This window comes from Intestinimonas sp. (genome assembly GCF_026169115.1).
Taxonomy (GTDB): domain Bacteria; phylum Bacillota; class Clostridia; order Oscillospirales; family Oscillospiraceae; genus Intestinimonas.
The window spans coordinates 1-53,124 of the sequence record NZ_JAPFEA010000089.1; the positions used below are offsets into that span (position 1 = coordinate 1).

The 53,124-nt window shown below is 61.9% G+C and carries 56 protein-coding genes, 4 tRNA genes and 1 riboswitch; of the genes, 41 read left to right on the plus strand and 19 right to left on the minus strand.

Annotation, left to right across the window (positions count from 1 at the left end):
- Nucleotides 1–6: 6 nt before the first annotated feature.
- The 17 genes from Q0Y09_RS07875 (at nucleotide 7) to Q0Y09_RS07955 (ending at nucleotide 14,444) form a co-directional block, all read left to right on the plus strand.
- Nucleotides 7–82, plus strand: a tRNA-Phe gene (locus Q0Y09_RS07875).
- 94 nt (nucleotides 83–176) lie between these two features.
- Nucleotides 177–252: transfer RNA gene (locus Q0Y09_RS07880), tRNA-Gly, on the plus strand.
- Between the two features lie 43 nt (nucleotides 253–295).
- Nucleotides 296–369 (plus strand) — tRNA-Cys (locus Q0Y09_RS07885).
- A 367-nt stretch (nucleotides 370–736) separates the two neighbouring features.
- Nucleotides 737–1,156 (plus strand): PaaI family thioesterase, encoded by a 420-nt coding sequence (locus Q0Y09_RS07890; protein ID WP_297720078.1) that lies wholly within the window; start codon nucleotides 737–739, stop codon nucleotides 1,154–1,156.
- 230 nt (nucleotides 1,157–1,386) lie between these two features.
- Complete coding sequence (locus tag Q0Y09_RS07895) at nucleotides 1,387–2,175, plus strand: ABC transporter permease (protein WP_297720080.1); 789 nt, start codon at nucleotides 1,387–1,389, stop codon at nucleotides 2,173–2,175.
- Entirely contained in the window at nucleotides 2,151–2,942 is a 792-nt protein-coding gene (locus Q0Y09_RS07900; RefSeq protein WP_297720082.1) for an ABC transporter ATP-binding protein, read from the plus strand. Before Q0Y09_RS07895 ends, Q0Y09_RS07900 begins: the two co-directional genes overlap by 25 nt.
- A 75-nt stretch (nucleotides 2,943–3,017) precedes the next feature.
- Nucleotides 3,018–4,076: an ABC transporter substrate-binding protein gene (locus tag Q0Y09_RS07905; RefSeq protein ID WP_297720084.1), complete on the plus strand. Its 1,059-nt coding sequence runs from the start codon at nucleotides 3,018–3,020 to the stop codon at nucleotides 4,074–4,076.
- A 140-nt stretch (nucleotides 4,077–4,216) separates the two neighbouring features.
- The gene (locus Q0Y09_RS07910; protein WP_297720086.1) at nucleotides 4,217–5,737 is read left to right on the plus strand and encodes a HAMP domain-containing sensor histidine kinase; all 1,521 of its coding nucleotides are present in this window, start codon (nucleotides 4,217–4,219) and stop codon (nucleotides 5,735–5,737) included.
- Nucleotides 5,734–6,399, plus strand: coding sequence for a response regulator transcription factor (locus Q0Y09_RS07915; protein WP_297720088.1), 666 nt, complete (start codon nucleotides 5,734–5,736; stop codon nucleotides 6,397–6,399). The genes Q0Y09_RS07910 and Q0Y09_RS07915 overlap by 4 nt, the downstream gene beginning before the upstream one ends.
- A 30-nt stretch (nucleotides 6,400–6,429) precedes the next feature.
- Nucleotides 6,430–7,245: a glucosamine-6-phosphate isomerase gene (locus Q0Y09_RS07920; protein WP_297720090.1), complete on the plus strand. Its 816-nt coding sequence runs from the start codon at nucleotides 6,430–6,432 to the stop codon at nucleotides 7,243–7,245.
- 8 nt (nucleotides 7,246–7,253) lie between these two features.
- The gene (gene nagA, locus Q0Y09_RS07925) at nucleotides 7,254–8,396 is read left to right on the plus strand and encodes an N-acetylglucosamine-6-phosphate deacetylase (protein WP_297720092.1); all 1,143 of its coding nucleotides are present in this window, start codon (nucleotides 7,254–7,256) and stop codon (nucleotides 8,394–8,396) included.
- A 13-nt stretch (nucleotides 8,397–8,409) separates the two neighbouring features.
- Complete coding sequence (locus Q0Y09_RS07930) at nucleotides 8,410–9,558, plus strand: class II fructose-bisphosphate aldolase (RefSeq protein ID WP_297720094.1); 1,149 nt, start codon at nucleotides 8,410–8,412, stop codon at nucleotides 9,556–9,558.
- 12 nt (nucleotides 9,559–9,570) lie between these two features.
- Nucleotides 9,571–10,407 (plus strand): triose-phosphate isomerase family protein, encoded by an 837-nt coding sequence (locus tag Q0Y09_RS07935; protein WP_297720096.1) that lies wholly within the window; start codon nucleotides 9,571–9,573, stop codon nucleotides 10,405–10,407.
- 11 nt (nucleotides 10,408–10,418) lie between these two features.
- Nucleotides 10,419–11,879 (plus strand): lactate racemase domain-containing protein, encoded by a 1,461-nt coding sequence (locus tag Q0Y09_RS07940; protein ID WP_297720098.1) that lies wholly within the window; start codon nucleotides 10,419–10,421, stop codon nucleotides 11,877–11,879.
- 12 nt (nucleotides 11,880–11,891) lie between these two features.
- Nucleotides 11,892–13,055 carry a 6-phosphofructokinase gene (locus Q0Y09_RS07945; protein WP_297720100.1) on the plus strand — a complete coding sequence of 388 codons (1,164 nt, stop codon included), beginning with the start codon at nucleotides 11,892–11,894 and terminating at the stop codon, nucleotides 13,053–13,055.
- Between the two features lie 67 nt (nucleotides 13,056–13,122).
- Complete coding sequence (locus tag Q0Y09_RS07950) at nucleotides 13,123–13,920, plus strand: hypothetical protein (RefSeq protein ID WP_297720102.1); 798 nt, start codon at nucleotides 13,123–13,125, stop codon at nucleotides 13,918–13,920.
- A 450-nt stretch (nucleotides 13,921–14,370) separates the two neighbouring features.
- A tRNA-Gly gene (locus tag Q0Y09_RS07955) sits at nucleotides 14,371–14,444 on the plus strand.
- Between the two features lie 81 nt (nucleotides 14,445–14,525).
- On the opposite strand, the gene Q0Y09_RS07960 is transcribed toward Q0Y09_RS07955, so the two are convergent.
- Nucleotides 14,526–15,038 (minus strand): hypothetical protein, encoded by a 513-nt coding sequence (locus Q0Y09_RS07960; RefSeq protein ID WP_297720104.1) that lies wholly within the window; start codon nucleotides 15,036–15,038, stop codon nucleotides 14,526–14,528.
- A 369-nt stretch (nucleotides 15,039–15,407) separates the two neighbouring features.
- On the minus strand, nucleotides 15,408–16,331 hold the full coding sequence (locus Q0Y09_RS07965; RefSeq protein WP_297720107.1) for a LysR family transcriptional regulator: 924 nt from the start codon (nucleotides 16,329–16,331) through the stop codon (nucleotides 15,408–15,410).
- Between the two features lie 190 nt (nucleotides 16,332–16,521).
- Here Q0Y09_RS07965 and Q0Y09_RS07970 point away from each other — a divergent pair, with 190 nt between their 5' ends.
- From Q0Y09_RS07970 to Q0Y09_RS08040, 15 genes are all read left to right on the plus strand, one after another.
- Complete coding sequence (locus Q0Y09_RS07970) at nucleotides 16,522–17,259, plus strand: MFS transporter (protein WP_297720109.1); 738 nt, start codon at nucleotides 16,522–16,524, stop codon at nucleotides 17,257–17,259.
- Nucleotides 17,178–17,792, plus strand: a complete 615-nt coding sequence (locus tag Q0Y09_RS07975) for a hypothetical protein (RefSeq protein WP_297720111.1) — start codon at nucleotides 17,178–17,180, stop codon at nucleotides 17,790–17,792. The genes Q0Y09_RS07970 and Q0Y09_RS07975 overlap by 82 nt, the downstream gene beginning before the upstream one ends.
- A gap of 31 nt (nucleotides 17,793–17,823) precedes the next feature.
- Nucleotides 17,824–19,104 (plus strand): DUF362 domain-containing protein, encoded by a 1,281-nt coding sequence (locus Q0Y09_RS07980; protein ID WP_297720113.1) that lies wholly within the window; start codon nucleotides 17,824–17,826, stop codon nucleotides 19,102–19,104.
- Complete coding sequence (locus Q0Y09_RS07985; RefSeq protein WP_297720115.1) at nucleotides 19,085–19,369, plus strand: hypothetical protein; 285 nt, start codon at nucleotides 19,085–19,087, stop codon at nucleotides 19,367–19,369. The genes Q0Y09_RS07980 and Q0Y09_RS07985 overlap by 20 nt, the downstream gene beginning before the upstream one ends.
- 130 nt (nucleotides 19,370–19,499) lie before the next feature.
- Nucleotides 19,500–20,462: a 3-hydroxyacyl-CoA dehydrogenase family protein gene (locus Q0Y09_RS07990; RefSeq protein ID WP_297720118.1), complete on the plus strand. Its 963-nt coding sequence runs from the start codon at nucleotides 19,500–19,502 to the stop codon at nucleotides 20,460–20,462.
- A gap of 12 nt (nucleotides 20,463–20,474) precedes the next feature.
- Nucleotides 20,475–21,704, plus strand: a complete 1,230-nt coding sequence (locus Q0Y09_RS07995) for an OFA family MFS transporter (RefSeq protein ID WP_297720121.1) — start codon at nucleotides 20,475–20,477, stop codon at nucleotides 21,702–21,704.
- A 1-nt stretch (nucleotide 21,705) separates the two neighbouring features.
- Nucleotides 21,706–22,359 carry a CoA transferase subunit A gene (locus Q0Y09_RS08000; RefSeq protein WP_297720123.1) on the plus strand — a complete coding sequence of 218 codons (654 nt, stop codon included), beginning with the start codon at nucleotides 21,706–21,708 and terminating at the stop codon, nucleotides 22,357–22,359.
- A gap of 12 nt (nucleotides 22,360–22,371) precedes the next feature.
- Nucleotides 22,372–23,022: a CoA-transferase gene (locus Q0Y09_RS08005; protein WP_297720125.1), complete on the plus strand. Its 651-nt coding sequence runs from the start codon at nucleotides 22,372–22,374 to the stop codon at nucleotides 23,020–23,022.
- Nucleotide 23,023: 1 nt separating this feature from the next.
- Nucleotides 23,024–24,196 (plus strand): thiolase family protein, encoded by a 1,173-nt coding sequence (locus tag Q0Y09_RS08010; protein ID WP_297720127.1) that lies wholly within the window; start codon nucleotides 23,024–23,026, stop codon nucleotides 24,194–24,196.
- 53 nt (nucleotides 24,197–24,249) lie between these two features.
- On the plus strand, nucleotides 24,250–24,951 hold the full coding sequence (locus Q0Y09_RS08015; protein WP_297720129.1) for a hypothetical protein: 702 nt from the start codon (nucleotides 24,250–24,252) through the stop codon (nucleotides 24,949–24,951).
- A gap of 15 nt (nucleotides 24,952–24,966) precedes the next feature.
- On the plus strand, nucleotides 24,967–25,563 hold the full coding sequence (locus Q0Y09_RS08020; RefSeq protein WP_297720132.1) for a hypothetical protein: 597 nt from the start codon (nucleotides 24,967–24,969) through the stop codon (nucleotides 25,561–25,563).
- An 81-nt stretch (nucleotides 25,564–25,644) separates the two neighbouring features.
- Nucleotides 25,645–26,661: an enoyl-CoA hydratase/isomerase family protein gene (locus Q0Y09_RS08025; RefSeq protein WP_297720134.1), complete on the plus strand. Its 1,017-nt coding sequence runs from the start codon at nucleotides 25,645–25,647 to the stop codon at nucleotides 26,659–26,661.
- Between the two features lie 39 nt (nucleotides 26,662–26,700).
- Nucleotides 26,701–27,714 carry an enoyl-CoA hydratase/isomerase family protein gene (locus Q0Y09_RS08030; protein ID WP_297720137.1) on the plus strand — a complete coding sequence of 338 codons (1,014 nt, stop codon included), beginning with the start codon at nucleotides 26,701–26,703 and terminating at the stop codon, nucleotides 27,712–27,714.
- 78 nt (nucleotides 27,715–27,792) lie between these two features.
- Nucleotides 27,793–28,677: a 3-keto-5-aminohexanoate cleavage protein gene (locus tag Q0Y09_RS08035; protein WP_297720139.1), complete on the plus strand. Its 885-nt coding sequence runs from the start codon at nucleotides 27,793–27,795 to the stop codon at nucleotides 28,675–28,677.
- A gap of 5 nt (nucleotides 28,678–28,682) precedes the next feature.
- Nucleotides 28,683–29,636, plus strand: a complete 954-nt coding sequence (locus tag Q0Y09_RS08040; protein WP_297720210.1) for a phosphotriesterase — start codon at nucleotides 28,683–28,685, stop codon at nucleotides 29,634–29,636.
- Nucleotides 29,637–30,169: 533 nt separating this feature from the next.
- On the opposite strand, the gene frlD is transcribed toward Q0Y09_RS08040, so the two are convergent.
- The 7 genes from frlD to Q0Y09_RS08075 form a co-directional block, all read right to left on the minus strand.
- Nucleotides 30,170–30,967, minus strand: coding sequence for a fructoselysine 6-kinase (gene frlD / locus Q0Y09_RS08045; RefSeq protein WP_297720142.1), 798 nt, complete (start codon nucleotides 30,965–30,967; stop codon nucleotides 30,170–30,172).
- A gap of 24 nt (nucleotides 30,968–30,991) precedes the next feature.
- The gene (frlC, locus tag Q0Y09_RS08050; RefSeq protein ID WP_297720144.1) at nucleotides 30,992–31,810 is read right to left on the minus strand and encodes a fructoselysine 3-epimerase; all 819 of its coding nucleotides are present in this window, start codon (nucleotides 31,808–31,810) and stop codon (nucleotides 30,992–30,994) included.
- A 59-nt stretch (nucleotides 31,811–31,869) separates the two neighbouring features.
- Complete coding sequence (locus tag Q0Y09_RS08055) at nucleotides 31,870–32,865, minus strand: SIS domain-containing protein (protein ID WP_297720147.1); 996 nt, start codon at nucleotides 32,863–32,865, stop codon at nucleotides 31,870–31,872.
- 21 nt (nucleotides 32,866–32,886) lie between these two features.
- Complete coding sequence (locus Q0Y09_RS08060) at nucleotides 32,887–33,966, minus strand: spermidine/putrescine ABC transporter substrate-binding protein (RefSeq protein ID WP_297720150.1); 1,080 nt, start codon at nucleotides 33,964–33,966, stop codon at nucleotides 32,887–32,889.
- Between the two features lie 78 nt (nucleotides 33,967–34,044).
- The gene (locus Q0Y09_RS08065) at nucleotides 34,045–34,866 is read right to left on the minus strand and encodes an ABC transporter permease (RefSeq protein ID WP_297720154.1); all 822 of its coding nucleotides are present in this window, start codon (nucleotides 34,864–34,866) and stop codon (nucleotides 34,045–34,047) included.
- Complete coding sequence (locus Q0Y09_RS08070) at nucleotides 34,867–35,775, minus strand: ABC transporter permease (RefSeq protein ID WP_297720156.1); 909 nt, start codon at nucleotides 35,773–35,775, stop codon at nucleotides 34,867–34,869. It lies immediately after the preceding gene.
- 12 nt (nucleotides 35,776–35,787) lie between these two features.
- The gene (locus tag Q0Y09_RS08075; RefSeq protein WP_297720159.1) at nucleotides 35,788–36,861 is read right to left on the minus strand and encodes an ABC transporter ATP-binding protein; all 1,074 of its coding nucleotides are present in this window, start codon (nucleotides 36,859–36,861) and stop codon (nucleotides 35,788–35,790) included.
- A 375-nt stretch (nucleotides 36,862–37,236) separates the two neighbouring features.
- Here Q0Y09_RS08075 and Q0Y09_RS08080 point away from each other — a divergent pair, with 375 nt between their 5' ends.
- Nucleotides 37,237–37,986 (plus strand): GntR family transcriptional regulator, encoded by a 750-nt coding sequence (locus tag Q0Y09_RS08080; RefSeq protein ID WP_297720162.1) that lies wholly within the window; start codon nucleotides 37,237–37,239, stop codon nucleotides 37,984–37,986.
- The gene (locus Q0Y09_RS08085) at nucleotides 37,976–38,713 is read left to right on the plus strand and encodes a GntR family transcriptional regulator (RefSeq protein WP_297720164.1); all 738 of its coding nucleotides are present in this window, start codon (nucleotides 37,976–37,978) and stop codon (nucleotides 38,711–38,713) included. Before Q0Y09_RS08080 ends, Q0Y09_RS08085 begins: the two co-directional genes overlap by 11 nt.
- A gap of 287 nt (nucleotides 38,714–39,000) precedes the next feature.
- Here the strand turns inward: Q0Y09_RS08085 and Q0Y09_RS08090 are convergent, their stop codons facing one another.
- The 4 genes from Q0Y09_RS08090 to Q0Y09_RS08105 form a co-directional block, all read right to left on the minus strand.
- Nucleotides 39,001–39,579, minus strand: coding sequence for a sugar O-acetyltransferase (locus Q0Y09_RS08090; protein WP_297720167.1), 579 nt, complete (start codon nucleotides 39,577–39,579; stop codon nucleotides 39,001–39,003).
- 13 nt (nucleotides 39,580–39,592) lie between these two features.
- Nucleotides 39,593–40,186, minus strand: a complete 594-nt coding sequence (locus Q0Y09_RS08095; protein WP_297720170.1) for a lysine exporter LysO family protein — start codon at nucleotides 40,184–40,186, stop codon at nucleotides 39,593–39,595.
- Nucleotides 40,183–40,521, minus strand: coding sequence for a LysO family transporter (locus Q0Y09_RS08100; protein ID WP_297720213.1), 339 nt, complete (start codon nucleotides 40,519–40,521; stop codon nucleotides 40,183–40,185). Before Q0Y09_RS08100 ends, Q0Y09_RS08095 begins: the two co-directional genes overlap by 4 nt.
- A 192-nt stretch (nucleotides 40,522–40,713) precedes the next feature.
- The gene (locus Q0Y09_RS08105; protein WP_297720173.1) at nucleotides 40,714–42,066 is read right to left on the minus strand and encodes an 8-oxoguanine deaminase; all 1,353 of its coding nucleotides are present in this window, start codon (nucleotides 42,064–42,066) and stop codon (nucleotides 40,714–40,716) included.
- A gap of 267 nt (nucleotides 42,067–42,333) precedes the next feature.
- Between Q0Y09_RS08105 and Q0Y09_RS08110 the strand changes: the two genes are divergently transcribed.
- The 3 genes from Q0Y09_RS08110 (at nucleotide 42,334) to Q0Y09_RS08120 (ending at nucleotide 44,188) form a co-directional block, all read left to right on the plus strand.
- On the plus strand, nucleotides 42,334–43,332 hold the full coding sequence (locus Q0Y09_RS08110) for a hypothetical protein (protein ID WP_297720175.1): 999 nt from the start codon (nucleotides 42,334–42,336) through the stop codon (nucleotides 43,330–43,332).
- A gap of 122 nt (nucleotides 43,333–43,454) precedes the next feature.
- Nucleotides 43,455–43,643 (plus strand): hypothetical protein, encoded by a 189-nt coding sequence (locus tag Q0Y09_RS08115; RefSeq protein ID WP_297720178.1) that lies wholly within the window; start codon nucleotides 43,455–43,457, stop codon nucleotides 43,641–43,643.
- Nucleotides 43,640–44,188 carry a hypothetical protein gene (locus Q0Y09_RS08120; protein ID WP_297720181.1) on the plus strand — a complete coding sequence of 183 codons (549 nt, stop codon included), beginning with the start codon at nucleotides 43,640–43,642 and terminating at the stop codon, nucleotides 44,186–44,188. The genes Q0Y09_RS08115 and Q0Y09_RS08120 overlap by 4 nt, the downstream gene beginning before the upstream one ends.
- A 59-nt stretch (nucleotides 44,189–44,247) precedes the next feature.
- Here Q0Y09_RS08120 and Q0Y09_RS08125 read toward each other — a convergent pair whose 3' ends face one another.
- Together Q0Y09_RS08125 and Q0Y09_RS08130 are read right to left on the minus strand one after the other, a co-directional pair.
- On the minus strand, nucleotides 44,248–46,821 hold the full coding sequence (locus Q0Y09_RS08125) for a heavy metal translocating P-type ATPase (RefSeq protein WP_297720183.1): 2,574 nt from the start codon (nucleotides 46,819–46,821) through the stop codon (nucleotides 44,248–44,250).
- Nucleotides 46,822–47,168: 347 nt separating this feature from the next.
- Nucleotides 47,169–47,432 (minus strand): metal-sensing transcriptional repressor, encoded by a 264-nt coding sequence (locus tag Q0Y09_RS08130; RefSeq protein WP_297720185.1) that lies wholly within the window; start codon nucleotides 47,430–47,432, stop codon nucleotides 47,169–47,171.
- A gap of 225 nt (nucleotides 47,433–47,657) precedes the next feature.
- On the opposite strand from Q0Y09_RS08130, the gene Q0Y09_RS08135 reads away from it, so the two are divergent.
- The 3 genes from Q0Y09_RS08135 to Q0Y09_RS08145 are packed head-to-tail and all read left to right on the plus strand — an operon-like array spanning nucleotide 47,658 to nucleotide 49,379.
- Nucleotides 47,658–48,047 carry a GntR family transcriptional regulator gene (locus tag Q0Y09_RS08135; protein ID WP_297720188.1) on the plus strand — a complete coding sequence of 130 codons (390 nt, stop codon included), beginning with the start codon at nucleotides 47,658–47,660 and terminating at the stop codon, nucleotides 48,045–48,047.
- Complete coding sequence (locus tag Q0Y09_RS08140) at nucleotides 48,013–48,714, plus strand: ATP-binding cassette domain-containing protein (protein WP_297720191.1); 702 nt, start codon at nucleotides 48,013–48,015, stop codon at nucleotides 48,712–48,714. Before Q0Y09_RS08135 ends, Q0Y09_RS08140 begins: the two co-directional genes overlap by 35 nt.
- A complete protein-coding gene (locus Q0Y09_RS08145) occupies nucleotides 48,711–49,379 on the plus strand; it encodes a hypothetical protein (RefSeq protein WP_297720194.1) in 669 nt (222 codons plus the stop codon). The genes Q0Y09_RS08140 and Q0Y09_RS08145 overlap by 4 nt, the downstream gene beginning before the upstream one ends.
- A 49-nt stretch (nucleotides 49,380–49,428) precedes the next feature.
- On the opposite strand, the gene Q0Y09_RS08150 is transcribed toward Q0Y09_RS08145, so the two are convergent.
- From Q0Y09_RS08150 to Q0Y09_RS08160, 3 genes are all read right to left on the minus strand, one after another.
- Complete coding sequence (locus Q0Y09_RS08150) at nucleotides 49,429–49,638, minus strand: DUF378 domain-containing protein (protein ID WP_297720197.1); 210 nt, start codon at nucleotides 49,636–49,638, stop codon at nucleotides 49,429–49,431.
- A gap of 74 nt (nucleotides 49,639–49,712) precedes the next feature.
- The gene (gene cdd, locus Q0Y09_RS08155; protein WP_297720200.1) at nucleotides 49,713–50,108 is read right to left on the minus strand and encodes a cytidine deaminase; all 396 of its coding nucleotides are present in this window, start codon (nucleotides 50,106–50,108) and stop codon (nucleotides 49,713–49,715) included.
- A gap of 22 nt (nucleotides 50,109–50,130) precedes the next feature.
- Entirely contained in the window at nucleotides 50,131–50,970 is an 840-nt protein-coding gene (locus Q0Y09_RS08160; protein ID WP_297720203.1) for a rhomboid family intramembrane serine protease, read from the minus strand.
- 166 nt (nucleotides 50,971–51,136) lie between these two features.
- A riboswitch (SAM riboswitch) is annotated at nucleotides 51,137–51,236 on the plus strand.
- Between the two features lie 82 nt (nucleotides 51,237–51,318).
- On the opposite strand from Q0Y09_RS08160, the gene metK reads away from it, so the two are divergent.
- Nucleotides 51,319–52,506, plus strand: coding sequence for a methionine adenosyltransferase (metK, locus tag Q0Y09_RS08165; protein ID WP_297720205.1), 1,188 nt, complete (start codon nucleotides 51,319–51,321; stop codon nucleotides 52,504–52,506).
- A 105-nt stretch (nucleotides 52,507–52,611) separates the two neighbouring features.
- Here metK and Q0Y09_RS08170 read toward each other — a convergent pair whose 3' ends face one another.
- Nucleotides 52,612–52,773 (minus strand): hypothetical protein, encoded by a 162-nt coding sequence (locus Q0Y09_RS08170; protein ID WP_297720208.1) that lies wholly within the window; start codon nucleotides 52,771–52,773, stop codon nucleotides 52,612–52,614.
- Nucleotides 52,774–53,124: the final 351 nt, after the last annotated feature.

Genomic DNA, 53,124 nt, shown 5'->3' on the forward strand with positions numbered 1-53,124 from the left:
CCACTTGCCTCTGTAGCTCAGTTGGTAGAGCAGGGGACTGAAAATCCCCGTGTCGCTGGTTCGATTCCGGCCGGAGGCACCAGCATTTCCCCGGAGGATACTTCGGGTATCCTCCGGGGAGATCCTTCTTCCCCAGCATCAAATGCAGGTCAGTTGCATAACATGGACTGTGACTTGCAGGTGTAGCTCATCTGGTAGAGCGCCACCTTGCCAAGGTGGAGGTAGCGAGTTCGAGCCTCGTCACCTGCTCCAGCAAATGATAACAGAAGCAAGAAATTGCTTCTGTTATCCATATGGCGACATAGCCAAGTGGTAAGGCAGAGCTCTGCAAAAGCTCCACCCCCAGTTCGAGTCTGGGTGTCGCCTCCAAAAAGAAAGACACGCTTTAGCGTGTCTTTCTTTTTGGGTTCCGGCGGCATAAGCCGCCTCCACCCTTCAGAGACTGCACATGCTCGGCGGAAGTGAATTCCGCCTGCGCCGAGGTTTTAGCCTTCGGCCAAAACGCTCGTACGGCGCAAACGCGCCGTCCCACCGTGTGGGGCCCGTTTCGGTCTGCATCTTTTGGGGATACCTCGGGAAACTAAAATGCTCGGATGAAATGAAGCCCGCCTGCGCCAAGGTTTTGGCCTTCGGTCAAAACGCTTGTACGGCGCAAATGCGCCGCCCCGCTGTGCAGTGGCCCATTACTTTTTCACTCTTCACGATTCACTCTTCACTAAAATAAGGAGTCCTTTCCATGCCCACCCTGGACCAGATCCGCGCCTGCTTCTCCGGCGACCGCTTTGCTGCTGACACCGTCGGCATCTCCATCGACGCCGCCGAGCCCGGCTATGCCCGCTGCTCCATGGCCGTCCGCCCCATCCACCTCAACGCCAACTCTGTTCCCATGGGGGGCGCCGTCTTCACCCTGGCCGACTTTGCCTTTGCCGTGGCCGCCAACGGCCACAGCACCCAGGTCACTGTCACCCAGCAGGCGTCGGTCACCTTCCTCGCCCCCTCCCGGGGCAAGGTCCTTGTCGCCGAGGCCAAATGCCTGAAGGCGGGGCGCACCACCTGTCTCTACGCCGTGGACGTCACCGACGATCTGGGGGCCCGGATTGCCCACCTCACCGTCAACGGCTTCACCACCGCTCCCCCGCCGCTCAACCCCGACTGACCACAGTCCTTTCCCACAGCGCCCGCTTTTGCGGGCGCTCTTTTCATGTCCGCCCCCCTCCTCCTTCCCCGCTGCACCCTCCCGCCCGGAAAAAGGTATGATAAAACATCATACTTCCCAAACCAGATACATCCATTATAATAAGAAATAATGAACGGCAGCCCTTTCCCATTGCACCAAGAGCGCGGCAGACAGGCCGTGTGTTGAGACAAGAAGGAGTGACCTAAAGGATGGACAATGAGAAAAAAACCTCCCTGGCCAGCCGCATCCCCCCAAAGGTGTGGCTGCTGATTTCCTTTGCGGCAGCAATCGTGGCATGGTATATCCTCTCGATCCTGCCTGCAACCTCTCGCGGCTTCCCCAATATCATCGTGACCACTCAGGGCCTGCTCACCATGATCCAGCGGGGCGTCTTCTGGGCGGACCTGGGCAGCAGTCTGATCTCCGTCTTCGCCGGCTACGCCCTGGGCTTTGTCATCGCCCTCCCTGTGGCCATCATCATGGCCTGGTACATGCCGGTGCGCAACATTCTGGAGCCCTGGATCCAGTTCATCCGCAACATCCCCCCTCTGGCCTATGTGCCCCTGATCGTCATCTGTGCCGGCGTGGGCCGGCGGCCCCAGATCATCGTCATCACCATCGCCTGCTTCCTCATCATGTGTGTGACCATCTATCAGGGCGTTATCAACGTGGATGAGACCCTCATCAAGGCCGCCCGGGTCCTGGGCGCCACTGACCGGGACATCTTCGTCCGCGTCATCGCCCCCGCCACCCTGCCCTTCATCCTCACCGCCGTGCGGCTGGGCGCTTCGGTGGCCCTCACCACGCTGATCGCCGCTGAGTCCACCGGCGCTATGGCCGGTCTCGGCATGCGGATCCGTTCCCTCAACAACACCTTTGAGTCGGCCCCCATGCTGGCTTACGTCATCATCATCGGTATCATAGGCATCACCATGGAGACCGTCATCAAATACTTGGAAAGGAAGCTGACAGGATGGCAGGAGAAGAGAGAGATCTGATCTTAAAGATCGATAATGTCCGCAAGGTATACAACACCCGCAACGGCGAAATGGTGGCCCTCAACGGTGTGGACCTGGACATCTATGAAAACGAGTTTATCTGCGTGGTCGGTCCCTCCGGCTGCGGCAAATCCACCCTCCTCAACATCATCGCCGGCCTCCACGACGCCACCTCCGGCGCCGTCTACTGCAAGGGCAAGAAGGTCACCGGGACCGGCACAGAGCGGGGCGTGGTCTTCCAGCAGTACGCCCTCTTCCCCTGGCTCACCGTGAAGAAGAACGTCATGTTCGCCCTGGAGATGAAGGGTATCAAAGGCAAAGAGGCCGAGGAACAGGCCATGAAGTACCTGGAGAAGGTGGATCTGGTCAAGTTCGCCGACCATTACCCCAAGGAGCTCTCCGGCGGCATGAAGCAGCGCGTCGCCATCGCCCGGGCCTACGCCGCCGACCCCGAGGTCCTTTTGATGGATGAGCCCTTCGGCGCTCTGGACGCCCAGACCCGCACCCAGCTCCAGACCGAGCTGCTGGAGACCTGGGAAAAGGACCGCAAGACCTGCTTCTTCATCACCCACGACGTGGAGGAGGCCATCATCCTGGCCCAGAAGGTCATCATCATGTCGGCCCGCCCGGGACGGATCAAGTCCATCATCAACATCGATATCCCCTACCCCCGCAACCAGGAGACCAAAATGACCCCCCGCTTCCTGGAACTCAAAAACGAGATCTGGAGCCAGGTTTACCAGGAATATCTGGAAGTGCGGAAGTAACCAAGATTGGAACGGCTCTGCCGTTGCAATAAAAGGATCTGACCCTGTCTACATCAAATCATAGGAGGAATAAACGTGAAAAAGTTTCTTGCCATGCTCCTGACCGTGACTATGCTGGGCGGCGTCCTGGCCGGCTGCGGCGGCGGCAGCACCGCCACCCCCGCCCCTGAGAGCAGCGCCCCTGCCGAGAGCGGTGCCCCCGAGACCACTCCCGTGGAGACCGTGGACCTCACCGTGGGCTTCATGTCCAACTACGGCAGCCTGTGGAGCGCCATCACCGCTGAGAAGAAGGGCTATTTCGCCGAGGAGGGCCTCAATGTCACCCTCACCGGCTTTGACTCCGGCCCCAACATCATCGCCGCCATGGAGAGCGGCTCCGTCAACTTCGGCTACATCGGCGACGGCGCCCACAAGCTCTGCGTTCAGGGCAATGCCGCCATCATCGGCCTGTCCCACATCTCCAACGGCGACGCCGTCATCGGCGGCCCCAACGTCAAGACCCTGGAGGACCTGAAGGGCAAGACCGTGGCCTACTCCTCCGGCACCTCCAGCGAGACCATCCTCACCAACGCCCTCAACAGCGTGGGCCTCACCATGAGCGACATCAAGGCCATGGACATGGACGCCTCCGCCGTGGTGACCGCCATGCTCTCCGGCGGCGTGGACGCCTGCGCCATCTGGTCCCCCCAGAGCCTGACCATCATGGACGAGATGGCCGACGCCACCAAGCTGGCTGAGAACGTGGACTACTCCGACATCAGCATCTCCCTGGCCAGCTGGATCGCCAAGCCCGACTACCTGGAGGCCAACCGGGACGTGGCCGTCCGCTTCATGCGGGCCATCTTCAAGGCCATGGACTACGCCGCCCAGGAGGAACACTACGAGGAGGTCTCCCAGTGGGTGGCCGACTACCTGGCTCTGGACGTGAACGCCGTGCTGCCCCAGGCCCGCGGCGACGCTGAGTGGCTCACCGGCAAGGACGTGGTGGCCGGCATCGCTGACGGCTCCGTGGAGGGCTATTACCAGCTCCAGCAGGAGATGATGGTGAATTCCGGCGCCATCACCGCCGAGGAGCAGCGCCCTGTCTCCGAGTATGTGGATATGGAGCTCATGACCGAGGCCGGCAGCTACTAAGCCAGGCTTCTACATACCGGACGAACAAGCCCGGAAGGGGCGGCGGCTGAAGCGCCGCCGCCCCTTTTTCCTGTCTGTATTTACACAAGCCGTCCCATCCGGTACAATAGAGGCAGTACCATTGGAAGGAGGGAGCAAGGATGCTTCTGCTGCTCTCCGCCGGTCTGATGACCGGCTCTCTGCTGGTCCTCGTCTCCAAGAAAAACCGGGAATCCCTGCTGCTCTTCGGCATGTGCCTGAGTCTGACCCTGTTTTTGGCCGGGATCATGGTCCTCATCGCCAAGAAGGGTGGGATCTCCGATGAGCTGGAAGTCTTCCTCTTCTTCTCCCACAAGTTCCGGCTCTGGCTCCAGTACCGTTTTATCACGCTGGACCAGTTGGGCTATCTCATCGCCATCGGCCGGCACCTTTTCCCCCTCTTTTTGCTGGAGATGGCCATGAGCTATTCCATGCTCTCCGCCGTGCGGAAAAATCCCGTTCTCCGCCGCCTGGCCCTGGTCCTCCCCGTGGTCACGCTGGTGCTCTACTGGCCGGCCCTCTACCGTCTCCTGGTCCCTATGTGGGAGGGATTCCGTGCGCTCCTCTACTATTTCTCCTACTTCTGGGTGGTGGGATACGTCCTTCTCGCCATCTTCCTGCTGGTCTACGAGTTCCTCTCCATCACCATGAACTTCTGCCGCCGGCAGTTTTTGCAGATCCTGGTCTGTATGCTCGCCCTCTCCTTTCTCTACCTGCTCTACTGCGGGCAGGACCCCGGCCAGGTCTACCAGTTTTACAGCTATGATTACCTGTGGATCAAGGGGGCCGGGTATCTCCAGTATACCCTGAGCGTAAAGGGCTACCTGCTTCTGGCAGCGGGCAGCGCCATCTGCGGTATCCTGGGCCTGGTCAGCCTGGTGCGGTACACCCAGGACAGCCTGAGCATTGACCGGGACGAGGTAGTCCTGGAGCGGAAATTCGACATCGCCCGCACCGGCGCCTCTGTCTTTGTCCATAGCATCAAAAACCAGCTGCTGGCCAACCGGGTCCTCCACAAGCGGATCAGGGCCGAACTGGAACAGGAGGCCCCTGACCTGGATCGAATCCGCGCCTGGTCGGCCAGTCTGTGTGAGAACAACGAACAGCTCATCTCCCGCTCGGAGGAGCTCTACCGCACGGTGAAGGCCAAGTCCGTGCGGCTGGTCCCCACCTCACTGGGCCGGCTGGCCCAGCTCTCAGCCGCCCGGTTCCACCACAAATATCCCGAGGGCAATCTTCTGGTGGAGGTGGACGAGCAGATCCAGGTCCTGGCCGACGAAAACTACCTCTCCGAGGCCATCTACAACCTGCTCACCAACGGCTGGGAATCCAACCTCCTGGCCAACCGCGCCAACTGCGCCGTCACCCTTTACAGCCATCAGGAGCGGCTCTACACCGTGCTTGAGGTCCGGGATCACGGCACCGGCATCCCCCGTGCCGCCATCAAGCACATCTGTGAGCCCTTCTATTCCAGCAAGAACAGCAACTATAACTGGGGCATGGGGCTCTACCATGTGCAGACCATCATTCGCAGCCACCTGGGCAGCCTCCGTGTGGAGAATCGGGCCGGAGAGGGCGCTTCCTTTTTCCTTCTCCTCCCCCGCTATGACCAGCACAGCATCATAAGGAGGCGCATTTCATGATCCGTATTTTGGTCGCCGAGGACTTTGACCTCATCCGCGAGGACCTGTGTGACACCCTGGAACAGCAGGAGGACATGACCGTGGTGGGCAGCGCCTCCACCGGCGAGGCCATTCAGGCCCTGGCCCTGGACCTGGACTTCGACCTCATCCTCATGGACATCGAGATGGAGACCACCACCGCCGGCATCCGGGCCACCGAGCGTATTCTGGAACAGAAGCCTGCGGCCAAGGTCCTCTTCCTCACCGCCCATGAGACCGACAATATGATCCTCACCTCCATGGGCGCCGGCGCTGTGGATTACATCGTCAAGGGCTGCGACGACGCCGAGCTCTTCCGCCACATCCGCAGCGCCTACGCCGGTCAAGCTCTGCTGGACGGCAAGATCCAGAATCTGCTTTTGAAGGAATACTCCCGCCTGCGCACCTCAGAGCGTTCCCTTCTCTTTTTCATCAGCACCGTATCCCAGCTCACCACCGCAGAGCGGGAGCTGGTCCGTCTCCTGCTGGAGGGCCGCAAGGTCAAGGAGATCGCCGCCATCCGCTGTGTGGAGGTGGTCACTGTCAAGACCCAGATCAAAAGTCTCCTTCATAAGTTCGGCTGCACCCGGACAAAGGAGATCGTCAACACCATCCGGGAGCTGAACGTGACCCATCTGTTCTGATCCCACACCGCCATAGAAAGGAAGATCCGCATGGACTACTATCACATTTCCGCCCAGGACCTGGGCAAGAATGCCAAGATCCCCGTGGTCAAGCTGGGGGACTCCGGCGAGGTCTTTTATGAGATCGCCCTGGAGATGGTGAACACCATCAAGGCCCACAACGAGAAGGGCGAGAAGACCGTCTTCATCTGCCCCGTGGGCCCTGTGGGCCAGTATCCCATCTTCGTCCGCCTGGTAAACCGGGAGCGCATCAGCCTGAAAAACTGCTGGTTCATCAATATGGACGAGTACCTCAACGACGATGACACCTATATCGACAAGGAAAGCCCCCTCTCCTTCCGGGGCTTCATGGACCGCACCGTCTACACCCAGGTGGACCCCGACCTCCTCATGCCCCCCGAGCAGCGGGTCTTCCCCGACCCCGCCGACCCCGGCAGGGTGGACCGGCTCATCGAGGAGCTGGGCGGCGTGGACATCGCCTTCGGCGGCATCGGCATCAACGGCCACCTGGCCTTCAATGAGTCCCGGGAGGACATGACGGCGGAGGAGTTTGCCGCCCAGGGCACCCGTGCCCTCACCCTCAACCCCGAGACCCGCACCGCCAACGCCATCGGCGACCGCTGCGGCGCCATCGACGCCATGCCCAGCCGGGCCGTCACCATCGGCATCAAGCAGATCCTGGGGGCCCGCAAGGTCCGCCTGGGCGTCTTCCGGGAGTGGCACCGCTCCGTGGTCCGTCAGGCGGCCTACGGCGAGGTGACCGCCCACTTCCCCGCCAGCCTTCTCCAGAACCACCCTGACGCCATCATCTTCACCAACACCCTGGCCGCCGGTCAGCCCTTCTGAGGTCCGCCATGAAGAGGACGCGCTTTACCAATGGCCGGATCTATGTGGACGGCCATTTTCAGGACACGGAGCTGCTGGTGGAGGATGGCCGCATCGCCGGCTTCTCCGGCAGGGCCGACCAGGTGGTGGACCTGGGGGGCAGGATGCTGGTCCCCGGCTTCCTGGACCTCCACACCCACGGCGGCGACGGCGTAGACGTGAACGCCGCCACGACGGAGGACCTGGCCAGGATCGGACGGTTCTTTGCCAAAAACGGCACCACCGGCTGGCTGTGCTCCATCCTCACCGACACCGAGGCGCAGACCCTCTGGTGCATTGGTCAGGCCCGGGCCGCCATGGCCGCCCCCATCACCGGCGCTCAGCTTTTGGGTATCCACCTGGAGGGCCCCTTCCTCTCCACGGAGTACAAGGGCGCCATGCCGGAGCATTTGCTGCAACAGGGCAACGCCGACCTCTTCCGCAGGTACCAGGCCGCTGCGGACGGGGCGGTGCGCTACATGACCGTTTCCCCCGAGGTGGAGGGGGTGGTGGAGATGATCGGCGCGCTCTCCGGCTCTGTCACCGTTGCCATCGGCCATTCCGGCTGCACCTATGAGACGGCCTGCGCCGCCATCGACGCCGGAGCCGCCGCCTGTACCCACACCTTCAACGCCATGGGCCTGTTCCACCAGCACCGGCCCGGCATCATGGGCGCGGTGCTGGAGCGCCCGGTGATGTGCGAGGCCATCTGCGACGGACGGCACCTCCATCCCGGCTCCGTCCGAATGCTCCTCTCCTGCAAGGGCTGGGACAGGGTGGTAGCCGTCACCGACTCCATCCAGGCCGCTGGTCTCCCCGATGGCCATTACAAGCTGGGGGTCAACGACGTGGTGGTGGAGGACGGCGACGCCAAGCTGGCCGAGAACGGCGTCCGGGCCGGCTCCACCCTCACCACCGGTCAGGCCCTCAAAAACCTGGTGAAATTCACCGGCGAGGGCGTGGAGACCGTTCTCCCCCTGCTCACCAGCAACCCCGCCCGCCTCATCGGTATGGACCACCGGAAGGGCTCCATCGCCCCCGGCAAGGACGCCGATCTGGTGGTGCTGGACGACGCGCTCAACGTAACTGCAACCTATGTGGCGGGCCAATGCGTGTTCGCCGCCCAAGAATAAGGAGGAAATGATTATGCCGCTGGTACCCCTGAGACCCCTGATGGAAGCCGCTGAGCAGTACAACTACGCCCAGGGCGCCTTTAACGTCAACGCCGTGGCCCAGGCCAAGGCCGTCATCGAGATGCACGAGACCTTCCGCTCCCCCGCCATTTTGCAGGGCGCCGACCTGGCCAACGCCTTCATGGGCGGCCGGGTGGACTTTGCAAACGGCACCCTAGAGGACAAGAAGAAGGGCGCCCGCAACATCGCCAACGCCGTGAAGAAATACGGCGAGCACTCCCCCATCCCCGTGGTCCTCCACCTGGACCACGGCAAGGACTTTGACTCCTGCGTGGCCGCCATCGAGGGCGGTTACACCTCCGTCATGATCGACGGCTCCTCCCTCCCCCTGGAGCAGAACATTGAGCTCACCCGTGAGGTGGTCAAGTATGCCCACGCCCGGGGCGTGTCCGTAGAGGGCGAGCTGGGCGTGCTGGGCGGCCAGGAGGACCACGTCTTCGCCGCCACCTCCACCTATACCAATCCCCTGGACGCCGTGGAATTTATTCAGAAGACCGGGGTGGACGCCCTGGCCATCTCCTACGGCACTCAGCATGGCGCCAACAAGGGTAAGGACGCCAAGCTCCGCCGGGAGATCCCCATCGCCATCAAGGAATGCACCAACCGCCTGGGCGTCTTCTGCGCCCTGGTGTCCCACGGCTCCTCCACCGTGCCCCAGTACATCGTCCGGGAGATCAACGCCCTGGGCGGCGACATCCAGAACGCCTACGGCATCGACGTCAATGAGCTCATGGCCGCCATCCCCTGCGGCATCCGCAAGATCAACGTAGACACCGACATCCGTCTGGCCGTCACCCGCAACATGAAGGAGCTCTTCGCCCAGAAGCCCGAGCTCCAGAAGAGCCCCTCCATCGGCGGCGTCTACGCCCTGCTGGAGGAGAAAAAGTCCGCCTTCGACCCCCGCGTCTTCTTCCCCCCCATCATGGACACCGTCCTCACCGGCAATGTGCCCGACGACGACGTGGCCCTCCTCATGAGCCGCGTGGAGGCCGGCGTGAAGGAGGCCGTGGGCTCCCTCATCGTGGGCTTCGGCTCCTATGGCCGGGCTCCCCTGGTGGAGCAGAAGTCCCTGGAGGACATGATCGCCTTCTACAAGAAATAAGGAGGGGACGATATGAAGCACCTGTATCTGAATCTGAAACGCTTTGACGTGCCGGTGGAGTTCGGCGGCGTCAACCGCATCGCCCCCGTGGCCGACTGGGGCAAGTATATTGTGGAGCACACCCAGGAGGGCCTGAAGCACTACGACCCCAACCAGGTGGAGTTCGTCCAGTACTTCCCTGAGGCCCACATCCTGGGGGCTGTGTCCGCCCGGTGCGAGAACAGCCCCGTGCAGGTGGGCGCCCAGGGCGTCTACCGCATGGACACTGCCGTGGGCGGCAACTTTGGCGCCTTCACCACCAACCGCCCCGCCTCCATCGTCAAGGCCATGGGCTGCACCTCCGCCATCATCGGCCACTGTGAGGAGCGCAACGACAAGGCCGGCATCCTGGCCGAGGCCGGGGTCACCGACACCGCCGCGGTCAACCGTCTCCTCAACCAGGAGATCCGCCTGGCCATCGGGCAGGGCCTGAACGTCCTCTACTGCATCGGCGAGAAGAGCGAGGAGCAGGCCCACTGGGAGCAGGTCCTGGGCGATCAGCTCTCCATCGGCCTGGAGGGAGTGGACACCTCCAAGGTGGTCATCGCCTACGAGCCCATCTGGTCCATCGGCCCCGGCAAGACCCCCGCCGACAAGCCCTACATCACCAAGATCGCCCGCTTCGTCAAGGAGCGCACCGGCGGCCTTCCCGTGGTGTACGGCGGCGGGCTGAAGGTGGACAACGCCGAGATGCTCGCCTCCATCGATGAGATCGACGGCGGCCTCATCGCCCTCACCCGCTTCCAGGGCGAGATCGGCTTCTACCCCGACGAGTACCTGGAGATCATCAAGACCTATCTTGGAAAGTGAGGAATCTGCCCATGAAGCTGGATTTTGAATACGGCCACGGCCTGATGAGCGCCGAGCTGCCCGACAACACCGACGTCTTCATCCCCGGCACCACCGTGCCCGATCCCCCCTGCCTGCCCCAGGACTGGGACAGCCTCTACGCCGCCACCCTGGACTCCATCCGCCACCCCATGGGTATGCCCGCCCTCAAAGAGCTGGCCGCCCCCGGTAAGACGGCTGTCTTCGTCATCCCCGACATCGTCAAGGGCGGCTGCCAGCCCACCAGCCACCGGAAGGTCTCCATCCGGGCCTGCCTGGACGAGCTCTACGCCGCCGGCGTGGAGAAAAAGGACATCCTGCTCCTCTTCTCCAACGGCCTCCACCCCCGGGCCACCGTGGCCGAGATGAAGCAGATCCTGGGCGAGGACCTCTTCAACGAGTTTTACTGGACCAACCAGATCACCAGCCACGACTCCGAGGACTACGAGCATATGGTGGACCTGGGGACCACCGGCCGGGGCGACCCGGTGCTCATGAACAAGTATGTCTTCGACTGCGACATCCCCATCCTCATCGGCCACACCCAGGGCAACCCCTACGGCGGCTATTCCGGCGGCTACAAACACTGTGCCACCGGCATCACCCACTGGCGGAGCATCGCCAGCCACCATGTGCCCAAGGTCATGCACCGGAACGACTTCACCCCCGTGTCCGGCCACTCCCTCATGCGGACCAAGTTTGACGAGATCGGCATGCACATGGAGGAGAAGATGGGGCACCCCTTCTTCTGCTGTGACGCTGTGCTGGACACCTACTCCCGCCAGATCGCCATCTACTCCGGCTACGCCAAGGTGATGCAGCCCGAGTCCTGGAAGGTGGCCAACAAGCGCACCTACGTCCCCTTCGCCAAGGAGAAGTATGACGTGATGGTCTTCGGCATGCCCCAGAACTTCCACTACGGCAACGGCATGGGCACCAACCCCATCCAGATGATGCAGGCCCTCTCCGCCCAGGTCATCCGCCACAAGCGGGTCATGAAGGAAAACTGTGTCATCATCTGCTCCTCCATCTGCAACGGCTACTTCCACGACGAGCGCTGGCCCTACCTCCGGGAGCTCTACGAGCTGTTCCAGCACGACTACATGAACGTCCTCCCCGACATGGACCGCTACGGCGAGTACTTTGCCACCAATGAGGAGTACATCCGCAAGTACCGCTTCTGCAACGCCTTCCACCCCTTCCACGGCTTCTCCATGATGAGCTGCGGCCACATCGCCGAGATGAACACCTCCGCCATCTACATCGTGGGCGCACAGGAGCCCGGCATCGCCCGGGGCATGGGGCTCAAGACCCGGGCCACCTTCGAGGAGGCCCTCCAGGACGCCATGAAGAAGTATGTGGGCCCCGATCCCAAGATCCTGGCCCTGCCCCAGACCTTCAAGCTGGGTGCCGTCCACCTCTGCATGGCCGACGACGACCTCAGCGACGTGTAAGGAGGGTTTTGCATGCTGAAAGGTAATATGCTCATCGCCCACGGCGGCGGCCCCACCCCGGTCATCAACTCCTCCCTGCTGGGCGCTGTCCGTGAAGCCAAGGCCCACAGCGAGATCGAGACCATCTATGGCGCCCGTTTCGGCGCTGAGGGTATCCTGGCCGGAGATCTCATCGACCTGGGCAGGTTCTCCGACGAGGACCTGTCCCTGCTGGCCCGGACCCCCGCCTCCGCCCTGGGCTCCTGCCGCCGGAAGCTCACCGACGCCGACTACCCCGCCGTGCTGGAGTGCTTCAAGAAGTTCAACATCCGTTACTTCTTCTACAATGGCGGCAACGACTCCATGGACACCTGCAATAAGATCTATCAGCTCTCCGTCCAGACCGGCTATGAGCTGCGGGTCATCGGTATTCCCAAGACCATCGACAACGACCTGGACGTCACCGACCACTGTCCCGGCTTCGGCAGCGCCGCCAAGTACGCCGCTGTCTCCGCCCTGGAACTGGCCCAGGACGTCTCCGCCCTGCCCATCCATGTGGTGGTGATGGAGATGATGGGCCGCAACGCCGGCTGGATCACCGCCGCCTCCGCCCTCTATGCCGACCTCATGCCCTGCGAGCATCTGGTCTATCTCCCCGAGGTGGCCTTCGACAAGGAGAAGTTCCTCTCCGCCGTCAAGGAGAAATTTGCCAAGGGGAAGGGCCTGCTGGTCACCATCTCCGAGGGCATCCACTATGCCGACGGCTCCCCTGTGGCCGACTCCGGCGTGGTGGACGGCTTCGGCCACAAGGTCCCCGGCGGCGCCGCCCAGGCCCTCAGCGACATGATCATGCAGGAGACCGGCCTCAAGTCCCGCTCTGAGAAGCCGGGCCTGCTGGGCCGGGTCAGCGTGGGCCTCATGTCTGAGGTGGACCAGCGTGAGGCCGAGGAGGCCGGCGCCTGTGCAGTCCGCTCCGCCGTGGAGGGCAAGACCGGCTTCATGGTGGGCTTTGAGACCACCCGGGCCCCCTATACCTCCAAGACCATCCTCATTCCCCTGGAGCAGGTGGCCAACGCCGAGAAGAAGTTCCCCCTGGACTGGATCGGCGACGACGGCGCTAGCATCCAGCCGGAATTCAAAGACTACTGTCTGCCCCTGCTGGGCGACTACGACAGCCGCTTTATTTCCCTGCGGTAATAGGAAACGGCTCCCCTGCGCTCAGGCGCGGGGGAGCCGTTGTCCCATATTTGAAAAGGAGTACGCCATGCTCTACGAGATCCAAAACGACACCCTCCGTGTGACGGTGTCTGACCGAGGGGCCGAGCTGTGGGCGCTGGAGGGGGCGGACGGCACGGCCTGTCTCTGGGACGCCCAGCCGGAGGTCTGGCCCTGGCACGCCCCCGTCTGTTTCCCCTGGTGCGGCGCCCTGGAGGAGGGCTGGTCCCACGGCGGACAGCCCATCTCCCCAGGCCGGCACGGCCTGGTCCGGGACCTGGAGCACACTCTGGTGGAGCAGACTGCCCACCGGCTCCGGTTCCGGCTGCGGTACGACGGACCGGCGTGGCCCTGGCCCTTCACCTTCGAGACCGTCCACGCCCTGGAGGGGGCCGACCTGGTCACCACCTGCACCGCGGTAAACCAGGCCGCAGCGCCCATGCCGGTCCAGCTGGGCTTCCACACCGGTCTGCGCTGTCCCTTTTCCCCGCTCCGGCGGGCAGAGGACTATCTGATCCGCTTTTCCTGTCCCGAGGCCCCCGGCGGCGGCGACGTCCTCCCCCTCTCCCCCGCCCTCTTTACCGGCGACACCATCTGCCTCACGGGGCTGCACTCCCAGTGGCTCCAGCTGGAGGAGCGGGACACGGGGCGGGCTCTGCGGCTGTGGGTGGAGGGCTGGCCCTACGTCCTGCTTTGGAGCCAGCCCGGTCTCCCGGGCTTTGTGTGCATTGAGCCCTGGACCGGCTACATCGGCCCCGGGCGGGACCTGATGGACCGGCCCGGCACCCTGCTCCTCCCCCCCGGTCAAGCCCTCTCCCGGACCCAGCGGCTCTCCGTGCAGCTATAAGGCAGGGCCCCCGATGCTCCATGCATCGGGGGCCCTTTCTATGACCTCGCCCGGCCCTGAATAGCAAAAGGGCTTTGGACGCCTTCGCCCAAAGCCAACCTGCCAGTGATAAATATTCTCTATCAACAAAAAAGCCACACCTTACGGTGCGGTCTTCCAGATGCGGGGATCACCGCTCGCTGACGGTCCGCTCCTCGCTGCCGCCGAAGATCAGATCGTCCACATCCTGGGGCTTGACGGAAATCAAATACACTGCACATGCCTCCTTTCTTTCGTTCTGACCCATAGTATAGCAGGCGCAACGAGAAAAAGCAAGAGAATCATGTGGATATTGCATAAATTTTATGTAAATAATTTGTGAACTATGTCAAGCCGCCAGCAGAAAGTTCCGAAAATCCCCCCTTGCCAAACGCACCCACACATGCTATAATAAATAAGTCAATTTGATATGCAGGTGTAGTTCAATGGCAGAACGTCAGCTTCCCAAGCTGAACACGAGGGTTCGATTCCCTTCACCTGCTCCAAAAAAGAAAGACATCTGCTGAAAGCAGATGTCTTTCTTTTTTGGGTTCTGCCGCCCAGAGGGCGGCTCCACCCTTCGGTGATTAAAAATGCTCAGGGCAAGTGAATTGCCCCTGCACCAAGGTTTTGCCTGCGGCAAAACGCTTGTACGGCGCAAATGCGCCGCCGGTCAGAAGGCCGATTGGGTACTCCTCAAGTAAAACCGCAGACAACCTGAGAGGATTCGGATTGTTACCCCTTGCCAAAATGTGTTGATAAAAAAGATGCACAGCAAAAATGCCGCACGGAAGTGCGGCGTTTTTGTGTCTAAAGAGAAAACGCACAGAAATACGCTGTAAAAGTTCGGTTTTTGAAATGACGGCATCGTCTCCCTGAAAGCGATGTTTTTGGAGATGCGCCCGGCCATTTTCAGGATCAAAGTGACTCGAACGCTCACGAACGCAAGAAACTGCCAAAGAGAAACTCAAACCGCCCTCTGGCCCCGTACTGGACCTGTTCAGTTCATACCTGGGACCGGGGGCGGTTTTTATTTTGGCCTCTCGGTGTAAATTGTTCACAGACATTTTCACCCCATACATCCCGATCAGACAAGTCATGCGTCAACTTTTGGAGTTGGCGCCTGAGCGCAAACCAGTGGAAAGACATTCCGCACAGGAACGCTGATTTCGAGGGTAGGGTGTTACATGAGACGCCCTCCCGCCTGAGCGTTTATGTGGAATGCCCCCGTTCAGTTCCATGAAATCACGAAAACTTACCCCAAACATCAGTGTGGACATGGAAAGGGTGTCCACATTTTTCCTTGAGGAGTACGTATGGGACCTAAATGAATTGTGAGAAAGCAGGAAGCCTGTCCCAGCCGGGACAGGCTTCCTGTTTGGTAACAGATCTGCAGATCTGAAAGAGGTAATCATACTAGGCGGCAAAAAATGCGGGGCGCTGGGCAAAGCTCAGGGCAACAACCATGGTCAGTTATCTGTCGTCTCCTGAAATAGAGCCTCATATTTACGGTCAATATTCTGAAAATAGGACTGCACAAAATCACGAAACTGCTTTCCGGGGGCAGTGGGGGGGTGGCGCTTGTGGTAGGCAATGCCGAAGTAGGCTGTGGGGGAGCCGCCCTCATAGGGACGGTATACCACACCCTGGTCCTTACCCAGCAGCCGCAGCTCTTTGTAATTCACCAGAGGCAGGGGAGAGATACAGCGGTTGGCGGCAACCAGAGAAAGAAGCAAATCCAGGTGGCGCACATCGTAGTCAATGATAGGGGTCTGGCCGAACTTGCCCTCGGCGGTGCAGAAGGTGAATCGGTTTACTTGTGAGCCATCTATGGCCAGATGTTCCCCTTGCAGTTGCCGCCGGTCAATCTTCTCATAGGCGGACAGTGGGTGTTCTGGGCTAATCAGCAGTACGAATTCACATTCGTAAAGCCGCTCAAACGCCAGATCTTCACCGGGAGGCTCAAGAACAGTCAAGGCCAGATTTATCTCTTGCTGCTCTAGCATTTGGGTAACACTTGGAAGGTCGCCGCGCTGTTGCTTCAGAATGATATCCGGATTTTCCGCCAAAAATTGCTGGAGCAGGATGGAACAATCCGTCATACAGGCAATCGTCAAAGCATCTGACTGGACGCCGTTGCGATTGCGCACTTCCTGAACGCCTTTTTCCAGCGAGGACAATGCTTGTTCTACATAACTGAGAAAACATGCGCCGCTTTGATTTAGGGTGATTTTACCGCGGCGGCGTTCAAATAGAGGAACGCCGACCTCTTCTTCCAAGCGGGAAATGGAGGTGCTTAAGTTTGGCTGGGATACAAACATGGCCTCCGCAGCTTTCGACATATTACCGAATTGAGCTACGGCTGTGAAATATCGTAATTGTGAAAGCTCCATGCCAACTAACCTCCAAATGTTTATATGTTTTATTTATACCGATGTAACCATTATATATTTTTCAAAAAATCTTGTAAAGGGTATACTAAAAATCGATCAAAGGAGCCCGTCTTTTGTAGACCTGGCAGGAAGGTTTGGCGGAGGAGATACATACCTGCCAATGGAATGAGTGGAAAAGGAATGTGAGTGTATGGAACAATCGAAACGTGGTTTTGGCTTTTGGGGCTGGATACTTTTGATTTTTGGCCTTCTGGTATTCTTCAGCAACGGCGGATTTTTCGCCGACGGCACCAATGTCATTGCCCCCGCCGTGGCCGCACGCTTGGATGTGGATCAGAGCATTATCCTGACTATGAATTCCGTGGCTGGTGTTATCGGCGTCATCATCGCCATTATTGCCGGCCAGTTCAACCAGCGCATCGGCCCGGCCAAGGTGGCTGCCGGATGCTTGATCCTGGCTGGTCTGGGGCATATCGCTACCGGCAACGCCGTGAGCGTACCCATGTATCTAATCGCCATGTGCTGCGTGGGCGGCGGACTCAGCGCCGGCTCCTTCGTAGGAGTGGGCACCTTGGTGGCCATGTGGTTCCCCAAGAAACAGGGACAGGCCATGAGCGTGGTGGCTATGGGTTCTAACTTCGGAACCATGCTCTTCGTGCCCCTGCTCACGGTGCTGAACGGCAGCCTGGGCATCGCCCTTACTTCTATCATCTGCGGCCTGGCCGCCGTGGTGGTGGGCGTGCTGGGCGCCATCCTGCTGCGTGATACGCCCAAGGAGCGGGGACTCTATCCCGACAATGTTACGGAGCCGAGTTCAAGGCCAGCTACTCCGCCGCGCCTCCTGAGATGGATACCGGCGGCTGGACTACCGCCAAGCTGCTGCGCACCAAGGAGACATGGCTGTGCATCCTCTCCACCGGCCTGCTGATGCTGGTCCAGATGGGCATTATGACCCAGCTGGTGGGCCGCAACATGGAAGTAGGCATGGAGCTGGGCATGGCCACCGGCGTCATGAGCGCCATCGCTGTCATCGGTATCATCGGATCGGTGATTTTCGGCAGGATCGTGGTGAGCTTGGGCGTCAAAAAGGCGGGCGTGCTCACCTGCGTGCTCTACATTGCGGCCCTGCTCCTCAACGTCAGCGGCGTGATGCCCCTGGTGTGGGTGTCCCTGGTGATTATCGGGTTCCTGGGCGCCGCTGCCCCCAACCTGATGAACTCCATCCCCGGCTCCGTTTTCGGCCGGGTGGGGTACGCCAAGGTCAACAGCGTGGTCTTCCCCCTCACCAACATTATTTTCATGCTCAATTTTGCAGTCAACGGTCTAATCAAAAAGCTGTTTAACAGCCTGAGTGTGGCCTATATCGTTTTCGCGGTGCTGGCCCTGATCTCCCTGTTTCTGATTTTGGCCATTCAGGACCACAAATACGACCAAGACTATATGGCTGCCCACAAGCAGTGAGCGGCAAATGATTCAAAAAGGAGGTTCCCCTATGAGTAAGAAATCCGTTGTGGCGCTGGCCCATGGCATGGATGTACAGGAAAATGTCACCCGTGTTTTTGACATGATGGGCGGCGTCACCAAAATGATCGAGCCGGGCACCACCGTGGTGCTCAAGCCTAACGCCGGACACGCAGCGCCCCCTGAGTTTGCGGTCTGCACCCATCCGGAGACGGTTCGGGCCGTGATCTGGGAGGTCAAGAAGGCCAATCCGAAGCGCATCGTCATCGCTGAAGCCGCCGCCGTAGGCTGCGATACCATTGAGTGCTATGAAGCCTGCGGCATCACCAAGGTGGCTGAGGAAGAAGGCGTGGAGCTGGTTGACATCAAGCGGGACAAGGACCTGATTAATGTGGCCGTCCGGGGCTACCGCTCCAACATCAGCCATGTGAAGCTTCCCCGCCTGCTGCTGGAGGCCGAGCATATCATCAACCTGCCCATCCTGAAGGCCCACGCCAGCATGGTGTTCTCCGGCGCGCTGAAGAACATCAAGGGCGTGGTGCAGGATCAGGTCCACGTTCAGATGCACCAGCAGAACCTGACCATGGCCATGATGGATGTGTGGTGGGCCTGCCGGGCAGACATCAACATTATGGACGTGATGCACGCGGCCAGCGGCTATTCCCCCCACACCCCCGTGCCCATCGAACTGGACTGCATCATGGGCTCCTATGACCCCGTGGCGCTGGACCGCATTGCCTGCGAGCTGGTGGGCATCGACCCTGACGGCGTGGACTATTTCCACACCGCCCAGGAGGCCGGTCTGGGCACCACCAACCGGGATGACATCGAAGTGGTGGGCGACAAGGTGGCTGACTGCTACAAGAAGATGTGGGTCCCCTATCTGGAGGACATCCGCAACCGCTGGCCGGAGTACGAGGTCCACTGTGAGGGAGCCTGTTCCAGCTGCCAGGCCCTGCTGACCCTGAACATGGAGACCTTAAAAGCCATCGGCGTCTACGACGAGAACAAAGATATGGTGGTGGTGGCCGGCGGCAAGAACACCCTGTCTCCCGATACCCCCGACGAAAAGATCATGCTCCACGGCAACTGTGCCCGCAAGCATCTGAAGGATCATCCCAACGCCTTCTTCCTCCAGGGGTGCCCCCCCGGAGAGGGCTCCCTGTACATGTCCATCCTCCGCAAGGAGGCCATGACCGGTAAGCCTGAGCAGATGGGCTGGATCCGCGACCGTATGGAAGAGGACGCTCCCGCCTGGCGCGGTTACGTTGAGAAAGAGGCTGAGAAATTCTATGGCAAGCACAGCGACTGATACCGGCTACGAGTACATACCCGACGCTCCCGCCCTGATAAAGCTGCTGGAGGACATTTTTACCGACGACTTCATGCAGGAAAACACTCGGTTTGAGAGCTTTGAGGGGTTCCGTTACTCCAGCGCCGTCATCGTCAACTGGAAGGCGGACATCCTGGTATACTCCCGGCTGCTGCTGGACAGCTTTGTTCGGGAGAGCACCGACTTCTCCGGCTGGGATGAGATGGTGCGCTCTGCCACCCAGCAGCGCTACCACTGCGCGTGACAAAACCAACCTTACCAAGCCGCCGGGCAGGCTCCACCCTGTCCGGCGGCCCCATATCCCGACGCCTGGCGGAACATGCTGGGTTCGGGCCATACCATCCGCTTTGCTGAGAAATAAGGAGTGCAGAGAGATGAACACAACAGACATCAAGTGCGTCGCCTGCGTGGGCGGCGGCGTCATCGGTTCCAGTTGGGCCATTCAGTTCGCCATGCGTGGTCTGGACGTGGTCCTGTATGACATCAATGATGAGCAGCTGGCCAAGAGCGAGGCCCAGATGCACAAGAGCCTGGACGCCCTGGAGCAGTTCAAGGCCATTACTGCTGACCGCCGTAAGGAGATCGTATCAGCCATCCGTCTGACCACCTCCATGGCGGAGGCGGTGGGCCGGGCCCAGTTCATTCAGGAGAGCGGTCCCGAGCGGCTGGAGATCAAGCAGTCCATCCTGGCCCAGGTGGAGGAGTACGCCGATGCCGGGGCCATTTACGCCAGCTCCACCTCCGGACTGCTTATTTCCGACATCACCGCCAAGGCGGCCCACCCTGAGCGGTGCGTGGGGGCCCACCCCTACAATCCCCCGCACCTGATCCCGCTGGTGGAGCTCACCTCCGGAGACAAGACCGATTCGGACCTGCTCCAGCTGGCCTATGACTTCTACCAGTCCATCGGCAAGGAGGCGGTGCTTCTGCGGAAGGAGTGCCCCGGCTTTATCGCCAACCGGCTCCAGCTGGCCCTCTACCGGGAGGTGCAGGATCTGGTCATGCGGGGCGTGTGCTCCGTGGAGGATGTGGATAAGGCCCTGGTGTACGGCCCCGGCCTTCGGTGGGCGATTTTCGGCCACAACATGATTATGCAGCTGGGCAACCCCGGCGGACTCACCGGCATGGTGCAGATGCTGGGCAACTCCGGCGACCGCTGGCTGGAGGATATGGCCTCCTGGACGCATCAGCCCGATAACTGGAGCGAGGTGGCCCAGCCCGGTGTGGATCAGGAGATGGCCAACTTCCCTGACTACGTGGGCCACACCAACGCCGAGTGTGCCGCCTACCGGGACCAGATGCTCATCGAGCTGCTCAAGCTCCACAGGAAGCTGTAAGGGGGGCCGGCTATGACCCTGACCCCCGCCTGTTCCGCGTTTGCCCGGCGGCGCTGGGTATGCCTCGCCGCCGCCATGGTCATCTGCGTGTGCGCTGGCTTCGGCTACGCCTGGAGCGTACTCCAGAACCCCATCGTCACCCGCTTCGGCTGGGTCGACTCCAGTGTGGCCCTGGCCTACACCATCACGGTGCTGTGCTCCACCTTGGCGCCCCTCTTTTTCGGCGGGCTGATCCGCCGGCTGTCCACCCGTATGGGTGTGATGGTGGGGGCCGTACTCTTTGGCGTTGGCATCTTCGCCACCGGCATGATGGGCCAACTGTGGCAGCTCTACCTGTTTTACGGCGTTATTGCCGGTCTGGGGGTAGGTTTTATCTACCCCAGCATGATGGCCTATGTGGTGCGGCTGTTCCCTGACCGCTCCGGCATGGCCTCCGGCCTGGGTACGGCGGCCTATGGGTCCGGCGCCATCCTGTGGGCGCCTGCCGCCACCGCCCTGATGGAGCGGGTGGGGATGAGCCGGGCCTTTCAGATCCTGGGCATCCTCTTTGCCGTCGTCATTTTGGCTGGCGCGCTCATCCTCTCGGATCCGCCGGAGGGGTTCCAGCAGGCACTGGCTCCCGCCGTTCAGGGGGAGGCCGGAAGCGGGACCGACCTGCGCCGGGGACAGATGGTGCGCACCGGAGCCTTTTACCAGATGCTGATCGTCTTTACCTGCGGCCTGGTGGCCGGAGTCATCGTTATCAGCCAGGCGTCTCCTATCCTTCAGCAGACCCTGAGCTACACCTCCAGCCGGGCCGCCCTCTTTGTGAGCGTATTTTCCGCCTGCAACATGGCTGGCCGTTTCCTGTGGGGAAGCCTGTCCGACAAGCTGGGACTGGTGAATACTGCCGGAGCGGTGTTCCTGCTGTGTATTCTGTCTATGGCGGGCTTGGCTCTGACAGGGGCGGAGCTGCCGGTGCTGATCCTAATGGGAATCGCAGCATCCTGCTACGGCGGGCTGGCCTCCATCCTCACCCCCCTCACCGCCCGCGTGTTTGGGGCCAAGTATATCACGGAAAACTACGGCGTCATGTATCTGGTTTTCGGCCTGGCCAGCCTGATCGGGCCCAGCCTGGCCACCAGCTTCAAAACTATGGGCGGGGGCAGCTATGCCGGCGCCTATGTCACTGCCGCCGTGCTGGCGGCCATCGGACTGGTCCTCTCCCGCTTCCTGAGACCTGTATCGCGCAAAGGAGAATGATATGGAACTGAGTAAAGTACGTACCATTGAGCAGATCGTCGCCTGCTTCAAGGATGGGCAGACCATTGCCATCGGCGGCCAGACCAACCAGTATATGCCCGACCAGCTGATCCAGTGTGTGATCGACAGCGGCGCCCGGCATCTGACGATCTACTCCATTGATTCCAGCGACCCCAACATGGGCATCAGCCGCCTCATTGAGACGGGGGCGGTGGATCGGATGATCACCACTCATGTGGGTACCAATCCCTTGACCAACGCCCGCATCCAGAACGGTACTCTGAAGGCGGAACTGATCCCCATGGGTACCTTCATCGAGCGCATCCGCTGCGGCGGCATGGGGCTGGGCGGCGTACTCACCAAGACCGGCATCGGTACCGTGGTGGAGAAGGGCAAGCAGGTCATTGAGGTGGACGGACAGCGTTACCTGCTGGAGACTGCCCTCCACGCCGATGTGGCGCTTACCCGCTGCCGCCGGGCCGATCCCCTGGGCAACCTGACATACAGCGGCAGCTCCGGCCACGCCTCTCACCCGGTCATCGCCACCTGCGCCGACCTGTCCATCGTGGAGTGCGATCACTTCTGCGATCTGGGCGAAATTGGCCCCGACGAGGTCAAGGTGCCCGGCATGTTTGTAGATATGATCCTGGCGTAAGGAGGGGGAAGCATGGATAACAGAAACTTTATTGCCAAGCGGGCCGCGGCCTACTTTAAGCCCGGCGACGTGGTCAACCTGGGCATCGGCATCCCCAGCCTGTGTGGCAGCTATGCTGTGGACGGGGTGCTCTTTCAGTCCGAAAACGGCTTCATTGGAATCGGCTCCACCGTGAAGGGGGGGCTGATGGAAAACAGCCGCTTCGTCAACGCCGGCGGCGTACACTTTATCCCCGTGCCCGGCGCCAGCGCCTTTGACGTGGCCATGTCCTGTGGCGTCATCCGCTCTGGTCGGTTGGCCGCCACAGTGTTGGGCGGTCTCCAGGTCTCCGCCAGAGGAGACCTGGCCAACTGGTCCACGCCCGGTCGAGCCTTTGGAATGGGTGGCGCTATGGACCTGTGCAACGGTTCCCGGAAGGTCATTGTGGCGATGGAGCTGGTGGCCAGGGGCGGCTCCCCCAAGATCGTAGAGGAGTGTACCCTGCCGCTTACCGCGCTGAGCTGCGTCGACCACATCGTCACAGACCGATGCGTTATCAATGTGACGAAGGACGGCCTGGTCCTCTCTGAGATCCGAAAAGGTCATACCGTGGAGGAGATCCAGGCCGCTGTTGTGCCCAAGCTCCTGGTGGCGCCAGATTTGATTGAAATGGAGGAAGATTGATATGGCAAGACCGCTGAACAAAACAGTGGTAGTGGCCTATGGCCGCTCCGCCGTAGCCAGGTCTGGAAAGAAAGGGGCCCTGCGGGACCTGCACCCCATTGATATGGGTGGTCTGGTCCTCAAAGGCGTGATGGAAAAAGTCCCGCAGCTGGACCCCAAGCTGGTGGAGGATGTGATCCTGGGCTGCTCCATCCCTGAGGGCAAGCAGGGCCTGAATCCCGCCCGGCTGGTAGCCGCCCGGGCAGGACTGCCCTACACCGCCTGTGGACTCACGGTGGACCGCTTCTGCTCCTCCTCCCTCCAGGCCATCGCCCTGGCGGCCTGGCAGATCGAGGCCGGGCAAGCTGACTGTCTGGTGGCCGGCGGCATCGAGTCCATGACCGCTCTGCCCATGACCATTGACCGCAGCGCCGATCAAGACCCGTGGCTGGTGGAGCATGATCCCGCCCAGTATATATCCAATGGTGAGACTGCTGAGAATGTGGCCGAACAGTACAATGTGACCCGGGAGGAGATGGACCGCCTGGCTCTGGAGAGCCACCAGAAGGCCGCCCGTGCCCAGGATGCCGGCTACTTTGACGAGCAGATTATCCCTCTGCCCGGCGTAGACGCCGAGGGCAACCCCATTGTCTTTGACAAGGACCAGGGTATCCGCCGGGACACCACCATGGAGAAGATGGGCGCCATGAAGCCCTGCTTCCGGGAGAACGGCCGGGTCACCGCCGCCACCTCCTCCCAGACCAGTGACGGCGCCGCCTTCCTGGTGCTTATGAACCGGGACAAAGCCGCTGAGCTGGGCATCAAGCCCCTGGCCTCCTTCCTGGGCTTCTGCGTGGGCGGCCTGGATCCCGCCTATATGGGTCTGGGCCCCATCTATGCCGTGCCCAAGGTAATGGAGTACACCGGCCTTACTGTGAAGGATATGGACATCATTGAGCTCAACGAGGCCTTTGCCGCACAGGTCAGCCCCTGTATCAAGGAATTGGGGATGGACCCTGCCAAGGTCAACCCCAATGGCGGCGCCATGGCGCTTGGCCATCCTCTGGGCGCTACCGGCGCAGTGCTGAGCTGCAAGGCCATCTCCGAGCTGCATCGCACCGGCGGCAAGTACGCCCTGGTCACCATGTGCATCGCCGGCGGCATGGGCGCTGCCGGGATCTTCAAAACCGAATAAGTATTTCTGCTTTAAGCTGAAAAAGCGAAAAGAGGAAAGAGAGGAGCAACCCTATGTCACCCAGTATCCTGATCTCTCTGGTGGTGGTCGTGATCGCTTTCGCCCTGTTCTTTTTCTTCAGCTTCAAGGGCGTAAACCTGTTCCTGACGGTCTTTGCTTGTGTCACGCTGGTCTCCCTCTGCACCGCCGACGGGCTGACCGCCATCTTTACCAGCTTCCTGCCCTCGGTGGGCACCATGTTCCAGCAGTTCTTCCTGCTCTACACCATCGGCGGCGCCTTCGGCTTCTGCCTGATGGAGAGCGGACTGGGTTCCGCTATGGCGGTACATATGATCCGCATTTTTGGTGAGAAATGGATCGCCGTGGCGCTCTTTGTCATCACTTGCCTGATGATGGCCGCCGGCGTGGCCTCTTACCAGTACGCGATCCTGGCCATTGCCCTGCCGGTGCTGAAGCGTCTGAACATGTCCCGGAAGGTGGCCTTGGCCGCCATGTCTGCCGGCGCCGGTTCAGTAGCCTACGGCACCCTGATTGGTATGCCCAACGCTCTGAATATCGCGCCTACCACCTACCTGGGCACTACCACCATGGCCAGCCCCGTCATCAGCTTGGTGTGCACCGCCTTCTCTGTGGCGTTCATCGTAGGCTATCTGATGCTTCTGACCAACCGCCTCAAGGCCAAGGGCGAGGGCTTTGTGACCTATGACGACGACCCCAAGGTGGATCAGGACGAGAGCACCCTGCCGCCCGCCTAGAAGGGCTACCTCTGTGTGGCCTCCATCATTGGACTGAGCCTGCTGTTCCAGGGTTTCGGCATCGCCGCCATCCAGGCCACCACCTATGCCCAGGTGCTCTCCATCCTGCTGCTCTTCCTGCTGGTGGGTAAAAAACACCTGGCCAACCCCTTTCAGACCTGCGTGCGGGGCATCCAGGGCTCCCTGATCCCTGTGGTGTTCATCTCCATTGTGGTAGGATACGGCACCGTGGTCCAAGCCACTCCTGTATTCAGCTGGCTGGTGGAGAAGGTGCTGGCTATGAACATGCACCCCTACCTGCTCACCTTTGTGGCGGTCAATCTGCTGGCCGGTATGACGGCCAACGGCACCGGAGGCGTCACCCTGTTCATGCAGAACTTTGGCTCCACCATCCTGAGCAACCCTGCCATCAATGTGGGCGCTTTGCACCGCATCGCCGCCATCTCCGGCGCTGGTTTCGATTCCCTGCCCCACAACGGAGCCATCGCATTCCAGCTGTCTGTCTTCAAGCTCTCTTACAAGGAAGGCTATTTCCAGCAGTTTATGATGTCTGTGCTGGTCAACTTGTTGGCTGGCCTGCTGGCAGTCATGCTGGCCATCGCCCTTTACTGACCCCTGCTTGGGGCCGCGATGCACGTCCGGCCTGTTTTGTCCATTCTGATTACATGATACAAATTTTAGGAGGTAACAATCATGGGAAAGCCCTTAGCTGATTATGTCAAGCTGCCTGAGCTGGAAGAGTACAGGGAGTGGTTCAAGGATTTCGCCGATCTCTACCGTGAGGACGGCATTCTCCAGGTGACCTGGAAGACCCTGGACGGTCCCATGCAGCACAGCGGCATGTCTCACCGGGCCATCAGCCAGCTGGTGCGCATCCTGTCCATGGACTTCAAGAACGAGATCATCATCTTCACCCACATCGGCGACAGCTGGATGACCGAGTCCGACCCCAATGGCTGGGAGACCTACTCCAAGCTGCCCACCGAGCGGTTCCAGCACCAGTACTTTGACGACACCAACCTGATTAAGAACATGATCTTTGATTTGGATGTGCCCACCATCGGCGCCATCCCCGGCCCCGGTTTCCACTGGGATTCCGCCATGCTGTGCGACATCACCATCTGCTCTGACGATACCTGGATGGAGGTCCCCCACGCTCACGGCGGTCTGGTGCCCGGCGACGGCATGGGTCTGATGGCCCAGCACTACTTCGGCACCAAGCGGGGCAACTACTACATGATGACCGCCCGCCAGTGGACCGCCCAGCAGATGCTGGACTGGGGCATGGTCAGCGAGGTAGTGAAGAAGGACGACGTCATGGCCCGCGCCTGGGAGATCGCCCGGATGCTGAAGACCATGCCCTACGAGAACCGCACCATCATGTCCAACCTGGCCAAGCGTCCTCTGAAGAAGCTGCTGGTGGAGGACCTGAAGCTGCACACCGTCTCCGAGCAGTACGGCTCCCTGCTGCGTATCGCCGCTGGTGACATGGGCGACCGCAACGCCGCCCAGCAGGACGAGAAGTACATCAGCCAGACCAACGACTGGCGCTACTGCCACGATTGGATGCAGCAGGCTCCCAGCCGGGAGGTGTGGGACGGGTTCCGCACCAAGCCCATCGAGTGGTTCAAGGAAGTGGAGGATGGCAAAGAGGTCAACCCCTTCGACCCCGATAAAAAGGTGACGCCCTACCGTCCTGAGAGCAAATAAGCCGTCCGTCCGGACAGAAAATAAAGGAGGCATATTGATATGGGAAAACCTCTGGCTGATTACGTCAAGCTACCTGAATTTGATGAATATAAAGAGTGGTTCAAGGCATTTGCCGACCTGAAGCGGGAAGACGGCATTGTCCAGGTGACCTGGAAGACCAACGACGGCCCCATGCACCACAGCGGCATGTCCCACCGGGCCATGAGCCAGCTGACCCGCTGGCTGAGCCTGGACTACAAGAACGAGATCATCATCTACACCCACATCGGTGACAACTGGATGATCGAGTCCGACGCCAACGGCTGGGAGACCTACTCCAAGCTGCCCACCGAGCGGTTCCAGCACCAGTACTTTGACGACACCAACCTGATTAAGAACATGATCTTCGATCTGGATGTGCCCACCATCGGCGCCATCCCTGGCTCCGGCTTCCACTGGGATTCCGCCATGCTGTGCGACATCACCATTTGCTCTGAGGACACCAAGATGGAGGTGCCCCACGCGCAGGGCGGTCTGGTGCCCGGCGACGGCATGGGCCTGATGGCCCAGCACTACTTCGGCACCCAGCGGGGCAATTACTACACCATGACCACCCGCCAGTTCACCGCCCAGCAGATGCTGGACTGGGGCATGGTCAGCGAGGTGGTGCCCAAGGGGACCGTGGTGGACCGCGCCTGGGAGATCGCCCGGATGCTGAAGACCATGCCCTACGAGAACCGTACCATCATGTCCAACCTGGCCAAGCGGCCCCTGAAGAAGCTGCTGGTGGAAGACCTGAAGCTGCACACCGTCTCCGAGCAGTACGGCTCCCTGCTGCGGGTGGCCGCCGGCGACCTGGGGGATGAGAACTCCGCCCAGCAGGACGAAAAGTACATCAGCCGGGTCAACGACTGGCGCTATGCCACTCACGACATGGAGGAACCTCAGACTGCCGAATCCTGGCGCGCCATGCCTCAGAAGGCCGCCGACTGGTGGAAAAAGGTGGAGGCCGGCGAGATCGAGAACCCCTATGTGTTCGAGCACAGCAACGAGCCCGAGGACTATAAATTCTAATCCCACCATCTACGGAAGAAGGGGCCGCCTGTGCGCCCCTTCTTCCCGCGTATCCAAATAGAAGGAGTGAAATCTGCTATGGCAAAGACCATTATTACCGCTGCCCTTACCGGTGCGGTCACCCCTGCGGGCTATAAAATCCCCGAGACCCCTCAGCAGATCGCCGACGATGCCTATGAAGCCTGGCAGGCCGGCGCTGCTGTGGTCCACCTCCACATGCGGGCCGACGACGGCCTGGGCGCCATGGACAAGGAGAAGTTCCGGGAGACCATCCGCCTCATCCGCAGCCATAAGGACTGCGACGTCATCATCAACTGCACCTCTTCCGGCGCCTCCCCCCAGCATCCCGCTACTGACGACGAGCGGATGGCCCACCACAAGGAGCTGGCCGGCATTGAGATGGGCTCCTATGATGCCGGTTCCTTTAACTGGATGCCCAGCGGTGTGTTCCTGAACAGCCCCCAGTTCCTGGAGAAGCTGGGCGACCTGTACCTGGAAAAGGGCATCAAGCCGGAGATCGAGATATTTGATGCCGGCATGCTGGGCATCACCAATTACTTTGTCAAGAAGGGCCACTTGCCCACCCCCTGCCACTATCAGTTCTGCCTGGGCGTGTTGGGCGGCATGCCCGCTACTGTGGAAAATCTACTCTACTTGGTGCAGCATATCCCGGAAGGCTCCACTTGGTCCGCCTTTGGCGTGGGCAAGGGCCACCTGCCCATCCTGTTTGCTGCCCTGGCTCTGGGCGGCCACATTCGCGTGGGCATGGAGGACAACGTGGTCTTTGAAATCAAGGAAAACGGCGAGAAGGTCATGGCCACCAACCGTATGCTGGTGGAGCGTGCCGTAGCCGCTGTCAAGGCCTACGGCAACACCCCCGCCACCCCTGCCGAGGCCCGGCAGATGTTGGGGATCCCCGCCTTTGACGGAGAGAAGGTCCGCGCCGCGCTGGGAATCGGGTGAGATCCATGACTGTCCAAGGTGTTTTTGGACCCATTGATACCAGTGAGCTGGGTCAGGTGCTCATGCACGAGCACGTGACCTGCGCCGATTGGTCCATGCGTATGAATTTTGGGTCCAGATTTTATGAAGAAGCCGTGGTGGCGGATATGGCCGCCGGCCAGTTGAACAAGGCCGCCGCCTTGGGTGTGCGCACCATTGTGGACGGCACCCCTGTCAATCTGGGCCGGGACATTTGCCTGATCCGGGAGGTGGCCCGCCGTACCGGGCTCAACTTCATTGCCTCCACCGGCTTTTACTACCAGGAGGAACCCTGGCTGGCCTTCCGGGACGAGGAGCAGATCTACGACCTGCTGATGGGGGACTGCACCGACGGCATCCAGGGTACCGACAGCAAGCCGGGTATCCTGAAGGCCGGGGTGGGCCATGCCGGCCTGACCCCCCTGCTGGAGAAGGTGCTCCATGCCACCGGACGGGTGTCCGCCCAGACCGGGCTGCCCATCTTCTGCCATCATGACCCCTCCGTCCACAGCGGTGGAGATATCCTGGACCTGTTTGAGAGCTGCGGTGTGCCCGCCAACCGGGTAATCCTGGGCCACAGCGGGGACACCGCCGACCTGGACTACCTGACCGCCATGCTGGAGCGGGGATGCTGGCTGGGCATGGACCGCTTCGGCTTCTGCGACCGGGACCTGGGGCTGGAACCCCGGGTAGACACCATCGCTGCCCTCTGGCAGCGGGGATGGGGCGGCAGGCTCCTTCTCAGTCACGATTTGGCGGCCTATCTGGCTTTCTGGGACAGCTGGGAGACCACCCAAAACAGTGACTATCTGAACCTGGAGGAGGACTATACATTCATCCACCGGCGGGTGCTCCCTGCCCTGGAGACCAAGGGCCTGGACCGTGAGGCGGCGGAGGGCCTGCTGAGCAAAAACCCCAGGGCATTTTTTGAAGGGCTGTAAGCCTCTCTTAGACAGTTTTGCAAATCAAAATATTTGAGCATCTAAAAGGGCTTGCTGTTTGTGAAGGGCAAACAGCAAGTCCTTTTTATGAGTTTATGAGAGGCGTCGGCAAGGGAGACGGCTTAAACTTGGCCTTGATCGCTGCGCTGGATTGGGGATATTCCCACCGTCCTGGCTGAGACGGCAATACAGGACAGTGACCACATATTCCGGTTTGACTGTTTCATCCAGCCTGCCTTTTTCTTTCTCAAGCCGTTCACCGCATTGCACAGACACAATGCCCAGGCGTAGAAGGTGAGACCGCAGGTAAAAATCGGGTTCGGCAATCTTGCCGAACCCGATTTTTAGTAAGGAGAACAAAATACTGATGAACAAAACAAAGATTCGCTTCCATCCAACAGAATGTGCCCCAGAAAGTGGGCACAGGGCACAAGATCTGTATGTACTTCCGCGCTGGTGTGCAAAATTGGGTTTCTTGTTGCCCATTTGCCGGGCGCCCTCTGAAGACCGGGGCGGGAACGAGGGGGTCGGAATCACCACGCACCGGCATAGCCCAAGGTGACACTGCTGTTTTCGGCCCCCAGAACCATGCAGGCGGGGATGTCCCGTCCCCGCATCAGGCCGTACAGGAACCCGGCGATGAAGCTGTCCCCGGCTCCCATGGTGTCCACCACCTGACAGGGGACGATGGACCCGGGGTAAAACCGTGTCCCATCAAAGGCCAGACTCCCACGCTCCCCTCGGGTGGCCACCACGATCTTCGGACCACGGGCGTGGAGGTTTCGGAGGATGTCCTCCAAGGCGCCGTCGTCGGCGGTGTCGTTGGAGAAAAAGGCGTAGTCCACATAGGGGAGGGCCCTCTGGGCGGCGGGGTCCTCCGGTCGGTCGGCGCAGTCAAAGGCCACCGGGATTCCCCGGGCCTTGATGCGGGGCAGGTCCCCCTCCACCCGGCCCCATAGGCCGGACACCACCAGGTCGTGCCTGCACAGGAAATCCACGTCTGCTTCCGTCAGGCGGAATTCCTCCATGACGCCCTCCTCATAGTCGCCAAACACCCGGTCCCCGTCCACGATGGACACATGGGAGAGGGCGGTGGACCCGGGGGCGGTGTGCAGGTGGGACACGTCCACCCCCTTGCCCTCCAGGGCCCGGCGCAGGAAAGGTCCGTGGGGGTCGTCTCCCACCACGCCGGTATAGGAGGCAGCGCCCCCCAGACGGACGGTGTAAACCGCCACATTCACCGGGTTCCCGCCGGGGAAGGCTTCCCCAGTCTGGTCATAAAAATCAATGCAGTTGTCGCCCACGGCGGCCAGTTTCAGCTTTTTTTCCATATCGTCCTCCTGTGCATTCCGTGGCTACGGCAACATGGCCCGGACCCGCTCCACCGCCCGGCGGGCGGCCAGCGTAGGCTCGGCAATGTAGGCCGTCACCAGTTCGATGGTGGCCCGGCCCCGGTATCCCCGGCGTTCCAGCTCCCGGAGCAGCTCCGGCAGGTAGAGCCGTCCCTCTCCGGGCAGCAGATGGGAGTCGCTGGCCCCATCGCTGTCCACCAGATGGAGGTGGGCCATCCGGGGCCCCAGCAGGTCCAGATACTCCGTCGCCGGCGCGCCCGTCGCCGCCGGCGGTACTACGTCGCACATCCCTAGCAGACAGGGGGAGCCCACCTCGTCCAGGGCCTGGGCCAGTTCCCCCGCCGTGGTACACAGATTGCTTTCGTAAGGGGTGAGGCTCTCCAGCAGGATGCTGTGACCGATGGCCTCGGCGTGGGCGGCCAGGACCCGCAGACTGTCGATGAGCCGCTTCCACAGGGCCTGTCGGGGCACGCCGCAGCCGCCGTGCCCCACGGAGATCAGGGTATGCTCCGCCCCCAGGGCCTTGCCCATGTCCAGGCAGAGCTTCAAATAGTCCATGGCATCCTCCCACTGGAGAGGGGTGCCCGCCATGTAGTTGTAGGGGTAGGCGTTGTGCTCCGGGGTGTAGACCCGCACCGGTATAGCGTACCGCTCTGCCAGATCCAGCACTGTCCTCAGCTCCCCCCGCCGGAGGTCGGGGGCGTAGGCGTGGGGGCGTCCCCCCCACAACTCAATGTAGTCATATCCCAGATCCCGGGCGTCGGCAAAGGCCCACTCCAGGGGAAAACGCTGGTAGCCGCTGGTGAACATACCCAGTTCCATAGCTCCTCCTGACAGGGACCGCCCCGGTGCTGCCCGGGGCGGTCCCTCACGATCTCAGATCAGTACTTGAATTGACGGTAGTAGCGGCGGATCTCCATGGGATGGCAGTTGATGGCCTCCATGTGGGCGTCGATGCGCTGGGTGACGGCGTGGGTCACCAGATGGGAGAGATTGCCCCGGTACTTCTCGTCGATGCCGGGCAGATCGTAGTCCTTGGAGTCGATGACAGTGAAGTTGCCGCACACCCGGGGCAGGAACTTCACCACCCGCTCGCTGAGGGGACGCTGGGCGTCCTCCCCCACGAAAACGGTCACCGGGGTGTCCCGGTCCACGATCTCCAGCATGCCGTGGAAAAATTCGGCGGAGTGGATGCTTTTGGTACGGATCCAGTGTTGCTCTTCCCAGTAGCACATGGCGTAGGAGTAGGTGGAGCCGTACTGGTTGCCGGCGCCCACAAAGTAGTGGAGCTTGTCGTCGTGGTGCTTCTGGGCAAAGGCCAGGCCAAAGGCGTCGGCCGCCTTCTCCACCTCCACCAGGTCCCGGGCCAGATGGGCGTCCAACTGGGCGTAGTAGTCGTCGTACTCCGGGAATTCTCCCTGGTGGTACATGAAACGGTCGGCCACCATGAAGAATTTGAGCTGCTCATTGGCGGGATAGGCGATCTCCCAGTCCACCATCTTGGCAAGGTCTGCGGTCTCCACGTCGATAAAGCCCAGCACCTTGGCGCCGGCCGCCTTGACCTTCTCCACACCCTTTACCATTTCCTCGGTGCTGCCGGTGACAGAGGAGATGATTACGATGGTACCCTCCCCCACCCGGGGATTGCCGGTGGTGAGGTACTCCGCTGCATTCTCCACAAAGAGGTCCAGGCCGGAACGCTCTTTCATGTGGGCCTGGGCCTGCAGGCAGGAGGCCCAGGTACCGCCGATGCCCAGCCAGCACAGGTTGCGGAAGCCCTTCTGGCAGATGTCATCCACGATGGCCTCGATCTGGGGCCGGAGGGCCAGGGCGCCCTGGACGCTGGCAAGCTGTTTTTCCTCGTCAAATTTCAGCATAAAAATCTCCTTACCGGGGGCTTATTGGCCCACCTTCAGCTTCTGATAGTAGTCGTTGTAAATGGTGAGGGCATCGCCCACGTCCTCCTGGAAGAAGACGTTTTCCTTGTAGTCAAAGTCCTTGGCGGGGTCGTTGCGGTAAGATTCGGGTGCGGCGGCCACAGCGGCGTCGTTGGGGCAGAAGTAGGGGAACTCCTCCAGGTTCTTGGCCATGACCTCGGGGGTGCAGATGTAGTCCAGGAACTTGTAGGCCAGATCGGTGTGCTTGGCGCCGGTGGGCATCACGTACATGTCGAAGCCCAGCTGCACGGCATCATCGGTGAAGGGGGCCACCACCAGGGGGTTCTCCTCGCCCATCTCGGCCATGGCCCAGGAGGCGTTTCCGTCGTAAGTGAGGGCCACGGAGGCGGTGCCGTTGGTCAGGTTCTGCTCGGCGGCGCCGTAGGCCACCACGTTCTCGTTGAACTTCACCAGCCACTCATAGGCTTCGGCGATCTCGCTCTCCACGGTGGAGTTGGGGTCGTAGCCCAGGGCGATGAGGGCGATGGGGAACAGGTTCCGGGCGCCGTCAATGGTGCTGATCTGGCCCTTCAGAGAGGGATCGAGCAGATCGTTGTAGCAGGTGATCTCAATGGGGCAGGTCTCCTTATTATACACCACATAGATGTAGTTGCCCAGATAGGGGATGCTGTGTTTGGGAGAGGACCAGTAGGCGGAGTTGATGTTGGAGGCATTGGGGACCTGGCTCATGTCCAGTTCCTCCACATAGCCGCCCGCAATCAGGGACTCCATATAGGCGTCGCAGGTCATGATGAGGTCGTACTCCTGGCCGCCACCGGCGGTGAGCTTAGTGATGGCGTCGGCGTTGTCGCTCATGTAGGAGAGGTTGACGGTGCAGTTGTTCTGGCTTTCAAAGTCGGCGATGAGCTCGTCGGAGATGTACTGCTGCCACATGTAGATGTTCAGCTCGGTGCTGGCTTCGGCGGGGGTTTCGGGGGCGTCGGTACCGGGGGCGGTCTCAGCGGGGGTCTTCCCGCCGCCACAGGCGCACAGGGCCAGGAGCATGGCGCTGGCAAGGACTCCAGACAGGATTCTCTTCATGAAAATGTTCCTCCTTTTTATTTGGCTCTTGGTTCTATTCCGTATCGCCGAGGCGCTTCCCCGGGCGGTAAGGACCGTTCAGGCGGCCTGGCTCCGCTTGCGGAGCGCGGCCTTGACTGCGTTGCTCAACAGCATACACGCCACGATGACCAGGATCATGATGGTGGTGAGGGCATTGACATCGGGGGTGACGCCGCTTTTGTTCATGGAGAGGATGAGCACGGGCAGGGTGGTGTTTTTTGCGCCGGAAAGCATGTTGCTCATAACCACGTCGTCAATGGAGAGGGTGAAGGAGAGGAAGGCTGCCGACATGACGCCGGGCATGATGCTGGGCAGGGTCACCCGGCAGAAGGTCTGGATGCGGTTGGCGCCCAGGTCCATGGATGCCTCCTCCAGGGTGTTGCCGTCGCCGCTGATGCGGCCCTTGATGGTGACCACGGCGTAGGGGATGCAGAAGGTGCAGTGGCCGATGAGGATGGACCCCATGCCAAGGGCGAACCCCACGTTCATAAAAATAATGAGCAGGGCCACCGCCAGCACGATTTCTGGGACGATGATGGGGATGAAGATCATGCCGTTGATGAATTTTTTCATCCGGAACTCATATCGCTTGAGCCCTAGCGCGCCCAGGGTGCCCACCACCACGGAGATAACGGTGGCCAGCACAGCGATGACGATGGAATACCACAGGCTGTCCATGAGAGCATGGTTGCCGAAGAGCTTGCCATACCACTGGGTGGTGAAGCCACTCCAGTAGTAGTTATAGCGTTGGTCATTGAAGGAGAAGATCATCATGACCACCACGGGGATATAGAGCACGGTGTAGATGAGGATGGCGTAAAGGTCGCCCAGGACACCCAGGGTCTTCCGGCGTCGCTGCACCTTGGTAAGATTGGCCATTTACACCACCTCCATATCTTCCAGCTTGGCAAAGCGGGTGTAGAGGAAAATGAGAGCGCCGGTGATGACAAGCAGCAGCACAGAAAGGGCGGCGCCCAGGGGCCAGTTCCGAATGGCGCCGAACTGATTTTTGATGATGTTGCCGATGTAGAGGACCTTGCCGCCGCCCAGCATGTCGGAGACGGTGTAGATGCCCAGACTGGGGATAAACACCAAAATGACGGCGGAGAAGATACCGGGGAAGGTGAGGGGCAGGGTCACCCGGAAGAAGGTCTCCCGGGGGGTGGCCCCCAAGTCGGAGGAGGCTTCCAGCAGGGACTTTTGCAGCTTCTCAATGGAGCTGTAAAGGGGGAGTACCGCGAAGGGGAGCATGTTGGTAATCATACCCAGTACCACCAGCCCGTCGGTGTAGACGAAGGTGATGGGGGCGTCCACGATGCCGGCCCACTGGAGGAAGTTGTTCACCGGTCCGCTGGTCTGGAAGAGGAGCAGCCAGCTGTTCAGGCGCATCAGGGAGTTGGTCCAGAAGGGGATCATGATGAGCATGATGAGCCGGGAGGCCGTCTCCGGGGGCTTGCGGGCAATGTAGTAGGCGAAGGGGTAGCCCAGCAGCAGGCAGAGCACCGTGGTGAAAAGAGCCACCTGGAGAGATTTGAGGATGACCTTGAAGTAGGTGGCGTCCAGCAGGGTCTGATAGCTCTCGGTGGAGAACTCATAGACCACGTCGCCGAAGACGCCCCGGGACATAAAGCTGATGTAGATGATGAAGAGCATAGGGAGGGTGACAAAGAGGATCATCCACACCGACACCGGGCCGGCTTGGGCCAGGGCGGGGATGGTCTTCCGCCGCACGTCCCGCTTCCGGCTGATGGCCTGGAGATCGGCGGTGTCATTGATGTGCGTGCTCATATTCCCGCCCCCTTACGCCTGAGCCTTTTTGATGGCCACGGACTTGTCCGGGTCCCAGAAGACCCGGACTGGATCGCCCTCCCGGAGACGCTCGTCCTGCTCAAAGCGGGAGAGTTTGATCTCGGTGCCGTCGGAGAGATCCAGGGCCGTTTTGACCACCGTGCCCATGTAAGTAAAGTCTTTCACCGTGGCAGGCAGGTCGAAGCCCTCTGCCTGTCCGTTGCTCAGCTCCAGATACTCGGGGCGAATGGAGACGTGCATCTCCTCTCCCACCTGGAATCCCTCGCCCCGGGTGGTGAGCAGACCCGCCGGGCACTCCACCCGAAGCAGGTCCCCCTCCACAGCCCGGACCACGCCATCAAAGATGTTGGACTCGCCAATGAAGCCGGCCACGAACCGGGTCCTGGGCCGGTCGTAGATCTCCCGGGGGGTGTCCAGCTGCTCAATAACGCCGCCGTTCATGACGGCGATGCGGTCGGACATGGTGAGGGCTTCCTCCTGGTCGTGGGTGACGTAGACAAAGGTGATACCCAGCTTCCGCTGGAGCCGCTTGAGCTCCAGCTGCATCTGCTTGCGCAGCTTCAAATCCAGGGCGCCCAGGGGTTCGTCCAGCAGCAGCACCTTGGGGTTGTTGATGAGAGCCCGAGCGATGGCCACCCGCTGCTTCTGGCCGCCGGAGAGGGCGTCGGGCTTTCGGCTTTCGTAGCCGGTGAGCTGCACCAGGGAGAGCATTTCGGTCACGCGGCGGCGGATCTCGTCCTTGGGCACCTTCTTGATGGTCAGGCCGTAGGCTACGTTGTCGAAGACCGTCATGTGCGGGAACAGGGCGTAGTTTTGGAAGACGGTGTTCACGTCCCGCTGATAGGGCTCCTTGTTCTCCACCCGTTCTCCCTGGACCTTGATGATGCCGGAGGTGGCGTCCTCAAATCCGGCAATCATCCGCAGGGTGGTCGTCTTGCCGCAGCCGGACGGCCCCAGCAGGGTCAGGAATTCACCCTCCTGAATCTCCATGTTCATTTTCCGTACCACTAGGTTGGAACCAAAACGTTTTTCCACGTCGATCAGAGATACAATACTCTCTGGCATACCATCCCCACCTCATTTTTAATCAAAACAACGAAAAACACCGGCTGAAACGGACAGGTTCCTGGATGTTTTTTCTAACTGTCTGCATCATAGCATAATTTATTGCTGGAATCAATGGATTTTTGCAGATATGAGAAAAATATATCATACCACTTTAAGGTTTTAGATATTATTTCTGGACTTATCCCCTGTTTTCCCGGGCTTTCCCCATTTAGAGCCGCCGGATACCGGGTAAAATTGGTCTGAAATCAAGATATCTTATCTGCCGGCATTCGCGTTGCGCCGGAGGAGAAAGTATGCTATGATGATTAAAACCGCCGCCTGCCGCCGGACCGGCATGGGGGACGGAATGGGTCAGTTTGGGAGGGACGCATCATGCAGGAATATCGGCCACGGCCCAGCGCCCGCGCCCGGGAACTGCTGGAGGGACTTTTGGCGGATCACCGGCTTCTGCCAGGGGACCGTCTTCCCTCGGAGCGCAGTCTCAGCGAGGCATGGGGGCTCAGCCGGACCACCCTGCGCAGCGCGGTGGCCCTCATGGAGCAGGACGGCCGCCTGGTCTCCCGGCGGGGCTCTGGGACCTTCGTGGCGTCGGAGAAGTATACCCGGAAGCTGCAGGGACTTTTGTCCATGAGCCAGTCGGCGGCGGAGCAGGGCAGACGGGTGACCACCCAGTTGCTGGAGCTGCGGCGAACGGAGTGCGGCAAGCATCTGGCCCGGCGCTTTGACCAGGTGTTGGGCTATCCCCTTTATAAAATCGTCCGGCTGCGGTCAGTGGACGGGGAGCCTTTGATGGTGGAGACTTCCTACATCCCGGCACGGCGGGTGAGCGGACTGGAGGACAAGGACCTGGAGCACAACTCCCTCTTTTCGGTACTGGAAGAGGACTTTGGCATCCTACCTGTCCAGGGCGAGGAAAAGATCGGCATCACCTACGCTACGGCGGAGGAGGCGGAGCTCATGGGCATTGAGAGCGGATCCCCCCTCTTCTGGATCGTCAGTATGACCTACGACCAGACAGGGCAGCTCATGGAGTACTGCCGGGCGGCGGCCCGGCCCGACCGGCTGCGGATCACCACAGTGATGGAGCTCCAGGCGGAGGAGGTCGACGCTGGTGAGGCATGACGAGCCTGTGGGGCCCAAGTCGCCCCTCTACCTCCAGCTCCGGGAGCTCATTCGGAGCAAAATCGAAAATGGAGAGTATCTCCCCGGCACAGCCATCCCGTCGGTAGGCGCCCTGGCGGAGACTTACGGCATCCACCGTCTGTCGGTCCGCTCGGCCATCTCCGCCCTCATCGGTGAGGGGCTTTTGCAGAGCGTCCAGGGCAAGGGCATCTTCGTGGTGGGGGAAAAACTGGCCCAGGATCTGGGGACAGTGGGCGGCTTTGAGCAGACCCTCAAGGAGGGGGCTCAGCGGTCGGAGACCCGGCTGCTGATGAAGGCGGCCCGGCCCGCCGGCAGCCTGTACGCCGGGTATCTGGGTTGTGCTCCGGAGGATATTCTTTATTATGTCAAGCGTCTTTGCCTTCTGGACGGGGAGCCTCTCTCCCTGGAGGAAGCCTATGTCCCCAGAGATCTGGTTCCCAATCTCCCCAACGTGGACTTGAACGTCTTCAGTCTCCACCAGGTGTACGCCTTCTACGGCATCCGCCTGGTCCGGGGGGAACAGAGTCTCTCCATCTCCCGGCTGGACTCGGCGGAGGCCCGGCTGCTGGATGTGGACGCCCACAGGGGGGTGCTCACGCTCCAGTGTGTCAACTACGACGCCCAGGGTCGGGCCATTGAGTGTACCCGCTCCCACATCCGGGGAGACAAGTGCGAGCTCAATGTCCACTTCCAGAGAGAGCATTGAAAGAAACCGGCGTGGCCGGACGAAACTGTGATTCTGTCCGGCCACGCCGGTTTTTGTTCCGATTGTATCGCCGCCAGGCCCTCAACCGGCTGTCAGCCATATGCCGCGGCTAGGTCCGCCCGCTCAGCTGCCGCTCCGGGACCGACCCCTCCGCAGGGCCCCTGCGGTTTGAGTGTTCTGCAAACAAACATCAGCCTGTGGAAACAGCCGATTCCGGCTGCTTCCACAGGCTGATGTTTCTGTCTGCTGTAAATTGGTCCCAGCTTCCGGCAAAAGACCCGGACGGCTCAGGGTGTGATCCGGTCAGCCTCGGTGATGAGGCGGAGCACCCGACAGGGGCTGCCGGCGGCCACCACCCCGGCGGGGATATCCCGGGTGACCACGCTGCCCGCGCCGATGACGCTGCTGTGGCCGATGGTGACCCCCTGGAGGACCACCACGTTGCCCCCCAGCCACACGTCGTCCTCCAAGGTGATGGGGAGGGCCCGCTCCAGGCCCTGGGCCCGCTGCACCGCGAGAAGGGGATGGCTGGCGGTGTAGAGCCCACACCCTGGTCCAAGGAAACACCGCTTTCCGAGGGTGATGGAAGCGCCGTCCATCAGATAGACGCCGTGATTGAGGAAGCAGCCGTCGCCGATGCGGCAGTTGCTGCCGTAGTCGGCGTAGAAGGGAGAGAGGATGGTCACTCCCTCGCCCAGGTCCGGGATGAGGGTCCGGAGCAGGGCCAGCCGCCCGGCGTCCTCCCCCGGAGGGAGGGCGTTGTAGTCGGCGCACAGCTGGTCCGCCCTGCGCCGCGCGGCCAGGAGCTCTGGGTCAAAGTTGGCGTCGTACCAGAGGCCGGCGTCCATTTTTTCGCGCTCGGTCAAGGGGGATGCCTCCTTACAGGTTCATGATGAGGGGGACCAGCACGGGGACGGCGAAGGAGAGGATGACCCCGGAGACAAAGGAGTAGATGGTGATGCGCTCGTGGGTGGAGCCCACCACCACAGGGAGCACGGTGTCCATGGCGGCAGCCCCGGGAAGTCCCACACATTCAATGAAGCCAAGGCGCTTGGCCACGATGGGGATGAGGAGGATGGAGCCCACCTCCCGCATGACGTTGGAGAGAAAGGCTACGGCGGAGAGGGTGGCGGAGTAAGTGGAGAGGAGCATGGGGGCCAGGGAGTACCAGCCGAAGCCGGCGCTGGCGGCCATGGTCTCCTGAACGGTGAGGGGGAGGAGCAGGCTCCCCAGAGCGGCAAAGCCCACGGTGCCGGCGGCCACGGCCACGGGGATGAGGAGCACCTTGAGCCCGGCGGCTTTGATGTCCCGCCAGACGTTGCCCTGCCGACCCATGTCCACGCCAACCAGGAAAAGGATGAGGCAGAGCCCCACGGTGATGAAGGTGCCACAGTGCTCGGCCAGAGCCGGGGGGATGAAGAGGTAGCCTGCGGCGATGCCGCCCAGGACGGCGCCAATGATCCAGCCGGTCATGCCTTCTTCACCTCCTCCTTGTCCGCCTCCCGCTGGGAGGGGGTCCGGCCCTGCTTGTCCAGGCCCAGGAGCCGGCGAACCAGGGTGACGGCCAGCAGAGAGCCGGCCAGAGCGAAGATGGTGATGACCAGAGCGGAGAAGCCGATCTCGCCCAGGGAGGAGATGACTTTGTCGTCGGCGCCGATCTCTACCCCCAAAACGGCGATGAGGGCGATGAGGGCCACGGTCTGGAGCCGGCCCAGCCAGGGGAGTTCCCGGCTCCGGACCGATTTGCGGGAGCCGACAAAGACCCCCAGAGCCAGCATCCCGATGTAGAGGAGCAGACTGAGATCCATATACTGCACGGTGTGGTGCCTCCTGTTCTTTTGATGGGGCGTCCCGTTTCCCCCAGGACGCCCGCCCATTCCCAAGAGATAAGGTACCAGATATGGCGGGGGATTGCAAGCGTACAATCGAAAAAGGCTCCACCGTTTCTGGGAAACGGTGGAGCCTTCGCAGGGCGGCGGGGGAGAAAAGAGGGGACGTGCTCAGCGGTTCAGATAGCGGCGGACCACCCGGTTGGCGGTCTGGGCGGTCTCCTGCTCATCCATGGTGGTGAGCGCCCCATTTTGTACCACGGGGACGCCGTTTACGATGGTGTAGTCCACGCTGCCCTGGAAGCCCACGGTGCCCAGCACCGACATGGGGTCGAACTGGGCCCCCACCAGACTCAGCCGGTCCAGGTCGATGAGGAAACAGTCGGCGGCCTTGCCGGGGGCCAGGACGCCGATGTCGTCCCGGCCCAGGAGCCGGGCGGAGCCCCGGGTGGCCAGCTTGAGCACCTCGTAGCCGGTGGGGGCGGCGGCGCTGGCCTGGAGCCGGTGGAGGAGGTAGCACATCCGCAGCTCCTCCAGCAGGCTGGAGCCGTCGTTGGAGGCGGCCCCGTCCACCGCCAGCCCCACGGGGACCCCCAGCCGGAGCATCTCGGGCACCCGGCACACGCCGGAGGAGAGCTTCATGTTGGAGATGGGGCAGTGGGCCACGCCGGTGCCGGTGTCGGCCAGGAGCCGGAGCTCGGCGTCGTTGAAGTGGATGCCGTGGGCATACCACACATCGGGCCCCACCCAGCCCAGGGACTCCATGTAGGCAAGGGGGCGCATGCCGAATTTCTCCAGGGTGAACTGCTCCTCGTCGCGGGTTTCGGCCACATGGGTGTGGAGCCGGACCCCCAGGCTCCGGGCCAGCTTGGCGCTCTCCCGCATCAGGTCCCCGGAGACGGAGAAGGGGGAGCAGGGGGCCAGGACCACCTGGCGCATGGAGTAGGGAGAGGGATCGTGCCACACCCGGACCAGCCGCTCCGAGTCGGCCAGGATCTCGTCGATGGTCTGCACCACCGAGTCGGGGGGGAGACCGCCGTCCTTCTGGGAGAGGTCCATGGACCCCCGGGAGGCCACGAAGCGGATGCCCGCCTGACTGGCGGAGCGGAACTGGGCGGCGATGAGGTCGCCGGCGTTTCGGGGAAAGACATAGTGGTGGTCGAAGCAGGTGGTGCACCCGGTTTTCAGAAGGGTCCCGAAGCCGGTGAGGGAGGACCAGGCCGCCACCTCCTCGTCCAGGCCCTTCCAGACCTCGTAAAGGGTGACCAGCCAGGGGAAGAGCTCCATCCGCTGGACCTCGGGCAGGTTCCGGGAGAAGAGCTGATAGAGGTGGTGGTGGGTGTTGATGAGACCGGGATAGACCACCATGGAGGAGGCGTCTAGGACCGTGTCGGCCTGGTGGTAGTCGGGGCCGATGGAGACGATGACGCCGTCCCGGATGAAGAGGTTGACGCGCTCGTAGAGGGTGTCGCTGTCGTCACAGGAAACGATGTAGCGGGCATTCTTGATGAGCAGGGTGGACATGTTCCGTACCTCCTTCTCCCCGCGTGCAGGCGGGGCATTGCCGCAGCCAGTGCCTTTGCCACCAGTATACCACGCTCCGGCAGACAGCACAATGAAAAAGCGCCGGACCAGTTTCTATGCAGAACAAAGGGCGGCGGACTTGCTTTCGGGGGGCAGGAATGTTAAAATTTTCATATATGATGCGGCCCGCTGGGGAACACGCCGGATGGAATTGCGTCTAAATACACAAAAGACCGGCCGTGCTCACGCTGGGAAGGAGGCCGCCCCATGAAGCTCCCCGCCCTGCCCCTCTATGCCGCCGCCCACTTCTGGGTGGACTTCGCCTGCGCCCTGCTGATGCTGGGGCGGCTGGAGGGGGGCGGCGACGCCGTCGCCGCCCTGCTGCTCTACAACTGCTTCGCCTTTGCCGTCCAGATGCCGGTGGGTCTGCTGGCCGACGCCCTGGGGGGCGGGGAGCGGTTCGCCGCCCTGGGCTGCGGTCTCACCGCCCTGGCCTGGGGCCTGCCCGGCCAGCTCCCCGCCGCCGTCTGCGCCGGACTGGGCAACGCCTGCTTCCATGTGGGGGGCGGACTCTATACCCTCAATGGCAGTGAGAAATGCGGCCCCCTGGGGCTCTTTGTCTCGCCGGGGGCCCTGGGTATCGCCCTGGGCGGACTGCTGGCCGCTGACGGCGGGCTCCCGGTCCCGGCGGTGGTCTTGGTGCTGCTGGCCCTGGGGGCCGCCCTCCTCCGCTGGGGGCGGGGCGCCCCCAGCGCCCCCCTGGACCTGACGCCGGAGGGCGGGGCGGAGGGCCTGTTCCCCCTCCTGTGTCTCTTCGCCGTGGTGGTGCTGCGGTCCTTTGCCGGCACCCTTTTTGCCTTTCCATGGAAGGGGTCGCTGCCCCTGGCGCTGGCCTGCGCCACGGCGGGGGGCAAGGCCATCGGCGGCCTGCTGGCCGACCGGCTGGGCCCACGGCGGACGGCCTGGTTTTCCCTGCTCCCATCGGCGGCCTGTTTCCTCCTGGCGGGGCGGGCGGGGCCCGGTCTGGCCGCCGTGTGTCTCTTCAACATGACCATGCCCCTCACCCTCTGGGGGGCCGCCCGCCGTCTCCCCGGTGTCCGGGGTCTGGCCTTCGGGCTGCTCACCTTCGCCCTCTTCCTGGGAGTGGTCCCCGCCCTTCTGGGGTATGCCCCCCTGCCGGCTGGGCCATTGTCCGCCGCCCTGGCCGCCCTCTGTTCCCTGCCTCTGCTCCTCCTGGGCCTTGGAAGGGGGGATGGGTCACGCTGAATCACTTCCTGCTCTGTCTGGCCCTCACCCTGGCCGTTGAGCTGCCCCTGGCCCTGCTGTGGGGCGTACGGGGACAGGACCTGCTCCTGTGCGCCCTAGCCAACCTGCTCACCAACCCGGCGGTGGTCCTCCTTAACCTGATCTTCCCTGCTCTCTGGCTCCTGCTCCTGCTGGAGTGTGCCGCCGTGGGGGCAGAGGGGGCCGTCTACCGCCTGTGCGCCCGGCACATCCGGGCCCCCCTCCTGTTTTCCCTGTGTGCCAACGCCTGTTCTTTCGGATTCGGACTTGTGATCGGAGGTATGATGAAATGAAACCGAGACTTTTGGCCTGTGTCCTGCTCCTGACCCTGGCGGTGCTGCCCGCCGCCGCCCAAGCCGACGTGGTGGTCCCTGGGCAGAAGCCCCCAGAGCCCGCCGGAGAGACCGCCGCCTTTGAGGAACTCTATGGCGGGGACTTTGTGGACTTCGACCCCGCCTACACGGACGCTATGGACGGGCCGATGGAGATCGCCCTGTGGCTCTATCCTGGGGCGGCGGAGCCCCTGCGGACCATCACAGTGGAGGACTACCCGGCGAATGCGCTGGACACCTGCTACGTGGACGGCGCGGGGAATTTCTGGGGCTATACGCGCTACATCTATGGATACCGCTTTGTGTGGATCTGCCTGTCTGACCCCACAGGGACGTCGGTAGAGCCTGACCAGACCGTCATCGACCAGGTGGAGGCGCGTTCGGCGGAGCTGGAGGCCGCCCAGCGGACGCAGATCGTCCTGGCGGTGGTGCTGGTGGCCGCCGTGGTAGTGGCGACCCTGGCGCTCATCCTCAAGCTCCGGAAACGGGGCAGGCGGGCCAGTTAAGGGAAAATGAAAAGGGGGCGGGTCCACTCTGTGGACCCGCCCCCTTTGCAGTTTTGCGGTCACTGGATGGAGACCACCTGGTAGCCGGCCTCCTCCACGGCATTTTTCAGCTCCTCATCGGTAGCGGGGCCGCTCACCGTGGCGCATTTCCCCTCCAGGTCCACGCTGGCGGACTCGCCGGGGAGGGCGTTGAGGGCCTTGGACACATGGGCGACGCAGTGCTGGCACATCATACCTTCGATCATGATCTTCTTTTCCATATGAGACACTCCTTTTTCGTTTTGCGGTGTGGGTTTTGTGGTTTCGGGTCCCGCGGAGACCTCCGGGGAGGCCGGGGCGGTGTGCTTGGGCTTGAAGAGCTTGAGCCGCAGGGCGTTGGACACCACGCACACCGAGCTCAGGCTCATGGCGGCGGCGCCGAACATGGGGTTGAGCATGAAGCTGGTGATGTGCAGGGCGTAGAAGACGCCGGCGGCCAGGGGGATGCCCAGGGTGTTGTAGAAGAAGGCCCAGAAGAGATTTTGCTTGACGTTGCGGATGGTGGCCTTGGAGAGCTCCACGGCGGTGACGGCGTCCATGAGGTCGCTCTTCATGAGGACGATGTCAGCCGACTCGATGGCCACGTCGGTACCGGCGCCGATGGCCAGGCCCACGTCGGCCCGGGCCAGGGCGGGGGCGTCGTTGATGCCGTCGCCCACCATGGCCACCTTCTTGCCCTGGGCCTGGAGCTCGGCGATGACCCGCTCCTTGTCCTGGGGCAGCACCTCAGCGATGACGGTGCTCACCCCCAGCTCCCGGCCAATGGCGTTGGCGGTGCGCTGGTTGTCGCCGGTGAGGAGGACCACGTCGATGCCCAGATCCCGGAAGGCGGCGATGGCGGCGGCGCTGGTGGGCTTCACTGTGTCGGCCACGGCGATGAGCCCGATGAGCCTGCCGTCCTGGGCGAAGTAGAGGGGTGTGCGGCCATTCTCCGCCAGCGTGTCGGCGGCGGCTAACTGGCCGGCCAGATCCACCCCGTGCTCCTCCATCATGGCCCGGTTGCCCGCCAGGAAGGCGGAGCCCTGGAGGTCGGCCATGACCCCTCTGCCGTGGAGGGCGGAGAAGTTCTCGGCGGGGACCAGGGGGATGTTCCGCTCCTCCGCCTCGTGTACGATGGCCTCGGACAGGGGGTGCTCGGAGGGCTTTTCCAGGGAGGCGGCCACGCAGAGGAGTTCCTCCACAGTGACGTCCCCCACGGGCTGAATGTCGGTCACCCTGGGTCTGCCCTGGGTGACGGTGCCCGTCTTGTCCAAGACGATGGTCTGGATGGTGTGGAGGGTCTCCAGGGCCTGGGCGGACTTGATGAGGATACCGTACTCGGCCCCCTTGCCAGTGCCCACCATGATGGCCACCGGGGTGGCCAGGCCCAGGGCACAGGGGCAGGAGATGACCAGCACGGCCACCCCGGCGGTGAGGGCCCGGGTGATGTCGCCGCCGGTGGCCAGGAGCCAGGCCGCGGCGGTGACGGCGGCGATGACCATGACCACGGGGACGAAGACGCCGGCCACCTTGTCGGCCAGCTTGGCGATGGGGGCCTTGGAGGAGGCGGCCTCATCCACCAGGGCGATCATCTGGGCCAGGGTGGTGTCGTCGCCCACCCGGGTGGCCCGGAAGGTGAAGGAGCCGGACTTATTGATGGAGGCCGAGACCACCCTGTCGCCGGGGCCCTTCTCCACGGGGAGGGACTCGCCGGTCAGGGCGGACTCATCCACGGCAGAGACGCCCTCGGTGACCACACCGTCCACAGGGATGGAGCCGCCGGGGCGGACCAGGATGAGGTCGCCCACCGCCACCTCCTCCACCGGGACCTCGGTCTCCACGCCCTCCCGGAGGACGGTGGCCGTCTTGGGGGCCAGGTCCATGAGGCGGCTGATGGCCTGGCTGGTCTTGCCCTTGGAGCGGGTCTCCAGGTACTTGCCCAGGGTGATGAGGGTGAGGATCATGCCGGCGGACTCAAAGTAGAGGTCCATGGCCCAATGCTCCACACGGGCCATGTCCCCGTGCCCCAGGCCGTAGCCGATCTGGAAGAGGGCGGCCACGCCGTAGAGCACGGCGGCGGCGGAGCCCACGGCGATGAGGGAGTCCATGTTGGGGGCGCCGTGGAGGAGGGTCTTGAAGCCCACCCGGTAGTACTTGTCGTTGATATACATGATGGGCAGCACCAGCAGGAATTGGATGAGCGCGAAGGCGAAAGCGTTCCGGCTGTCGTGGAGGAAGGCGGGGAGGGGCCAGCCCATCATGTGGCCCATGGCGATGTAGAAGAGGGGGATCAGGAAGCACAGGGACGTGAGAAACCGGCGCTTCATGCCGCGAAGCTCCTCCTCCATCTGCCGGGCGGCCTGGGCCCGGGCGTCTGCCCTGGCTTCTCCCTTGCCGGCAGCCGCCTGGGGCAGGGCGCAGCCATAGCCGGCGGCGTCCACAGCGGCCATGATGGCCTCCGGAGACTCGGCGGCGGGGTCGTACTCCACCGTCATGGAGCCGCCCAGCAGGTTCACATTGACCTCACTGACGCCCTCCAGCTTCCGTACCGCCTTGTCCACATGGGCGGAGCAGGCCGAACAGGTCATGCCCGTTACGGTAAATTTTTGTTTCATGCACACACCTCATAAAGAAACCTATAAACAGTTGAAAATGGCCCTGGACCATAGCCAGTCCAAAGCTCAAAGTTCTTTTTGGTTCTTGCAGCTTGTCGAAAAAAACCAAAATGGATTTTTCAACAAGCTGCTGACTTTTTCGATTTCATCGAAAAAGTTCTTGACTGTACGCGAAAGTGGGGGCTCACCGCCCCCCTTTCACACTTTTCCCCCGTGGCTTGTTTTGCGTGGTGCGGCTTTCAGCAAGAGGGCAAAAAGGGGAAAAAGCGGAAAATCAGAGCCAGTCCAAAGCCTAAAGTTCTTTTTGCTTCTTTTTCTTTCAAGAAAAAGAAGAGAAGAAAAAGAAGTTACTTCAGAATTTTGCCCAGCATGTCCACCAGCTCGTCGATCTTCTCCTCCCGCTCGCCCTGGGTCTGGGCGGTGTTGACGCAGTGTTTGAGGTGGGCGGTGAGGATCTCCCGGTTGGCCTTGCCCAGCATGGCCTGAGCCGCCATGACCTGGGTGGAGATATCAATGCAGTACCGGTCCTCCTCCACCATTTTGATGATGCCGTCCATCTGTCCCCGGGCCGTCTTCAAGAGCCGGAGCACCGTCTTCTGATCTGCCATCATGGCGCTTCCCTCCCATGCTTGATGGTTCTGATAATACCCCCCGGGGGTGGGGGGCACCCCTATCATACCCCCAGGGGGTGTTCCTGTCAAGGCTTTTTTGCGATGCAAAAGCAGAGCAAAATTGTCCATGTGCCGCTTTCAGCGGCACGGCCATAAAATTTCTTGACATTTTGCTGTTCTAGTGTATTATTTATATAGAACACTAAGACACGAGGAGGAAGTGCCATGCAGTTCAGCAACAGCGTGCCCATCTATCTCCAGGTGATGGAGGACATGAAGCGGGAGATGGTGACAGGGGGGCTGCCGGCGGGGAGCCGGGTGGAGTCGGTGCGGACCCTGGCCGCCCGGTACGGCATCAACCTCAATACCATGCAGCGGGTGTGCGCTGAGTTGGAGCGGGAGGGCCTGCTGGAGACCCGGCGGGGGGTGGGCTCCTTCGTCACCGGGGACTGGGAACGGCTCTCCGCCCTCCGGGAGGAGATGGCCCAGACCCTGGTGGCCCACTACCTCAAAGGGATGGCGGGGCTGGGCTTTTCCCGGCTGGAGGCCGCCGAGCGGCTGAGCGGGGAGGAAGAAGACGGTGGACAGTCTGCTGGAAGTCAAAGGGCTTTATAAGTATCTGGACGGGCGGAGCGTGCTGGGCGCGTGCAGCTTCTCCCTGGCGCCGGGCCATATCACCGGCCTGTTGGGCCCCAACGGGGCGGGAAAGTCCACCCTCCTGAGGACCATCGCCGGGCTGTGGCGGCCCGACGGGGGCGAGATTTCCCTCCACGGGCGGCCCATCACCCGCCAGGACCGGCCCAAGGTGGCCTATATGGCCGATCACACCCTGCTGCCACGGGAGCTGACGGTGCACCAGGCCATCCGGTGGTACCGGGACCTCTTCCCCGACCTGGACCTGGACCGGTTCCGGGCGGTGTCGGGGAATCTCCCGGAGGGGGAGCCGGTGTCCCGGCTGTCCAAGGGCCAGGCGGAGCGGCTGGACCTGAGCCTGCTCCTGGCCCGGGACGCCGAAGTCTACCTGCTGGACGAGCCTTTGGGGGGCGTGGACCCAGTGGAACGGGCCAAGATCCTGTCGGCGGCGGCGGGGGTCATGGAGGAGCACAACGCCCTCCTCATGGCCACCCACCTGGTCCACGACATCGAGCCCATCCTGGACGACGTCCTCTTTCTCCGGGCAGGCCATGTGGTCCTCTCCGCCTCCGCCGAGGAGCTGCGCCAGCGGGAGGGCTTGTCGGTGGAGGAGAAGTACATGGAGGTCTTTGGAGGTGGTAGCCGGTGAAGGGACTGTGGAACAGCGCCAAGTGGGAGATTGCGGAGAGCGGGCTGCTGAACGGCCGAACGCTCATTTTGCTGGGACTGTGGCTCATTTACGCCTGGAAGGCCGCCACAGGCTGGAACGGCAGCGGCGTCCCCCTTCTGCTGAGCTTTCATCTGGTCACATTTGCCGTCCTGGCGGTGTATCGGGGATTAAAGTGGCCCTTTACTGGGGCCTTCGACCTGGAGCGGACCAGCGACAGGCCGGCCTGGCAGTCGGTGCTGGGCCGGACCCTGGCCTGGACGGTGGTCATCGCCGTGGGCGCCGCCCCCCAGCAGGTGTTTTTCCGGCTCTGCTTGGACAGGATGAGGGATGTCTGGCTCAGGATCTATTTCGACGGAGCAGAGCGGGTGGCCCGGCTGGAGGGCTGGATCGGCTGGGAGCCTTTTCTGGTGATTACCGCGGCGGGAACGGCGGCCTATGTGCTCTCTCTCGCTGTGACCCTGTGGTGCCGGAGCGGGCGGTTCCGGCATCGTGCCACCATAGCCAATGCCGCCGTATGGCTGTTCGCAGTGGTGGTCCTGGGTTACCTCATCCTCCGGACCATCCCCCTGAGCGTCACCATCCCTGCCTGCATTCTCATTTGTCTGCTGGTGAGCACCTGGCTGCTGGTCCGTAAAGTGGAGTAGACAGACAGAGACCGCCGCGGATACCATCAGGTATGCGCGGCGGTCCTGTTCAATGCTGTTTCCCGGCGACGGTGTCCCGGAACAGGAGGGAAATGCACCACACGGCGGCCAGCCCCACCAGCGTGTAGACCACCCGGCTGACGACGCTGCCGGAGCCGCCGAAGAGAAAGGCCACCAGGTCAAAGCCGAAGATCCCGATGCTGCCCCAGTTGAGCCCGCCCACGATGGCCAGGATCAGGGCGATCTTATCCACGATCACGGAAAAAACCTCCTCGTTTTGGTATCCGGGGCTTAGGATGACCAAAACGGGGAGGTTTTATGCAGGGACTGGGTTCAAGTCAGGGATTTGGGCCCAAAGCCGTGGGCCAGGAGCTCCCGGAGGGAGAGCTTCACATAGGCGTGGTCGCCCCGGGCGACAAGGCACTCCAGGTCGGGGGCAAATTCAAAGAGAAACTGCCGGCAGGCGCCGCAGGGCCAGCAGTAGTCGGTGGAGCTGCCCACGATGGCGATGCGGACAAAGTCGTCCAGGTGTCCCTCGCTCACCGCCTTCACCACGGCGGTGCGCTCGGCGCAGATGGTGGAGCCGTAGGCGGCGTTTTCCACGTTGCAGCCGGTGAAGACCGTGCCGTCAGCGCACTCCAGCGCGGCCCCCACGGGGAAGTGGGAATATGGTACGTAGGACCGTTCCAGCATGGCGAAGGCCCGCTCCACCAGTTCCTGTTCCGTCATGTCGTGACCTCCTGTCATGGTATCATTGGATATGGACGTGGTTGTTGATGTGGTTCATGCAGTAGCAGTAGTAGCCGTTGCACTTGGAGCAGTAGCGGAATTCCATGTTGGGGTCGTCGGCGTCGGTGACGCCGCAGACGGCGCACTTGTGGAGGTAGCCCTTCTCTTTTTTCACGTCCCGGGTGGCCTTCTTGAAGTTGATGGTCTGCCGGGAGGTCTGGTGCTGGACCCGGTAAACGCGTCTTTGGAAGAAATCGCGGAGGAAGGACCAGAAGAAGAGCACGTAGTTGAGCACGGCCACCAGGGGCAGCAGCGCGCCCACGAAGTTGAGGTGCATCAGGTTGAAGAGGACGGAGAGACCAAAGAAGGCCGCGTCGATCCAGGCCAGCCACTTGACCTTGACGGGGATGAGGAAGAAGAGCAGGACCTGGAGGTCGGGATAGAGGGAGGCGAAGGCGAAGAAGAGGGAGAGGTTCAGATAGGTGGCGCTGGTGCCGCCGGCCAGGAAACCGAATACGATGTTGAACAGGACGCCGCAGGCATAGAACACCGTGAATTTGGTGGTCCCCCACTCCTGCTCCAGGCTCTTGCCGATCCACCAGTAGAAGTAGAGGGAGAGGACCAGGGAGAAGGGGGAGTGGCTCAGGGGCACGAAGAGGAAGGTGACCAGACGCCAGATCTGGAAGTGGCGCAGGATGGCGGTGGGGGAGAAGTAGAGCATGGTGGAAAACATGCCATTGCTGAACAGGTCCATGAGATAGACCACAGCGGTGCCGATGACCAGAATGGTCATCAGGTTGGGGATGCCAAGGCGGGGATGCTTGTAGCAGAATCGGTCCAGCCAGCTGTCAACGGAGCGCATGAGAGGGCCTCCTTACAATATGTTGGATTCGCGTACTAAGTATTTTACCCTCTTTCTCGGGGGAAGTCTATCAGAAAATTGTGAATTTTCTGCAACCGTGCCGGAAGGCCGGTCCGGGGCCTTGACAACGTCCAAACAGATGCTATAATGAAGGTACAACTTCACAACCTTATCAAGAGTGGCGGAGGGAACGGCCCGATGAAGCCCGGCAACCTGTGGGAGACCGCAAGGTGCCAAATCCGGCGGCAGTGTTCGAGAGATGAGGGTAAGACTTCGTGCGCTCCGCCGGTTGGGGCGTTTTTTTGTTGCCGTTTTCCCGCCCAGCGGAAAAAAGAAAGGAAATGAACCATGAGTCACCGCCTGTTTACCTCTGAGTCCGTCACCGAAGGACATCCCGACAAAGTCTGCGACCAGATCTCCGACGCCGTCCTGGACGACATCCTGGCCAGCGACCCCCACGCCCATGTGGCCTGTGAGACCTTCACCACCACCGGCATGGTGACCGTCATGGGTGAGATCACCACCAGCCACTACACCGACATCCCCTCCATCGTCCGCCGCACCGTGGAGCGCATCGGCTACACCGACCCCGCCTACGGCTTCGACTACCGCTCCTGCGCCGTCATGACCGCCATCGACGAGCAGTCCCCCGACATCGCCATGGGCGTCAACCAGTCCTATGAGGTCCAGCAGGGGGCCGGCGGCGATCCCCTGGATCTGGTGGGCGCCGGCGACCAGGGCATGATGTTCGGCTACGCCTGCGACGAGACGCCGGAGCTCATGCCCGCCCCCATCTCCCTGGCCCACCAGCTCACCCGGCGTCTGGCCCAGGTCCGCAAGAGCGGGGAGCTGGGGTGGGTCCGCCCCGACGGCAAGAGCCAGGTCACCGTGGAGTATGACGAGGACGGCAAGGTCGTCCGCTGCCCGGCCATCGTGGTCTCCACCCAGCACGATCCCGACATCGCCCTCAAGGACCTGCGGGAGGCCATCGTGGAGACCGTCATCAAGCCCATCATCCCCGCCCAGTACATCGACGCCGACACCAAGTTCTATGTCAACCCCACCGGGCGCTTCGTGGTGGGCGGCCCCGTGGGCGACACCGGCCTCACCGGACGAAAGATCATCGTGGACACCTACGGCGGCAGCGCCGCCCACGGCGGCGGCGCCTTCTCCGGCAAGGACCCCACCAAGGTGGACCGCTCCGCCGCCTATATGGCCCGGTATGCCGCCAAAAATCTGGTCCACGCCGGCCTGTGCCGCAAGTGCCAGATCGAGCTGGCCTACGCCATCGGCGTGGCCCATCCTGTCTCCGTGCTGGTGGACACCTTCGGCACCGGGCGGCTCCCCGAGGAGGAGCTCTCCAAGATCGTGGAGCGCCACTTCGACCTGCGCCCCGCCGCCATCATCCGGGACCTGGACCTGCTGCGGCCCATCTACGAGCAGACCGCTGCCTACGGCCACTTTGGCCGCACCGACATCGACCTGCCCTGGGAGAAGACCGACCGGGCGGAGGAGCTCAAGCAGTACCTGGCCTGAGCCACAGGACGGCACGGGACATCAATCAAATAAAAATCAGGCGGCGCCCACGAAAATCGTGGGCGCCGCCTTGTTTTAGAGAGGCATGCCCCAATGGCTGCGGGACTAAAACAGCCGCTTGATTTCGTCGGCCATGCGCTGGAGCTCCGCCAGGGTGGCGGGTCGGGACTTGCGGGCCCGGAGTTCCGCCTGGATGTGGGCGGGGAGCTGGGAGAAATAGGCATCCATGACCGGGTCCTTGGCCAACTGGGCATATCGGTCGTCCATGGGATCACCTCCGGAGATAGCTTGCCCACGGCGTAGAAAGTTATCAGGGGCCCGGCCAGAGCTCTGGCTAGTGCCGCGCTTACGTTGTACAGGTATTGTTGCAAGGGCCGGTTAAAACCGAATCGTAATCCAGCGCATCGGTTGTGATTTGGAAAGGAGGAGCAGCGGTATGAGCGCGCTCTGGCTGATAAAATAGGAACCCCCGGCATAGTGAACTGAACCAGTAAAAACGGACAGTGACAAAATACCCCCTGATGTAGGAAAATAGACTACATCAGGGGGTATCGTTATGCGGAAACGAAATTACACACAGGTTCAGGGGCTGCTGCCGGAAATCAAAGTCATGCTGTC

Excerpts from the sequence above, each read along its gene's own strand:
- Q0Y09_RS07890 (WP_297720078.1), top strand. The coding sequence starts at position 737 with ATGCCCACCCTGGACCAGATCCGCGCCTGCTTCTCCGGCGACCGCTTT.
- Q0Y09_RS07895 (WP_297720080.1), top strand. The coding sequence starts at position 1,387 with ATGGACAATGAGAAAAAAACCTCCCTGGCCAGCCGCATCCCCCCAAAG.
- Q0Y09_RS07900 (WP_297720082.1), top strand. The coding sequence starts at position 2,151 with ATGGCAGGAGAAGAGAGAGATCTGATCTTAAAGATCGATAATGTCCGC.
- Q0Y09_RS07910 (WP_297720086.1), top strand. The coding sequence starts at position 4,217 with ATGCTTCTGCTGCTCTCCGCCGGTCTGATGACCGGCTCTCTGCTGGTC.
- Q0Y09_RS07915 (WP_297720088.1), top strand. The coding sequence starts at position 5,734 with ATGATCCGTATTTTGGTCGCCGAGGACTTTGACCTCATCCGCGAGGAC.
- Q0Y09_RS07920 (WP_297720090.1), top strand. The coding sequence starts at position 6,430 with ATGGACTACTATCACATTTCCGCCCAGGACCTGGGCAAGAATGCCAAG.
- nagA (WP_297720092.1), top strand. The coding sequence starts at position 7,254 with ATGAAGAGGACGCGCTTTACCAATGGCCGGATCTATGTGGACGGCCAT.
- Q0Y09_RS07930 (WP_297720094.1), top strand. The coding sequence starts at position 8,410 with ATGCCGCTGGTACCCCTGAGACCCCTGATGGAAGCCGCTGAGCAGTAC.
- Q0Y09_RS07935 (WP_297720096.1), top strand. The coding sequence starts at position 9,571 with ATGAAGCACCTGTATCTGAATCTGAAACGCTTTGACGTGCCGGTGGAG.
- Q0Y09_RS07940 (WP_297720098.1), top strand. The coding sequence starts at position 10,419 with ATGAAGCTGGATTTTGAATACGGCCACGGCCTGATGAGCGCCGAGCTG.
- Q0Y09_RS07945 (WP_297720100.1), top strand. The coding sequence starts at position 11,892 with ATGCTGAAAGGTAATATGCTCATCGCCCACGGCGGCGGCCCCACCCCG.
- Q0Y09_RS07950 (WP_297720102.1), top strand. The coding sequence starts at position 13,123 with ATGCTCTACGAGATCCAAAACGACACCCTCCGTGTGACGGTGTCTGAC.
- Q0Y09_RS07960 (WP_297720104.1), bottom strand. The coding sequence starts at position 15,038 with ATGACTTGTCTGATCGGGATGTATGGGGTGAAAATGTCTGTGAACAAT.
- Q0Y09_RS07965 (WP_297720107.1), bottom strand. The coding sequence starts at position 16,331 with ATGGAGCTTTCACAATTACGATATTTCACAGCCGTAGCTCAATTCGGT.
- Q0Y09_RS07970 (WP_297720109.1), top strand. The coding sequence starts at position 16,522 with ATGGAACAATCGAAACGTGGTTTTGGCTTTTGGGGCTGGATACTTTTG.
- Q0Y09_RS07975 (WP_297720111.1), top strand. The coding sequence starts at position 17,178 with ATGGATACCGGCGGCTGGACTACCGCCAAGCTGCTGCGCACCAAGGAG.
- Q0Y09_RS07980 (WP_297720113.1), top strand. The coding sequence starts at position 17,824 with ATGAGTAAGAAATCCGTTGTGGCGCTGGCCCATGGCATGGATGTACAG.
- Q0Y09_RS07985 (WP_297720115.1), top strand. The coding sequence starts at position 19,085 with ATGGCAAGCACAGCGACTGATACCGGCTACGAGTACATACCCGACGCT.
- Q0Y09_RS07990 (WP_297720118.1), top strand. The coding sequence starts at position 19,500 with ATGAACACAACAGACATCAAGTGCGTCGCCTGCGTGGGCGGCGGCGTC.
- Q0Y09_RS07995 (WP_297720121.1), top strand. The coding sequence starts at position 20,475 with ATGACCCTGACCCCCGCCTGTTCCGCGTTTGCCCGGCGGCGCTGGGTA.
- Q0Y09_RS08000 (WP_297720123.1), top strand. The coding sequence starts at position 21,706 with ATGGAACTGAGTAAAGTACGTACCATTGAGCAGATCGTCGCCTGCTTC.
- Q0Y09_RS08005 (WP_297720125.1), top strand. The coding sequence starts at position 22,372 with ATGGATAACAGAAACTTTATTGCCAAGCGGGCCGCGGCCTACTTTAAG.
- Q0Y09_RS08010 (WP_297720127.1), top strand. The coding sequence starts at position 23,024 with ATGGCAAGACCGCTGAACAAAACAGTGGTAGTGGCCTATGGCCGCTCC.
- Q0Y09_RS08015 (WP_297720129.1), top strand. The coding sequence starts at position 24,250 with ATGTCACCCAGTATCCTGATCTCTCTGGTGGTGGTCGTGATCGCTTTC.
- Q0Y09_RS08025 (WP_297720134.1), top strand. The coding sequence starts at position 25,645 with ATGGGAAAGCCCTTAGCTGATTATGTCAAGCTGCCTGAGCTGGAAGAG.
- Q0Y09_RS08030 (WP_297720137.1), top strand. The coding sequence starts at position 26,701 with ATGGGAAAACCTCTGGCTGATTACGTCAAGCTACCTGAATTTGATGAA.
- Q0Y09_RS08035 (WP_297720139.1), top strand. The coding sequence starts at position 27,793 with ATGGCAAAGACCATTATTACCGCTGCCCTTACCGGTGCGGTCACCCCT.
- Q0Y09_RS08040 (WP_297720210.1), top strand. The coding sequence starts at position 28,683 with ATGACTGTCCAAGGTGTTTTTGGACCCATTGATACCAGTGAGCTGGGT.
- frlD (WP_297720142.1), bottom strand. The coding sequence starts at position 30,967 with ATGGAAAAAAAGCTGAAACTGGCCGCCGTGGGCGACAACTGCATTGAT.
- frlC (WP_297720144.1), bottom strand. The coding sequence starts at position 31,810 with ATGGAACTGGGTATGTTCACCAGCGGCTACCAGCGTTTTCCCCTGGAG.
- Q0Y09_RS08055 (WP_297720147.1), bottom strand. The coding sequence starts at position 32,865 with ATGCTGAAATTTGACGAGGAAAAACAGCTTGCCAGCGTCCAGGGCGCC.
- Q0Y09_RS08060 (WP_297720150.1), bottom strand. The coding sequence starts at position 33,966 with ATGAAGAGAATCCTGTCTGGAGTCCTTGCCAGCGCCATGCTCCTGGCC.
- Q0Y09_RS08065 (WP_297720154.1), bottom strand. The coding sequence starts at position 34,866 with ATGGCCAATCTTACCAAGGTGCAGCGACGCCGGAAGACCCTGGGTGTC.
- Q0Y09_RS08070 (WP_297720156.1), bottom strand. The coding sequence starts at position 35,775 with ATGAGCACGCACATCAATGACACCGCCGATCTCCAGGCCATCAGCCGG.
- Q0Y09_RS08075 (WP_297720159.1), bottom strand. The coding sequence starts at position 36,861 with ATGCCAGAGAGTATTGTATCTCTGATCGACGTGGAAAAACGTTTTGGT.
- Q0Y09_RS08080 (WP_297720162.1), top strand. The coding sequence starts at position 37,237 with ATGCAGGAATATCGGCCACGGCCCAGCGCCCGCGCCCGGGAACTGCTG.
- Q0Y09_RS08095 (WP_297720170.1), bottom strand. The coding sequence starts at position 40,186 with ATGACCGGCTGGATCATTGGCGCCGTCCTGGGCGGCATCGCCGCAGGC.
- Q0Y09_RS08100 (WP_297720213.1), bottom strand. The coding sequence starts at position 40,521 with ATGGATCTCAGTCTGCTCCTCTACATCGGGATGCTGGCTCTGGGGGTC.
- Q0Y09_RS08105 (WP_297720173.1), bottom strand. The coding sequence starts at position 42,066 with ATGTCCACCCTGCTCATCAAGAATGCCCGCTACATCGTTTCCTGTGAC.
- Q0Y09_RS08110 (WP_297720175.1), top strand. The coding sequence starts at position 42,334 with ATGAAGCTCCCCGCCCTGCCCCTCTATGCCGCCGCCCACTTCTGGGTG.
- Q0Y09_RS08120 (WP_297720181.1), top strand. The coding sequence starts at position 43,640 with ATGAAACCGAGACTTTTGGCCTGTGTCCTGCTCCTGACCCTGGCGGTG.
- Q0Y09_RS08125 (WP_297720183.1), bottom strand. The coding sequence starts at position 46,821 with ATGAAACAAAAATTTACCGTAACGGGCATGACCTGTTCGGCCTGCTCC.
- Q0Y09_RS08130 (WP_297720185.1), bottom strand. The coding sequence starts at position 47,432 with ATGATGGCAGATCAGAAGACGGTGCTCCGGCTCTTGAAGACGGCCCGG.
- Q0Y09_RS08135 (WP_297720188.1), top strand. The coding sequence starts at position 47,658 with ATGCAGTTCAGCAACAGCGTGCCCATCTATCTCCAGGTGATGGAGGAC.
- cdd (WP_297720200.1), bottom strand. The coding sequence starts at position 50,108 with ATGACGGAACAGGAACTGGTGGAGCGGGCCTTCGCCATGCTGGAACGG.
- Q0Y09_RS08160 (WP_297720203.1), bottom strand. The coding sequence starts at position 50,970 with ATGCGCTCCGTTGACAGCTGGCTGGACCGATTCTGCTACAAGCATCCC.
- metK (WP_297720205.1), top strand. The coding sequence starts at position 51,319 with ATGAGTCACCGCCTGTTTACCTCTGAGTCCGTCACCGAAGGACATCCC.
- Q0Y09_RS08170 (WP_297720208.1), bottom strand. The coding sequence starts at position 52,773 with ATGGACGACCGATATGCCCAGTTGGCCAAGGACCCGGTCATGGATGCC.